We start from the raw sequence: 55538 nt of genomic DNA on the forward strand, positions 1-55538 counted from the left end.
GCAGGAACTGTTCGAGCAAGCGGCCAAGACACGGGGCCTTGATGATCCGGCCTATCTCGCGGCCCGGCAGCAATCGCTTCGCCTGGCGGGTAAGGCGGGGGTGGACGCGATGCTGAGGGCGGCGGGCGTACAAATACTGGTCGAGCCGACCTATGATGCCGCCTGGCTGAGCGATCCCATCTATGGCGATCAATATAGCGGGCCGTCGGCATCCGAGCTGCCCGCGGTGGCGGGCTATCCCCATCTGACCGTGCCGATGGGGCTGGTACGTGGCATGCCCGTTGGCCTGTCCTTCATCGCGACGAAGGATGCCGATGCGGTCGTCCTGGGTGCGGGCTATGCCTATGAGCAGCGAGCCAAGGCCCGGCAGGTGCCGCGCTATCTGCCCCAAACCGATGCGGGCAAGGGTCTGGACGGTCGGCAAGCGACATAAATGGTAAAGGCCCCGGCGAAAACCGGGGCCTTTGTTGATCGAGCAGAACCGGCCTTAGAAGGTGCCGCGCAGACCGATCAGGAACTGGCGACCCGGCTTATACTGGGTGAAGGTCGCATTTTCGAACTGGAAGTAGGAGCGCAACGTCGCATTGGTGAAGTTGGCGACATTGATGGTCAGCTGCGGCGCGCCCGGAATGCCGAAGATCTTGTCCAGATCGAACGCCGACGAGAAGTCATAGGTGGTATAGTCGGTCCCGAACAGCGCGGCGGCGGGAATGCCGTTCTGGGCCGCGCCGCTGTTCTGCGATCCCTGACGCGAGGTGGTCGCGACGCGCAGCATCACGCCATTTTTCTCGTAATAGCCCGTGATGTTGTAAGTGAAGGGCGCCACACCGAAAGCGATGGCCGGTCCGTCGCTCCGCTGGTCGACGATCGTGGCGTTGGCGTTGAAGCCGAAGCCGGTGATACCGATGGCGCGGGTCAGGAAGTCGAGCGGCTGAACCCACTGGAATTCCAAGCCGTTGATGGTCAGCTTGTTGGGCACGTTGACCTGCGACGTCACCTGTACCTGCGCCTGGCTGGGCCCGCCACGTGCGTCGATCGCGATCTGCTGCGTCGGGTTCAACGTGTCATAGGTAATGCCGTACTGGCCCAGGTTGGAGAAGGGCACGGTATTAATCGCGGTGGTGGTGAAACCCTCGATCGACTTGCGGAAGGCGTTGAAACTGATGACGCCTTCGCGTCCGGTATAATATTCGAAGCCGAGGTCGAGATTGGTCGACAGATAGGGCGCCAGCGCCGGGTTGCCGATAGACGCCTGATCCGCCGATGGCGCGCCGAAATTGACGCCGGGCAACTGGGCTGAGGGATCGGGCCGGGTCATGGTGCGCGATCCGGCAACGCGCACGACCGCATGCTCGCCGACGTCATAGGCGAACGTCGCGGCGGGCAGCCATTCGGAATAGACGTTCCGCGTTTCAGCGATATTGACGATATTCGGATAGCGGCTGCCATCGGGCAGCGATCCGCCACCGGCCGGCGAATTGCGTGGATCGGGAAGCGAGACGCGACCCGAAATCATCTGAATCGTGTTGACGTAGCGGACGCCGACATTGAAGCGCAGCGTGTTGCCGCCCAGCTCCTGTGCGCCGTTGATCGTCGCGAACGCCGACTTGACGACCTCGCGAATGAAGCCACCGCTGGCTCCGGTATTCGCACCGCCGCTCTCCGGCGCATTGTCGTGGAAATAGTTGTAGTTGCTCGCCGCGGCGAAGGCGGGCCAGTTGACGGTGACGAAGCCGGCAGGCCCCGGCATCAGATAGGTGGGCGCAAGGTTGTTGGGGATCAGCGATCCGCCATAGCTGACCGGACCGCTCATACCCGCGGTCGATCCCGTGCCATATCCCGGATAGGTGGGATAGCCTGCCGGCGCAGCGCCGGGTGCGTTCAGGCCGGTGCAGGGCGGCTGCGAATTGGGAGAGGGGACCGCGACATTCGGATTGTTGCCGCAGACCGCATTTTGCCAATATTGGCTGTTGTCGAAGCCGCGAATGCGGCGCGACGTATCGTCATAGGCGCCACCGACCTTCAGATTGAGCGCGGTGTCGCCCCAGGTCAGGTCGCCGCGGAAACCTTTGTTGATATTCAGGCGGCGCTCGTCCTGCAAATTGACGCGGCTGCCTGCATTCCAGCCGAAATTCTTAGGATCGTTCAGGTCCAGCGCGCTGGTGATCGTCGGAATACCGCCATTGTTGGAATAGGTCACGGTGTTGCCGACGCCCAGCGGCGTGGTCATCCCGACGGTCGGGCTTTCCCGGTGGAAGGTCGAGCGCGCATAATTGCCCTGGAAGTTCAGCTTCAGCTTGTCGTTGATCTCCCATTCCCCGCCCGGATTGACGCTCCAGAGGTGGGTCGTTTCGGTATAGGGGCGAAATTCGTTGAAGAATTGGACGTTGGCGAAGGTGCCGCCGGTGACCGTGCAGCCAGCGCTGCAATCCGCCTTGTCGAAGGTCAGGTTGGTCGGGATGATCGCGCCGTTGCGAACGATCCACGCCATATTCTCTCGCGTCAGTTCGTTCTGCTTATAGCCGTACAGCCCGTCGATATAGAAGCGCAGCGTATCCGACGGCCGATATTCGGCGCTGACGATCGCGTTCACGCGGTCGCGCGGGCCGCGAATGCTGGTAACGCGACCCAGGCGCGGCAACAGTCCGTTGTCGATCTGCTGGATCGTGGCGCCTGGATTGTTGGCCAGCAGAAAGGCCCTGTCGATCGTCGTGCCCGCCACCAGTCCGGCGCCGGCCCCCTGCGGGACCACCGCCGGGATCGTCCAGTTGCCGCCGCCCGTGCTGTTGCAGCCGCTCGTCGCACCGCATTGGGCGGCCGTCAAAGCGGGATTGGTGTAGCCGATCGTCTCGAACCCGCGCGTATCGGTAAAGATGCGCTGCGCCGACACGCCTGCCAGAATGCCGAAGCTTTCGTTCCGCCAGCTTCCAATCAACGAACCGCGCGCGCCGATGCGGTCTTCGGGCGTCTGCTTCGTGCCCTGGATGTTATAGGCGACGAACGATGTCTGGCGATCGAAGGGCCGGGCCGAGCGGAGGTCGATATTGCCCGCAGCACCCCCTTCGAGCAGGTCGGCCGTATAGCTCTTGTTCACGGTCAACTTGGTGAACAGGTCGGTCGGAAAGAAGCTGAGATCGACCGAACGGTCAGTGCCTTGCGCATCGGTCGCGCCCGAGGACGCCACCGCGATCGGAGCGCCGTTCAGCGTGACGTTGGTGAAGTTCGATCCCAGTCCCCGGATGGCGACGTTGGTACCTTCGCCCGTCACATCGCGCGTGATCGTCACGCCCGGAATACGGTTGAAGGACTCGGCGATGTTGGTGTCCGGGAACTTGCCGATATCCTCGGCGAAGATCGAGTCGGTGAAACCGGTCGAGGCGCGCTTGGCGTTGGTCGACTTGGCAAGGCTGGAGCGATAGCCGGTGACGACGATGTCTTCGCTCGTCGTGCCCTGCGTCTGATCCGTCTGGGGCGGGGGGCTGACCGCCGGGCCATTGTCCTGTCCATCGGCTGGGGCCTGTTCCTGCGGCGGGGGAACGGCCTGCGCCAGAGCCGTGGACGCGGTCATCGCGCCGACCGCCGTGGCGCACAGCAAGGCGAAGCGGCGCAGGCGGACGTTGGGCGTCGTTTTCATGGCAAATCCTCTCTGTCGACCCGCTGCCGTTCGTTGCGGCATGCGAGGATATTGGAATGATGATGAAGATGGTCGGGGGCTGCGGCGCTCAGGCGGTCGAGCAGCAACGGCCAAGGGTGGCGCGATGCTCGCAGGATGATCGGGCGGCAGCCATAAGCCCCGAACAGGACGTGGCGCCTGATCGCTTTCGACGCGCTATTGCCTTGGAAACCATTCCGCTTCCCCTCAAGACCGTCTGATGCGGTTTTACTGATAGCGCTATCGATACGCCTATTGGTTAGCAAGTCAAATGCAAATTGGTTAGGCCGGAATGGATGAACAGAAATTCATGGCTTGTGGTTCGTGTCCCACCGCGATTCTCGAAAGGTGGCAACACTTTCCTCAATGATGCCCGCGGCAGTGATAAAATCGAATGCAGATCGGCCCGACCAGATTGGCCAGGCAGCGCCTTTGGCTGCAGTCGAGATCGATCCGGCAATCCATCGCGCCGTTTAATCCGCATCGGCACAACAGCTTAATGGGCTTGTCCAGGCGCATGCGGATACTGCCGTGCTTTGTACCATGCCAGATCATGCTCGGGTGGGCGCACACCCGATGGCAGTGGAAGGTGATTGACCGACATCCAATAGGTCAGGCTGGCATCGCGCCACCATTGGGCTTCACGATTCTGGATGGCGAGATAGGTCGCCGTTTTCTGCCACCGCTCGGCATCGATCTTGTCCCGCAGGCCGCCCCATTGCTTCTGCATGTTCGCAACATAGGCAACGCCGCGATCATAATGGGCCACCAAATCCTCCCACAGAGACCGCCCGTCCGCCATGCGGTACGTCCACGGCAGATGATGGAACCATAGCAGCATCGACTCTGGCGTCGTTCCCGGCTTGGCAAATGTCCGGGCAACCGGACCGGCATATTGTCCGACGGCGTTGCTGCCCGACGCGGTACGGTCGAACCCGATCCCGGCGGCATCGGCACGGTGATAATAAACGGGGTTCCATTCCGGACGAGCCAGTTCGGAAACCCAGGGCCCGGGACCATAATGATGGCCGGTCGCCATCAGATGCGCCAGCCCCAAAGCGCCGGTATAGTCCACCACCGCCTCACGCGATCCCATCATCATCGTGGTGACCGTATCGATCACCTGGCGGTCCGGGCCGAAGGTCTGCGCGGCCCAGTCGCGCGCGATTGCCTCCGCAGAAAGGTCAGGATCCCAGGCAAGGCGGCCAAAGGCGTACCAGTTCGCCTGGTTAAAGGTCGATCCGCTCCAATCGCGATCGCGCCCGATATTGGCGACGCCTGCCATACCGGTAAGCTTATGGTGTTCCGCCTCGCCGTCGACCACATCGGCCACCGTCTCTCCAGGACGGTGGCCCGTCCTGGCGTCCAGGACCTCGGTGAACAACGGCCCGAGATACGCCAGATGCGTCGCGAAGCCGAGATATTCCTTGGTGATCTGGAATTCGATCATCAGCGGCGTGCGGGGCATCGCGCCGAACAGCGGGTGGAATGGCTCGCGAGGTTGGAAGTCGATCGCGCCGTTCTTCACCTGTACTAGGACATTGTCGGCGAATTTGCCATCAAGCGGTTTGAACTCGGAATAGGCTTGCTTGGCACGATCCTCCGGATCGGTTTCCGCATAGACGAAGGCCCGCCACATCACGATGCCGCCATGGTCGCGCACCGCAGCGGCCAGCATGTTGGCACCATCCGCATGGCTGGCGCCATAATCGCGAGGGCCCGGCTGCCCCTCGCTATTGGCCTTGACCAGAAAGCCGCCAAAGTCGGGTATGGCACGGTAGATTTCGTCCGCCTTGGCCCGCCACCATGCCGCAACTGCGGGATCACGCGGGTCGGCTGTCTTTAGTCCGCCAAGTTCGATCGGGGCCGAAAACCGGACCGACAGATAGACGCGAATGCCCCAGGGGCGGAATATATCGGCCAACGCCGCCGCCTTGGCGATATAGGGTGCGGTCAGGCTGTCGGCCTTTGCGTTGACGTTGTTCAGGACCGTGCCATTGATCCCGATCGACGCATTGGCGCGCGCACAGTCGGTGTAACGAGGATCGCGAAAATCGGGGAGCGTCCACCAGTCCCAGAGCGACTGCCCCGCATAGCCGCGCTCGACCGAACCATCCAGATTGTCCCAATGGTTGAGGACGCGCAGTTTGACCTTGGGGCTGGATCGCAGGTCGATCGAAGCAGCGGAACCGCCGGTGTTCAGGTGACGGATCAACGCGAAAGCGCCGTAAAGTGTGCCCCGATCGCTATTCCCCGCAACGAGTATCACCTTCCGCCCATCGAGTGTCACGCTGCGGATGAGATAGCCTTCATCTCCCAGCCCCTTAAAGTTCAGGCCTAGCATTTTAAGGTAGGGGCTGGAGGCGGTAGCGACGACGACCGGCGGCGCGTCGGGTGAGAGCGCACGGCGAAGTTCACGCTCCGCGAGCATCAGCGTGGCGGAGTCACCTAACCGGTTTGCATTTATCTGTCGGACCGATGAAGCGGCTGGCTTCAGCCAAAGCGCATAACCATCCTCCGCCAATGCGGGAAATGGCGCCGTCATCAGCGGGATAGACAGAGCCTTCAACCATATGCGCACCCTGTTCATGCCATTCTCTCCCGATGTGCCGCCAATTGACAAGGCCGCGCTTGGCCATCAGGGTACCGCTATCAGACCAATTGGCAAGTCGATTAAACGGCTTTTGGACAGAGGAGGGGTGCCATGGCCCGCAGACCGGATACTGCTCACGCGGCAGTTGCGCTGGTAGTGCCCGAACCTGCGCGCGTATCGGCTCCTCATTCCGATTGGACCGGTAATTCGGCGGATCGCGCCCCGCGATCGATCGCTTTCGACTTCGTCTAAAGGACCCCGCATGCCCAAGATCATCGCCGCCCGCCTGATCGTCACGTCGCCGGGCCGCAATTTCGTCACACTGAAGATCGAATGCGACGACGGTACGTTCGGGCTGGGTGATGCGACCCTCAACGGGCGCGAACTCGCGGTGGCGAGCTATCTGGAGGACCATGTCCTACCGTGCCTGATCGGGCGCGACGCGCATCGGATCGAGGATATCTGGCAGTATCTCTACAAGGGTGCCTATTGGCGTCGCGGCCCCGTGACCATGACCGCGATCGCGGCCGTCGACATGGCGCTGTGGGACATCAAGGGCAAGGTCGCGGGCCTCCCCGTCTATCAGTTGCTGGGGGGTGCCGCGCGTGACGGATGCCTGGTCTATTGTCATGCAAACGGCACCACGATCGAGGACACGATTGCCACGGCGATCCGACACCGCGACGAAGGGTATCGTGCGATCCGTCTGCAATGCGGCGTGCCTGGCCTGGCGTCGACCTATGGTGTCGCCAAGTCGGGGCAGCGCTACGAGCCGGCCGACGCCGATCTGCCGAGCGAAAGTGTCTGGGCGACCGAAAAATATCTGCGGATCGTCCCGGAGCTCTTCGCCGCCGCGCGTGAGGCCTTGGGGTGGGACGTCCATCTGCTGCACGACGTGCACCACCGCCTCACGCCGATCGAGGCGGGGCGGCTCGGCAAAGACCTGGAGCCCTATCGCCCCTTCTGGATCGAGGATGCCACACCAGCGGAAAATCAGGACTCCTTCCGCCTGATCCGCCAGCATACGACGACGCCGATCGCCGTTGGGGAGGTGTTCAATTCGATCTGGGACGCCAAGCATCTGATCGAAAATCAGTTGATCGATTATATTCGCGCCACGGTCGTCCATGCGGGGGGCATTACCCATTTGCGGCGGATCGCGGGGCTTGCCGACCTGTATCAGGTGCGTACCGGCTGTCACGGCGCGACCGATCTGTCGCCCGTGACCATGGCGGCCGCGCTGCACTTCGGCCTGTCGGTGCCGAACTTCGGCATTCAGGAGCATATGCCCCACACGGACGAGACCGATGCGGTCTTCCCGCATCATTATCGGTTCGAGGATGGCATGATGCATCCCGGCGATGCGCCCGGCCTGGGTGTCGCAATCGACGAGGAACTGGCGGCGACCTATCCCTATAAACGGGCCTATCTGCCGGTGAACCGGCTTGAGGATGGTACGCTGTGGAGTTGGTAAGATGAGCGACCTGACCCAAGCCGCCGCGACCGCGCCAGAAACTGCCGTCCACGCCGTTCCGCCGCCACGCGGCCGGATCCGTTGGGTCATTTGCGGCCTGCTCTTCGCGGCGGTCGTGCTCAGCTATATCGACCGGTTGGTGTTGGGCGTGCTCAAGCCGCAGCTGACCGCGCTCTACGGCTGGACCAATAGCGGCTATGGCGACATCACCGGCTATTTTCAGGTCGCCTATGGCTTAGGTTTTCTGTTGTTCGGCTGGCTGATCGACCGGATCGGGCCGCGTGCCGGTTATCTGCTTGCGATGGGCGCATGGACGGTCGGGCATTTCGCCCAGACACTCGTCACCTCGACCACTGGGTTCGCGCTGGCTCGCATCCCGCTGGCCTTTGGCGAGGCGGGGACATTTCCGTCCGCTCTCGCCGCCGCATCGCAATGGTTTCCGAAGAAGGAGCGGGCGCTGGCGATCGGCATCTTCAATGCCGGCGCCAATGTCGGTGCGGTGGTCACGCCGCTTCTCGTGGGCTTCCTCATCGCCGATATGGTGCTCGACTGGCGCTGGGCGTTCATCATCACCGGGCTCTTCAACCTCATCTGGCTAACGGCATGGTGGCGGCTCTATCATCCCCCTCACGCGCATCCGCGGATCACGCCGGAGGAACGCGCCTGGATCGAAGCCGAGCCGGTCGAAACGTCGGGTCGCGCGGGCTTTCTGACGGTGATGCGCCACCGCGAATCCTGGTCCTATATGACGGGCCGCTTCCTGATCGATCCTGTCTGGTGGACGTTCCTGTTCTGGCTGCCGGACTTTTTCCATAGCCGCTATGGCTATGACCTGAAGAGTTTCGGACCGCCGCTAGTCGCCATCTATATCATGGCCGATGTCGGGGCGATCGTCGGTGGCTGGTATTCGTCGCGCCTGCTCAAGCGCGGGGCCGAGACGGGGTGGGCCCGCAAGCGCGCGATGTTCGCCTGCGCTTTGTTCGCCCTCCCGGTCATGTTCGCCGCACAGGCGAGCAGCATCTGGATCGCCGTGGCAATGATCGGCCTGGCCTGTGCCGCGCATCAGGGCTTCTCGACCAATCTCTTTGCTCTGCCGGGCGATCAGTTTCCGCGCTACGCCCAAGGCACGCTAATTGGCCTGGGTGGCTTTGCCGGGGCGACGGGCGGGTTCATCGCGTCCAAGGCTTTGGGCGTGCTCCTCGACCGCGTGGGGAGCTATCAGCCTTTCTTCATCGCGTGCGGCGTCGCCTATCTCTTCGCACTGCTGGTCTTCCAGCTGCTCAATCCCCGTTATCGCAATGTGCAGATAGCGGACAAGTAACGTCCTTTCGATGGGATGCGATCCCGGTCCGATGACCGGGATCGCAGTGACGTCAGGCCTTTAGCGAGGCGGCATCGAGATCGACTTCCAATTCGCGCGCCCAGAAGCGCAATTCGCGGCATTGCGTAACGAAAGTCTTCGCGTCGTTGGACTTGGCGAGCGGCACGAAGCCGTCATCGCGGTCCTTGACCCCGGCCGCATCGAACAGACTGTCCGCATCCGCCGTGTGACCGATGAACTTGCAATGCGCAAAGGCGTCGGCCACAAAGTCCTTCGCCGTGGCATCCTTCGCCAGCATCGCGGCGCCTTGCGCCGATGGCAGGACCGCGACCGCATCATAGAGGACCGAGGGACCGCCATCGATCTTCTGCTTGGCGGCGACCTTGGTCCCGTCGTCGAGGGTCACGCCACCGATCTTGGGCGCGACGACCTCCCACAAGCCGCCCTCGGCGTCGAGCGCCTTGGTCAGCCCCTTGAATAGGTCCGCGCTGGCACCATCGGTTAGCAAAAGGCCCATCTTGCGACCCGCAAAGCTTTTCGGACCATTGGCCAGGATGCTAAGCTTCGGCGACGCCGACAGGTTCAGCGTCGGCTTGGCCGCCTTGGCCGGTTCGGGCAGCTCAAGCCCCAGCCCGTCCGCCACCGTCGCCGCCAGACCCTCGTCAATCAGGCGGAGGTGCGACACCGCGCGTGCCCGGATGTCGACGCGCTCGACCTTCGACAGTTCGAATACCAGGGCGTCGCCGATATGCTTCTGCTCGATCGGCACCTGGCTGACGAAGAATTGACGCGCCTGGCTATAATGGTCGGAGAATGTCTCCGCCCGGATGCGCTGCTTGGTTCCCCGAACCTCGGCCGGGTAACTGCGGTAACCGGCCGTCGGGTTCTCGCGTGGGCCACCTTCGGGGCCCCAGCTGTTCGGCTCGTAATTGGCGCGGCCCTTGGGATTGCGCATCGCCATATGGCCGTCCTGCTGGAAATTCATGACCGGGCAGCGCGGGGCATTGACCGGGATATGCGTGAAATTCGGCCCGCCCAGCCGCTTGAGCTGCGTGTCCAGATAGGAAAAGTTACGCCCATGCAGAAGCGGATCGTCCGAGAAGTCGATGCCGGGCACCACATTCTGCGTGCAGAAAGCCACCTGCTCCGTCGCCGCGAAGAAATTGTCGACATTGCGGTTGAGGGTCAGTGTGCCGATGATGCGGACGGGCACATCCTCTTCGGGGATCAGCTTGGTCGAATCGAGATGATCGAAGGGGAGGCGATCGGCCGTCTCCTGGTCGAACAACTGTACGCCCAAATCCCATTGCGGGAAATCGCCGGCCTCGATCGCCTGCCACAGGTCGCGACGGTGGAAGTCAGGATCGGCCCCGTTGATCTTGACCGCCTCGTTCCACAGAACCGACTGCAAGCCCTGTCGCGGCTTCCAGTGGAACTTCACGAACGTCGACTTCCCCTCGGCATTGACCAGTCGGAAGCTGTGGACGCCGAAGCCTTCCATCGTGCGGAACGAGCGGGGGATGGTCCGGTCCGACATCTGCCACATGACCATATGCCACGCTTCGGGGGTCAGGCTGGCGAAGTCCCAGTAATTGTCATGGGCCGACTGGGCTTGCGGGAACGCACGGTCCGGCTCCTGCTTTACCGCGTGGACCAGGTCGGGGAACTTGATCGGGTCCTGGATGAAGAAGACCGGGATATTGTTGCCGACAATGTCCCAATTGCCCTCCTTGGTGTAGAACTTGACCGCGAAGCCGCGCACGTCCCGGGCAAGGTCCATCGATCCCTTGTTGCCCGCCACGGTCGAGAAGCGGACGAACACCTCCGTCTGCTGCCCGACCTGGCTGAGGACGTCGGCGCGGGTATAGTCGGCCAAGCTGTCGGTCAGTTCGAACACCCCATGCGCGCCATAGCCGCGCGCGTGGACGACGCGCTCCGGAATTCGCTCATGGTCGAAGTGGAAGATTTTCTCGCGCAGGATGAAATCTTCGAGCAGCGTGGGGCCGCGCTCCCCTGCGCGCAGGCTGTTCTGATCGTCGGCGACCGGTACGCCCTGCTGCGTGGTCAGCGTGCGGGCGGGGTCGTCGGTCGTCTGGTGCGTCTCGCCGCCATGACCCTGGGCCTCGGCATAATGGGTCGGCATTTCGGCACCTGCGGGAAGGGGCGGTGCCTTGGCCGGGCTTTCGCCCTTCATCTTGCCCGCATCGCCCTTGCTGGTCTTGGTCGCCATATCGTCGTCTCTCGCTGTTGATCGGATCACATCGTCAACGCGCGGATTGCGAGATCGCCCTACAAGTAAATGATTGATTTTTATCAAGTCGGTTTCACCTGTATTAGCCTAATAATCGATTGATTGATGATGATCAGCCACATGGTTTGTGGTTGGTTGCCTCCGTATAGGCCGCTGGTGCTCGGGAGAACGGACCTGCTCGATACCCTTCCCGTCATTCTGTGCATCCCGGCCCGGAATGAAGAGGCGTCGCTGCCGACCCTGCTCAGCGCCTTGAGCTCACTCGTGGTCGAGGGAGGGCGTCTGACCGTCTGCATCTATCTGGATGATTGTCAGGATCGCAGTGCCACGCTGCTGGATCGAGCGGCTTCGGACCGTTCGTTCCGGCTGTGCGTGACGGCGGGGCAAAGGAGGGACGGCCCCAATGCCGGTGTCGCCCGCCATGCCGCCATGACGATGGCGCTGGACATTCTACAGGGTCGCGAAGCATTGCTGTTCGTGACGGACGCCGACAGCATCCCGCAGCCCGATTGGATTATGGCGGGCCAGAAAGCGCTGGCGGAAGCGGATGTCGTCGCGGGGCGCATCACGCGAAGCGGCGCTCTCGCCGATCCCGAGCAAGGTCGGCTCGAGCGTTATTATGATCGCCTGCATCGCTATCGCCGTCTCCTCGACCCCGTCCCCTGGGAAGCGCGCGATACGCATCACTTCGGCGGCGGCGCCAACATGGCAATGCGCGCCTCGGCCTATCGCGCCGTCGGCGGTTTCAAACCTCTGGCCACCGCCGAGGACGCGACCTTCCTCGACGATGCCGCGCGAGCGGGGCTTCGAGTCCGGCGCGATCGCGCCGTGGTCGTCGAGACCTCCTCCCGCCGCGAGGGGCGAGCGGCGAACGGTCTCGCTGGAGCCTTGCGTGCCCTTGATGCCGGAGAGGATCGGCGCGTCGCTCACCCGGCGGCGGCGGCATGGCAATGGAGCGCACATGCAGCGGCCAGGCAGAGTTTCACGATTATCGACCGAGCCGACATCCGAGCGGCGCTCGGCGATCGACTGGGTCTGACGCCGGATCATGTCCTGGGCGTCGCACGCGATTGTCCCAATGGCGAAGCCTTTGCGATGCGGATTGTTCCCGCATCCCCCATCTACACCGACCTGGTCGGCCTCGCTGAAGCGGAAAATCTGTTGTCCGCGATGGAAAGGCAATCGTGCGAGATCGCGGCATGATCGCGATGGCGCAACTCGTGCGGGATACGATTGAGGCGTCCGGTTGGACCCATAATCCCGCTCGCGACCCGCAAACGGGCGAGGAATATGTCGCCCTGTTGAGGACGCTCTACGAGATCGGGCGCCGCGACCTTCCGCTCGCGCGATTGGTCGAGGGGCATGTCGATGCCATACAGATCGTCTGCCGCCATGGCACAATGCAACAGATCGAGCGACTGCGGGAATTGGTCGCACAGGGTGCAACGCTTGGCGTTTGGAATGCCGGGCTGCCCGGCGAGCCGCTTCGGCTGGACGGCGGGCGGCTGACGGGGGGCAAGAACTATGCGTCGGGAGCAGGCGTGTTGAGCCATGCCTTGGTCACGGCGGACGTTCTCGACGGCGTGCAACTGATATTGCTCGACCTTGCACGAACCAGACCGGAGATGGATCGCGGCTGGTGGCAAGTGACGGGGATGCAGCGGTCCGAAACGCATCGGGTCCGCTGGGACGGGGTGCTGACCGACGAAGAAGATCGAATCGGCATCCCGAACGTCTATGCCCAAGAGCCTTACTTCAGCGGTGGCGCGTTGCGCTTCGTCGCGGTTCATGCCGGTGGCATTGCCGGGATTTTCGACCGGGTGCGCGACCATCTCGTCCAGACCGATCGAGCGTCGGATCCCTTTCAGGCGGCACGGCTCGCCGAGTTGTTCGCGCTGGCCGATGGCGCGGGCGCGGTGGTGCGTCGTGCCGCGACACGCTGGTTCGAGGAGCAGGGCGAAGCACGATTGGCGCGGATCGCCGCAGCCCGCCTCGCCGTGACCGACGCCGCCGAGCGGTCGATCATGATCGCACGAGAGGCCGTGGGTCTCGCCAGCCAGTTCGTCACGCACCCCCTGTCGGCCATGCTCAGCGACCTGGCGGTCTATCTCCGCCAGCCGGTCCCGGACGCACAACGTCTTCGCGTTGGTCGGGCGGTGGAGGGTGGCTTGCTGGCGCCGTCGCTATGAGGTTGGCGATCAAGGGCGTTCGCAGAGCCGTGATCGTCGCGCCGCATCCCGATGACGAGATCATCGGCGCAGCGGCATTGATCCGGACGTTGCGCCGTCAGGGCAGCGACGTGCAGGTCATCATCGTCAGCGATGGTGCCGCGTCGCATCCGGCAAGCGTGTCCTGGCTCCGCAACCGCCTGATCGCGGCACGGCGACGGGAAAGCGGGAATGCGTTGGCGAGGCTGGACGTGATGCGGGGAAACGTCACGTTCCTCAACCTGCCTGACGGTGGACTTCCAGCCAATTTCGACCGTTGCCGGGTGCAGCTTCGACGGGTGCTATCGAGACTCCGGGGCATCGATCTGATCGTCGGTCCCTCACCACATGACGCGCATCCCGATCACCAGGCGGTGGCAGAAGCGCTGAACCGGATTTCGATCACGGCACCCTGCTGGACATATCAGGTTTGGCCTCCGCTACGACATAAGCAGGGCCGTTGCCGAACCATCGTGATGCCGGGCGGAGCGGCGACAAAGCGCTCGCTGATCCGAGCCCATCGTACCCAGTTGGGTGCGATCAAGGATGACCCAAAGGGGTTCGCCATCGCACCCCATGAACTGACCATCTTTGCGCATCCGGTCGAACGCTTTGTGGTAGCTGGATGATGAAAGCGGCCGACTTGAGCAGCTTTGCCGAGAAGTTCGCGACTGACGGCGATCCGTGGTCGACCTTCACCAATCGCGACGAAGCCGTGAAGCGCGCGGCAATCCTCCATGCGCTCGGCCCTGCCCCGATGGGGCGCGTCCTCGAACTGGCGAGCGGCAATGGATCGAACAGCAGTGCCATTGCGCCCAGGGCGCTTCGCCTCGACGCGACGGAGGGCACGGCTGCCGGGACGCGATTGACCGCCAGCGCGATCGCGGCGTGGCCACGAGCGAGAGCGATCGAACTCGCTCTGCCCGCGCGCCTTCCCGCGCGGCCCTATGACGCGATCGTTGTGGCCGAGTTGCTTTATTATCTTTCCCCCTTGGACATGGCGCGCGTCGCGGATTGTGTCGGCAAGGCATTACGGTCGGGCGGGCGACTGGTGCTCGCGCACCACCAGGTCGATTATTATGATTTCGCCCAGCACGCGCGCGGCATCCACGAACGCTTTCTCGAGGAGACCGGATGCGACTGGCGCATCAAGGTCGTTCGACGCTGCGCGCGCTGGATCGTTTCGGTAGCCCGAAAGAAATGATCGACCTCTTGGCACAGGAATAGAGCTGCAACACGGATCCAAACCCGATAATTGGCTGCATCGCGTTCCGTCTGTCGTACCGTCGTTCTTCGTCGCTATCGCGGGCTTGGCGATGCCATATCTGCGAGTCACACGCTGGTCGGAAAGCAGAGCGCAAACGCCATAGCCACGCTCATCGGTTTCGGACGCCATCACGCTAGGATGCGCAAACCGGGATTGGTTCAAGCGTCGCTGCGCCAGCGCTCGATGGCCCGATCATAGCGATCCTGCGCCTCGTCCAACGCAGACTGTAAATCGCGCCGTTCGGCGGCATGACGGCGTTGCAATTCTCGGCGTTGCCGTTGGGCTTCCTCGACCCGCGCCTTGGCCTCGCCATCTTCGGCGTGATGCCGGGACTCCGCAGCGTTCAGCGCGGCCTCCGCCTCCGTCACCGCCGTACGGCTTGGGCGTGGTTTTGGCTTCGCTGGCTTTTTCGGCGGTGAATCAGCCTTTTGGGGGTGATCCTTATCCATTTTCGACAGCTCGGCGAATTGCTCCGCTTCGGAGCCGCGCAGGTGACGGATGACCTCGCCGGGCTTGGCCAGCGCTTCCGCGATCAACTCCGGGTCCGACACTTCGGATGCGAGGCCGCGGGCGAACAGGTCCCGCTCGCTCCCCCAGGCGCGTAGCGCGGCGGCCCGGCTTGGCGCCGCGACATAGACATCGTGGAAACCGATGGGTGTGGTGAAAACCTTCAGCTTGGGCGTCCTGGCCATCATGCCTCCTCGGGCGTGAACCCGCTTTGGGTCTCGTACGTTGATAATCGAGCAAGGAGAACGCTTTATGGCCGCTCGCGCCTATTGGCAGGGACAGATCAAGCTCGCCTTGGTGAGCATTCCGGTCGAAATCTATTCCGCCACCCGCTCGGGCGCCACCATCTCGTTCAAGCAGATCCACGAACCCAGCGGCAAGCCGATCCATTATGAGAAGGTCGTGACCGGCATTGGTCCCGTCGACAAGGATGAGATCATGAAGGGCTATGAGGTGAAGAAGGGCGAATTTGTCCTGCTCGAACAGGATGAGATCGACGCCGTAAAGCTCGAATCCAAACGGACCCTGGAACTGACCCAGTTCGTCGACGCGGACGCCATCGACGTGCTGTATTACGAAAAACCGTTCTTCGTCGTCCCGGCGGACGACCTGGCGAACGAGGCCTTTATCGTCCTTCGCGAGGCGTTGAAGCACACCAAGAAGGTCGGGCTGGGCCAGTTGGCGCTGCGGGGGCGCGAATATGTCGTCAGCCTCAAACCCTCGGGGCGCGGCATGGTGCTCGAAACTCTCCGCTACGCCGATGAGATGGAAAAGGCGCTAGGCTATTTTCGCGAAATCCCCGACGACGAGCCGGATGGCGAGTTGCTGGACCTGGCGGAGGCGCTGATCGACCGGAAGAGCGCGGCGTTCCATCCGCAGGAATTTCACGATCGCTACGTCGATGCGCTGAAGGATCTGATCGAACGGAAACGCAAGTCGCGTGGCAAGAAGGTCATCGAGGATGATGGCGCGACCAATGCCCCGACGGCGTCGAACGTCGTCGATCTGATGGCGGCGCTCCGTCAGTCGATGGACGGGAAGGGTGGCGGCTCGACCGCGAACAAGGCGCCGCCCAAGAAATCCGCCCCCCGCAAACGCGCGCCCGCGAAGTCCTCGGTGAAGAAACGTGCCTGATCGCCGCAAAGCCTCGATCGCAGCGGCGGAGAGCGATACGCTGGCGATCTACAACGCCAAGCGGGATTTTTCGCGAACGCCGGAACCGACCGGGGCGCTGGCGCACGGTCACGCCAACAGCTTCATCGTGCAGAAGCATGATGCCACCCGGCTGCATTGGGATTTCCGTCTGGAAGTGGACGGTGTGCTGAAAAGCTGGGCGGTCACACGTGGCCCAAGCCTGGACCCCAATGAAAAGCGTCTGGCGGTGCGGACCGAGGATCACCCGCTATCCTATTCGGATTTCGAGGGGGTCATTCCCCAGGGAGAATATGGCGGCGGGACCGTGATGCTTTGGGACCGGGGCACATGGGCACCCGTCGCGGGCAAGTCGGCCGCCGATCTCGCCAAAGGGCATCTTCATTTCGTGCTGGACGGCGAACGCATGCGCGGCGAGTGGATGCTGATCCGCTTGAAACCGCGGGGCCGGGAAAAGCGAGAGAACTGGCTGCTGCGCAAGGTCGAGGATGACTTCGCGGGCGCGACCGATGCGCTCGTCGAAGAGGCGCTGACCAGCGTCGCCTCCGGCCGGACCATGTCCGAGATTTCAGGCGGAAAGGCGGCGAAATCGAAGGCCCCGCCCGAACGGATCAAACGGAACGTCAAGAGAACCACGGCAATGCCGGTTTTCCGCGAGCCACAACTCTGCACCTTGCGCGATACGGTTCCCACCGGGGACGTGTGGCTCCATGAGATCAAGTTCGACGGCTACAGGGTCATGATCGCCACAGGGGGCGGGAAAGCGACGATCTTCACGCGAACCGGGCTGGACTGGACCGACAGATTCCCGGCGATCGCAAAGGCTGCGGCGCGCCTCCCCGGGGCGGCCCCGATCGGCGGTGAAGTCGTGGCCTTCAAAGACGGTCGCCCCGATTTTTCGACTCTGAAGACCGCCATCAGCGAAGGTGGCGAGATGGTTTTCATGGCCTTCGACCTGATCGAACAGGATGGCGACGACATCGGCGAGTTATCGACACTTGATCGCAAGGAGCGGCTTCGTGCGCTGCTGAACGACGCGCCGAACGCCATCCGTTTCTCGGAACACGTCATCGGGAAGGGGGAAGCCCTGCTCGAGCAAATGTGTCGAGACGGATTGGAAGGGGTCGTGTCCAAGCGTGCGGACGCGCCCTATCACTCGGGCCGCGCCAGGGCCTGGATCAAGGTAAAATGCGTTCAGCGCGGCCGTTTTCGGATCGTGGGGTGGTTGCCGTCCGACAAGCGTCGCGGGTTTCGATCGCTCTTGCTGGGGCAGGAAGGGCCGGGTGGTCTTGCCTATGCAGGGAAGGTCGGAACGGGCTTCGATACGACGAGCATGGATGCGATCGTCGATAAGCTGGAACGACTGGAGCGCACGACGGCAACCGTCGACGCCCCCCGCGCGATGGTTCGCGGTGCGCATTGGGTGACGCCCAGCCTGGCGGCCGACATAGCCTATGCGGAAGTGACACCCGACGGACTGCTGCGTCATGCCAGTTTTCTGGGGCTAAGCGGTGAACCGGGCCGGGAAGATGCACCGGAACCCGCCGACGGCGAAACCAGTGTGAAGGTGACGCATCCCGACCGCATCATATTTCCAGACGGTGATATCACCAAGGGACAACTCGCGGAATATTATGCCAGTATGGCCGGGTTGATGCTTCCCTTCATCGGCGATCGTCCGATCAGCTTGGTCCGCTGTCCTCAGGGAAGGGCGCGGAAATGCTTTTTCCAAAAGCACGACGCCGGCAGCTTCGGGGAGCATGTCCACCGCGTGCCGATCCGCGACAAGGACGGCAAGAGCGACGATTATCTCTATGTGAAAGACGCTGACGGGCTGGTCGCCTGCGTACAGATGGGCGCCATCGAGTTTCATGGATGGGGCTCTCGGGTCGCCACCTTGGAGAAGCCCGACCGAATGGTGTTCGATCTGGACCCGGACGAAGGCCTAGCCTTCACCGACACGAAGAAGGCGGCCGAGCACCTCAAGGAGCAACTGGCGGAGGTCGGCCTCACCAGCTTCCCGATGTTATCGGGGGGTAAGGGCGTGCATGTGGTCGTACCGCTTCAGCCCCTTGCCGAATGGACCGAGGTCAAGAGCTTCGCCGAACGCTTTGCCCGCGCGCTCGCCGCTCTGGAGCCCGATCGCTTTGTCGCGACCATGTCCAAGGCCAGCCGCAAGGACCGCATCTTTATCGACTGGCTTCGCAATCAACGCGGCAGCACCGCGGTGATGCCCTATTCTGCCAGGGCGCGAAATGGCGCACCGGTGGCAGTGCCGGTCTCATGGACCGAATTGCGCGATATCGAGACCGCGGCGGTTTGGACGATCCATGACGCTGCCGCCCTGATCGAGCGTGCTTCTGGAAGGGCGCTGTCCGGCTGGGGCGTAGCCAGCCAGACGCTGCCGGAATTGTGACGGCTCAGGGGATCAGGCGGTCGGCCCGGAGCCGTTCGAACAGGGCGAAGAACGCATCGTCCGTTGGTTGATACGCCGTGAAGCCAAGACGGCGGCTCTTGCTCATGTCCGTCACCACTTCGATCGGGCGGCCCAGATCCGCGTCGGTATGCCAGGGTGATGCCAAACGGTTGAGGTCAGACTCCGCCAGCCCCTCTCGCTCGGCAATCCGACGCCACAGCGGCGCATCGTCTACCATCTGCCGCTCGAGCGGACGCACGACGCCATCGAACGGCGCGGGCTCCAGGCCGAACCACTGTGCAATGCGGCCCCACATCCACTGCCAACGGAAGACGTCGCCGTTGACGACGTTGAAAGCCTCGTCATGTGCCGCCTCCGTTTCGGTCGCCCAAAGCAGATGGCGGGCCAACTGACCCGCATCGGTCATGTCCGTCAGGCCGGCCCATTGCGCCGCCGAACCCGGAAAGGCGAAGGGACGGCCTGTCTCACGGCATAAGGTGGCATAGACGGCCAGCGTCGTGCCCATGTTCATCGCGTTACCGACCGCCAGGCCGATCACCGTGTGCGGCCGGTGAACGCTCCACGTAAAGCCATCGCGGGCGGCGGCGGCGAACACCTCGTCCTCCTGCGCATAATAGAAATTCTCGACGTCCAGGCGTCCCTGTTCCTCGCGAAAGGGGGTCTGCGGAAGCGCCCCTTTGCCATAGGCTTCGAACGGACCGAGATAATGCTTGAGACCAGTGACCAGCGCGACGTGGCGCGGGCGGTTCGGCTTCGGTAGGCCGTCCAACAGGTTGCGGACCATCGCACCGTTGACCCGGATATTCTCCGCTTCGCTATCCTGCCGCAGCCATGTCGTGATGAACACGGCATCGGGGTCCAGATCGCGCAATGCTTCGGCGGTAGCGTGGGCGTTCAGAAGGTCTGCCGCGACCGGCTGTACGCCCGCCTGCGCGGTCGGACGCCGGGCAAGGCCGTGGACCTTCCAGCCCTGCTCCACGAGCAACCGAGCCGTCGCGCTGCCCACGATCCCGCTAGCGCCCACCACCAATGCCGTCTTAGCCATGAATAACTCCTCTTTGCGAACAAGTTAGGCATAGCTGGACAGGGCTTCCAGAAGGCACCATTTGGTGACCCAGGCACCAGGGAGTAACCATATGCAACCCGGATCACCGGATGAGGAATGGCGCGAAGATTGCGCGCCGCGCCGCATTCTGGAGTTGTTCGCCACCAAATGGACCAGCATGATCCTTCACACGCTTCACGCCCGGCATGAAGGGGCCGCGCGGACCGGCGCCTTGCTACGAAGCCTTCCCGGCATCTCGAAGAAGATGCTGACCCAAACGGTCCGCGACATGGAGGCGAGCGGCTTGATCAGCCGCCATGTCCATAGCGCCATCCCGCCGATGGTCGAGTATAAGCTGACCGAATTGGGCCAGCGCTTCGTCGAGCCGGTCGAGATGCTGTATGGCTGGGGCAGGGACAATAAGGATGCGCTGGATCGCCTCGTCCCGCGCGCAACGTCGCGGCGAAGCTAGGCGACCGACTGCTCGGCCTGGAGGGTCGCCACCTCGCAAAGCGCGTGGGTCGCCAGAATGTCGTCTGCACGGGTAGGCCGTCCCTCGCGGACCGCCGACAGGAAATCGGAGCACATCGCCTCGAAACCGCGCTGTTGCCCGACTGACGTCCAGTCGCCCCGGCGCTGATGACATTCGGTCCCGTCCAGGCGAATGTGCTCCGAGATATTGAACACGGATTGCCGCAGGCCGTTTCCGATCACGTCCAGCCGTTCCTCGTTCAGCCCGCTGTCGCGGTGCATGGTCCCGATCGCGGTGAAGCCTTCGCCCGCCAATGTCAGGATGATGGCCGACAGTGATCCGCCTTCGCCATGGGCCTCGATGCTATGGCGGGTCACCGATGACGGTGCGAGAAACAGCAGCGTATCAATGACATGGATGAAATCGTCGAAGATCACGCGGCGCGGCACATTGAGTTGGCGGTGGCGGTGCTTCTCCATCATGAGCAGGTTCGCCCTCGACCCCTTGAGCGCGGCATAATCGGGCGCGAACCGGCGGTTGAAACCGACGGCCAACAATGTCCTTTGACGCTCCGCCAAAGCCACCAGCTGCTCGGCTTCCGCCAGATTGTCGGCCAAGGGCTTGTCGACGAATGTCGGGATGTGGCGATCGAGCAAGCGTCGGACCAAGGACGGATGCGCCTCGGTTGCGGCATGGACGAAGGCGGCGTCGAAATGCCCGCTGGCCATCGCATCGTCGAGGCTGCAATAGGTGCCGGCGGCGTGAAAGGCGCGTCCGGCTTCCGTCAGGGTTCGCGCGTTGCGGGTGGCGAGGTGCAGCTCGACGTCGGGGCGGGTCGCCAGAACGGGCAGATAGGCCTTGTGGGCGATGTCGCCCAAACCAATGACTAGCACGCGCATATCCGTCTCCTAGCTCCTCTTCGGGAGCCATGATGGATTGCGTCCGCAGGCCCGAATGTCTACCAAATCCCGGTGCACTCTATCCCAACCGATCCCATCGAGGCGCGTGTCAAATTGTGCGACGCGCTGGACCGTATTGGGGCGGAGGATCAGGATGCGCTCAGCGAATTATACCGCATGACATCTGCCAAGCTGTTCGGCATTTGCCTTCGGATATGCGGTGATCGTAGTTCCGCCGAAGATGTCCTGCACGACGTTTACACCACCATCTGGAAACGCGCAGGGGCGTTCCAACCGGGGCAGGCGAGCCCCATGGCCTGGCTCGCCACCATCGCACGCAACCGCTCGATCGACTGGGTGCGCGCGCGTCGCAAAAGGCCGACCTCGCCGATAGACGCCGCCGCCGAAATCGCGGATGATTCACCCGATCAGTCCCTGACCGTCGAGCGAACGGAGACGGCACAACGGCTTCACGAATGCCTCGAAGCATTGGAAGTCCGCCAACGCGACGCGATCCGAACCGCGTTCTTCGACGGCAAAACCTATGCCGAACTGGCCGATGCGAAGGGCGTGCCGCTGAGCACGATGAAGACATGGGTCCGGCGAGGTCTGATGCAATTGCGGGGGTGCGTCGGTGACGACTGATCCCGATATGATGGCCGGCGAACTGGTGCTGGGGCTGCTCGATGGCGAGGAACGCGCAGCCGCGCTTCGTCGGATCTTGTCCGACCCGCATTTCGCGGCGGAGGTTGAATGGTGGCGCAATCACTTCGCCCATCTCTTCGACGATTATCGTCCCGCAGATGCGCCTGCCCATATCACAGCGCAGATCGTCGCCGCGCCTGCCGCCAAGCCGCGCACGCCGATATGGGCGACCGCCTCGGCCGCAGTCGCGATCGCTGCCATATTACTGCTGTTCCTGTTGCCACGCCCCGAGCCCGTATCACTCCCGCATCCTGAGGCTCGCTCACCCAATCTGATGATCGCGGCGCTGGCCCCGGAGGCAAAGGACGCCAAGCCGATCGGCACGACGATGGATATGGATCGCGGCGAGCTCCGCATCGCAGACAATACGCTGGCCCCGGAGGGCAAGATCGCACAGCTTTGGGTGCTTCGCGACGGAAAACCTTACTCGCTGGGTCTGTTGAACAGAGACGGTGCGACGCGCATCACCGTTCCGACCGCCCGTCGCCAAGACCTTCGGACCGGCGCGGTACTCGCCATTTCGATCGAACCGCCAGGAGGATCGCCCGAACCGACCCCGACAGGTCCGGTTGTGGCCACTGGCACCTTGGCGACGACTTGACGATCAGAAGAGCAACGCGCCACCGGTCACGAGACGCAAGCCCGGTGACGCGTGATTGAGTCCAGCAACAGCGAGAATGTCGAGTTGCATGACCTTTGTCGGCCGCCATGCGGCGGATAGCGCGGCAAGCGCCATGGTCTCATGCTGGTCGGGTTCGTCCTCCCGCTCCAGCGATAATTCGGCGGTGGCGGTGACCTTCTCGGTGAACTTGTATCGCAGGCCAGTAATCTCGCTATAGGCCAGATGACGGCCCATGCCGGATTCATTGGCCGCAGCATCGGCCTCTCCGGTCAGCGCGATCGCAAGCTTTTCGGTCAGTTCATATTGGACGGGGACGATGACGCCCGTCGACCAGGTGCCTTCGCCGACAGGATAGCGCCCTGTCGGGGCGGTGAAGAATGCCTGCACGCCCGCCGAGAAGGCCTTGCCCTTCTGCCCGGCCAGATGCTGGCGGATCGCGAATGTCATGTCGCCGGTACCGGTGACGGTATCGACGCTGCCATCCGTCTTGTCTCGCATGCGGTCGCGGCCGTAACCGACCCAGTCGAATTGCAACTCGGTATTCTTGCCGATCCCGACGCGGGTCAAAATATCCGCCGTGATGATCCGATCGTCACGCGGGTCGGATTGATCGTCGCGTTGCCATTCCAGGGTCGAGACCTCGACATGGACGCGGCCAAGCTCGGTGGTGCAGCTTGAGCCGCCAATGCTGGGCCGGGTGGGACAGAAGCGGGGCTCGTCGTCCTCGGCAAGAGCGGGGGCAGCCGCCGCAACACCCATGATGCCCAACAACACCGTCACTGTTCTTCGCATGATCACCCCCTAACTGCCTGAATTACCTGCCGCTTGGGCTAGCAGGGCGCAACGCGTCAATAGGGGGGCGTGGCACGAGCCCGCTGTTCGCGCGCGGCGGATGTCCACCATGCCAGGTCGTTGGCGAAACGCGGAAAGGTGCGCGCCAGTGCCTGGCCGCCGTCTCCGATCGGCTGACCATCCGCATCGAGCGCCTGGCCGATCCCCCCCACCGCCAGCGTAGTCGAGATGACGACCATGCCCATCTCGGACAAGCTACCATGCCATGCGACACTGGCATGGGCACCGGCCAGCCGCCCGGCCGAGTAGCTCGCGATGGCGGCGGGTCGCCAGAACCATTCCTCCAGGAAATGATCGGTCAGGTTCTTCAGGCCCGGCTGTTGGCCCCAATTATATTCGCCCGTCACGAAGACGAAGGCGTCAGCGTCTCGAATCTGGCTGGCGAGCCGCTCCATCGCCAAAGGGGCCTCTCCGGCCGGATACTCCTTGTACATTCGGTCTAGCATCGGCAAGCCGATGGCCTGTGCATCGATCAACGCGACGTCGGCGCCCCGCTCCGCAAAGGATCGGACGAGATAGTTGGCCAAACGTATGCCCTGTCGATCCGATCGATAGGAACCGTAGAAGACCAAGATGCGGTCGGCCATCGCTCACCTCGAACATCATGACCATCACATAACGCTGCCAAGCTGGGGATGATCCGGGGGGCAGTGATGCGCCCTTCGTTCGGGCGCCATTCCATGCGACGGATCAATGCGTTACCCGACGAACGAAACCGGTCACCTCCTGCAATACCGAAGCACGCCCACGAAACGGTCGTGAGAGGGCCAGCAGGATGCCCACATGACCCAGTTTTGGATAGGATCGAAGCTCGGCCGCGACACCCTCGTCACGAAGTTTCGCGGCGAGCGCCAGGCTGTTCCGGGGCTCTACGACCTTGTCGTCCGCCCCGTAGAGCAAAAGGGCAGGCGGATCTCCCGCTCCGGCCCAGGTCACTGGCTGCGTTTCGGCGGGCTTGGGGAAACGACCGAAGGCCGCCCGGCTCGCATCCACATTGAATGGCGCAAAATCATAGGGGCCGGCGAGCCCGACCAATCCCTTCACGACGGCTCGCGTGTCGCCCAGCCAACGCGGGTCCACGGCCAACATCGCAGCGATGTACGCGCCGGCCGAATGGCCCATCAAGACGATCGAGCGACCATTGCCCCCATAGTTCCCGGCATGGGTGGCGGACCAGCGCACCGCCGCCGCTCCATCCTGAACGAAGGACGGATATTCGACAGCCGGTACGAGCCGGTAATCCGGGATGATGGTCATGAACCCCTGGGCGGCGAGCGCGCGGCCGACAAAGGCGTAGCCCGCACGCGTGCCGCTGTTCCAACTCCCACCATAGAAGAACACGACCACGGGGCGTCGACCTTGTGCTGGGACACGGGGAACGTAGACATCGAGCCGCTGCCGCAGATCGGGGCCATAAGCGACATCCTTCGCCACCCGGATGCCGCCCCGATCCTTTGGCACAAGGGCGTCGAAGGTCGTCAGCGGCGAACAACTCGCCGCCAATACCGCCAGCAATGCCGTCACGCCTGCGCGAACGCCCGAACGCCTCATGGACGAGCCGCTCGGCAGACCGACGAAGCACGGTCCCGCAACCTCTGCCAGACAGCCAACTCCTCTGTCGCGTCAGCAAGAGCCCGATGAGCGGGCGATTTGTCCTTGGTCGCGTTTGCCCAAGCGACGAGTTCATCGATCAGGGCCTCGACCCGATCCGGAGGACATGCATCACGGAGGATAAGCGCCGCACTCTCTCGAAGCGCGACATCCGTATCCCGAAGCCGCAAAGCGTGGCGCGGCAGCCCCGCCGTCCGTAGCAACAGGCTCAACCATTTACCGTCCCAAGAGGGCGCACTGGCGAACAGCGCGTGAGGCGACAATTCTTCCACCATGCGCTGTGCCACCACCTCGTGCGAGACGCCCTCGCCGACGAGAAGGTCTCGGGAGAGACCATGAATATGTTCGGCCGCATCGTCCCAATCGTCCCAGCCGGGGGCAGGAGCGATCAAATGGCTTTCGGACCGGCCGTCTTCGAATATCCAGGCGACCTCGATCGGGTAGCTTCGATCCGAAAGGGATGAGGCCTCGAAATCCAGGAACACGTTCATCGCTCCTCCTCCAATGCCGCATACCATTCGGCATAGCCGGTATTCCGAGCCATTCGCCGGTTGAGGTCAGGGCTGCCATCTGTCCACCAGACCGGGCCGCGTTCGCCCAGTGCAACCTTAGCAGCCTGAACCTGCAACCGCGCGAGGCGGAGTTCCACATCGTCCCCACTGCGCAACGCCTTCTGGACGGAGCGCCGCGCCTGCATCAGCGTATCGACCAAGCTTTGTCGTTCGCTCGCGTCGAGATGAGGATTGCTCCTGCGCCACAGTCGCCCTCGAACGACGATATAGCGTCCGTCCGGCGTCGTTCTTGGCTGGTCTCCGCTGGCGGCGGCAGGCAATCTTTCGGCCGATCTATTCACGATGCCGCTGCAAGGCAGTTGGTGCCGCATCGGTCGGCCAGTCGATCGTATCCACGCCGCCTCATCCAGTTCACCGGTTGCCCGCCTCGCGCTGCTGAGCCGCGCGCTCGGTCAGGGTCTTCAGCGTCGTGTCGAACCGTCCCTCCCGCTCCGCCTGACGGAGGAACTGCACCTCATCGACCAGGATTTCGGACGGTGTGGGCTGCAGCGCAAATTGCGCCGCAACGGCATCGGCGAACGCCTCCAATGGCATATATCCCGGTCGATTGGACTGTCCTGGTGTCAGGTCGGTCCGCACGCCCGGTGGCGCGAGTTCGATGATCTCTACCTTGCCGGCCAACTGCGTCCGCAACGACACGGTATAGGAATGGATCGCGGCCTTACTCGCCGAATAGGTGGGGGCGGCGACCAGGGGAACGAAGGCGAGCCCCGACGTCACGTTGACAATGGCCGCGTCGGGGACATGGGTCAGGTGATCGATCAGGGCATTGGTCAGGCGTATGGGGCCCAGGATGTTGATCGCCAGTGTGGCCTCGGCGTCAGCCAGATCGCGCCGCTGCGTCAAATCCTCGAACTTCATGATGCCGGCATTGTTGAACAGTACATTCAGCGCCGGAAAGTCGCGGACGATCCGCTCGGCGAAAGCGTCCACTGCGCCGACATCCTCGACGTCGAGCACAACCGTATGGATACGATCGCGCCCGGCGGCGGCGCGGTCCAGATCGTCCTGGCGGCGGCCGGCGATGATGACGGTGTCGCCGCGATCATGGAACCGATGGGCCAGTGCTTCCCCAATACCGCTTCCGCCGCCGGTCATCAGGATCGTGTTGCCAGTGGTCTTCATGGGTCTCTGTCCCTTGGCCGGAGTCAATTCGTGTCAACTCAAGCTGTTGGGCAGCGTTCCGGTTGCATGAATTAAAGGTCACGCATCCTGCGGGCCAGGCATAAGCGGAAGCTACATCGGCAGCGTGTATTGACTAAATAATACACATGCGCGATCATCCGATTCCTCAACAGGGAGAACGTCCATGTATAGCGAGAGCGACATTGACGGTGCCGTGGCGGCGGGGGCCATTTCCCCCGATGCCGCAGCCGCGCTGCGGCGACATGTCGCCACGGTTCACGCCGCACCGACCGTAGACGAGGAGCATTTCCGGCTGCTCACCGGCTTCAACGATATATTCGTGTCGATCGCGATCGCGTTGCTGCTCGCGGCCCTGGGACAGATCGGCTTTCGGATCAGCCATGGACTGGGCGGGGCATTCATCGCTGCGGCGGCGTGGATGCTGGCCTTTTATTTTACCGAACGGCGGCGGATGGCCTTGCCGAGCATCCTGTTGCTGCTTGCATTTGTCGGTGGCGTGGCAGGTGGGCTGATCGGCCTGATCGACACGGTCTGGCCCCATATCGACGGCACGGCGGGTGCGCTGGCGGCCGCGGGTATCGGTTTGATCTCGGCCGGGTCGGCTTGGCTGCATTGGCATCATTTCATGGTCCCGATCACGGTCGCGGCGGGGGCGGCGGCGCTGGTCGTGGTAGCGATCGGCTTGCTGATGGCGGCTTTCCCGGACATGAAACAGGGCGTCTGGCCGATCCTGTTGTTGTGCGGCATCGGGGTATTCTCTCTGGCGATGCATTGGGACATGTCCGATCCCCGGCGAGAGACCCGTCGGGCCGACGTCGCCTTTTGGCTGCATCTGGCCGCCGCGCCGATGATCGCACACCCGATCTTTCAGCTATTGGGCGTATTCAATAGCGACATCGGCGCGGGCACGGGGGTGATCGTCCTTGCGCTGTACCTGCTGTTCGCAGGGATCGCGCTGGCAGTGGACCGGCGTGCCTTGCTGGTCTCCAGCCTCGTTTATGTGCTCTACGCCCTCTATTCCCTGTTCCTCAGTGCCGGTGCGGTCGAACTGGGCGCGGCCTTTACGGCTTTCGTCATCGGCTCCGCGCTTCTGTCCCTCTCGGCCTTTTGGCAGCCAATGCGCGGGATCGTCATCGGCTGGCTGTCGCAGCCGATGCGGCTGCGCCTGCCGCCGGTTCACCAGCCGGCGTAAAGGCTCCATCGCCGCTCTCCGTTCGGAGAGCGGCGATCCATTTGGGATTTAAATTTCAAAGCGCAAGGAAGCCCGCACCGTCCGAAGTGCACCGGGGTAAATCCATAAACGGCTATAGGAACTTGCCGCATAGCGCGCATCGAACAGGTTATCGGCCTCCAACCGGAAGCGCAAAGTATCGGTCACGGGTGCCTCGATCGCCGCCTTGGCTTTGATATAATCGGGCAGGACCAACGGGCGGGCGTCGAGGGATCCGGCACGATCCCCAACATAAGCGACGCCAGCGCTTAGCTGCCACTCACGCCCGGCGAGGGGCAGGCGATGTACGACAAGAACGGTACCCGAATGTTCGGGCACACCCAAGACGGCGGGCGTTGCAAAGCTCTTGTCGTCATTGCGGGCATCGACCCAGGCGTAATTGGCCACCACTTGCCACCGCCGCCCCAGGCGGAGCGACGCATCTGCCTCGACGCCCCGACTGTTCAACTGGCCAACGGGCGCATTGAAGCCGGGATCGACGGGGTCGGTCGTCAGGATATTGGCCTTGGAGATATTGAACCAGGTCAATCCCAAGTCGAAGCCGTTCCAGCGCCCGGCAAGCCCGACCTCATATCCGCGCGCCTCTTCGGGCTGGAACCCCTCGCCGGTGCGGCCGGTACCCGAGTTGAGGAGGAACGATTCGCCCCAATTGGCATGGACCGAAATGTGATCGGTCGCTGCATAACGTGCACCGGCTCGGAACTTCACCGGCTGCTCGACGATCTCCCCGACACCGCCTGTCCGGTTGTTGACGATCTTTTGCCGATAGGGATCGATGCGCGCCCCCCCGACCAGCGTCAGCCGGTCCGTGACCGCCCACATATCCTGGGCATAGATCGTGCCCGCCCAGCGGTTCTCGTCATTGTTGGTAAAGGGCAGGAGCGGGGCGGCGGACCCGCCATAGCCCGATAACGGATCATATAAATCAACGGCATAGGGGAAGGCCGCTGACGGGTTGCGGCGCATCCACCGCTCGCCATAGGTCATGCGGTAACCCTTGAGCCCCAGGCTGACCTGATGACGTCCGATCTGCCCGGCCAGTTCCAGCCGCGCGGAGAGATCGTCGATCACGAAATCGCGCGAGCGACGTTGCCGCCAGACCTGCGTCCCCACGATCCGCGACTGGTCCGCCGAGAACCCCTTGAGCGAACCGGTACGCCACACCAACCCGCCATTGAGCGTCCATCCGTCACCCAGTTGCGCCAAGCCCGTCAACTGGTGACGCTCGTTGCGGAAGCGGGTGAGGCCGTTGGAAGGCTCGCCATAATAGTTGGACCGGGGCAGGGCGTTCGCATCGTCGCCGACCGCCGGGATGCCCCGATCGAAAGGCGTGTCGAACTGCATGAACTCCGCCAGATAGGTCAGCCGCACCGCGTCGCTGGGACGCCAGGTCAATGATGGCGACACCACCCGCCGGCGAAGCTCCACCGTGTCACGCCAACCGTCGCTATCCTCCGCCGCGAAGACGATGCGAGCGGCGACGGTTTGTGACAGGGGGCCGGTGGCGTCGATCTCCGCGCGCCGGGTGTCGAACGAGCCATAGGTGACGGTAGCACGAGCGGACGGTGTGAAGCGCGGCACCTTGGACACGATGTTGACGCGCCCACCCGGATCGATGTCCCCGAAAACAGCGCCGGCCGGCCCTTTCAACACCTCGATCCGTTCCACGGTCGCCGGGTCACGGGGAGGGGCCATGCCTCGATTGGCAACGAAGCCATCGACATAGAATTCCGCGCCGCCATCGGGTGTGCCCAGAAACCCGCGTATCGCGAAATTGTCGAGCACCCCACCACGATTATTCTGCTGGCTGAACCCGCTGACCAGTTCCAGCGCGTCGCTCAGGCGATAGGTTCCAGCGGCTTGCAGCACATCCTGCTCGAGCGAGCGGCTGGACTGGGACATGCGCTCTGTCGCGGGATCGGACGACAGGGTACGATCGATCGTGCTCCGCGTACCGAGCACCACGATGTCGGTGCGCGTCTCGGCATCGTCGCGCGCATCCGTTTCCTTCGCGTCGGCGAGCGCCGGAATGGCGCACCACGCCATGGCAAATCCGAAAACAGACATATGGCGGCGAAGACGGGCAGCGGACATGAGAACTCCAGACAATGCGATACAGCCAATAGCGGCCTATCGCGCCATGACATGTTGCAACGTCTCATATCGTTCATACGCGGCAAATCAACCGTGCAGAGGGAGCAATTGGACGGCGGACTCGCGTTTCGGATTCACAGCCGCGGGGGCGGGGACGAAAATACGAAAACGGTTCGGCCTTCCTGCGAAGACCGAACCGCTATCCCGTCACGCCTGGGCGACCAGGTCAGTCGGAACCGAAGATGTCCCGAGTGAACAGCTTTTCAGCGCAATCGGCCAGTTCGGGGGCATTGCGGTTCGCGATGATGACGTCGCATTCCGCCTTGAACGCCTCCAGGTCACGCAGCACGCGCGAGCCGAAGAACTGATCTTCCTCCAGAGCGGGCTCATAGACGATGACCTCGATACCCTTGGCCTTCACCCGCTTCATGATACCCTGGATAGACGACTGGCGGAAATTGTCCGACCCCGCCTTCATAGTCAGGCGATACACGCCCATTTTGCGGGGGCCGCGCGCGATGATCTGATCGGCCAGGAAGTCCTTGCGGGTGCGGTTGGCGTCGACGATTGCGCGGATCAGGTTCTGCGGCACTTCGGAATAGTTGGCGAGCAGCTGCTTGGTGTCCTTAGGCAGGCAATAGCCACCATAACCGAAGCTCGGATTGTTGTAATGCGTGCCGACCCGGGGATCCAGGCCGATGCCCTCGATGATCTGGCGCGTATCCATGCCGCCCGCGATCGCATAGCTGTCCAGCTCGTTGAAGAAGGCGACCCGCATCGCGAGATACGTATTGGCGAACAGCTTGATCGCCTCCGCCTCGCGCGCGTCGGTGAACAGCACCGGCGCATCCTTTTTCTCCGCGCCCTGGATCAAAAGGTCCGCGAAGATACGCGCGCGTTCCGAGCGTTCACCAACGATCACACGCGACGGGTGGAGATTGTCGTACAGTGCACGGCCTTCGCGAAGAAATTCCGGGCTGAAGATCACCTGGTCGGTACCGAGCCGCGCGCGAACGTCGTCAACGAACCCGACCGGAATGGTCGACTTGACGACGACCGTGGCATCGGGCGCATGGGCCTTGGCCAGCGCAATCACCGTCTCCACGGAACCCGTATTGAACTTGTTGGTCTCGACATCATAGTTGGTCGGCGTCGCGACGATGACATATCGGGCATCCGCCAGCGCCTCTGCGGCATCGGTCGTCGCGGACAGATCCAGCGTGCGGTTGGCGAGGAACTCCTCCAACTCGGTATCGATGATCGGCGAGGTGCGCGCATTGACCTGAGCGACTCGTTCCTCCGAAATATCGACCGCCACGACTTGGTTGTGTTGCGCCAGAAGAACGGCATTGGACATGCCCACATAGCCGAGGCCGAAAACAGCGATCTTCATTCTTCAAACCCCATAGCAGTGGGAGGAGCCCGATCGGGACCGGTACGTCTCTGCGACTAGCCGCCCCGGTCGATCCACGACAACCCCATTCATGACAGGAAAGACAGGCGATTTGCCCAAGTGCGGGACTTTGGTGGCGAAGCGTCGGTGTCCTGTCCCATCGCGCCGAAAAATAATTGATGCTGCAGTGCGATGCAATCTTGACTTTTGCACTTTAACCGTGACGGCGCGGGCGTCCTGCCCTTGGTGGACGCTGGATGAACGGCACGTTGCCAAAAATTCAGCCTTTCGTACCTATTCCACGGTGAGACGCTGTTGCGATGCAAAATATCTGTTCCGCAAGCGGCACAGACGCTACATTCTGTCTCAACCAAAGAAATCAGGGCAGGTCGGCTAACATGGATATGGGAAGATTCCATAGCAAGGCGCCGATACAAAAGGTAAGGCGCTTGAGTATTCCAGCTTCTATTTTGCGCTTTAGGGCGCTCATTGCCCTGATCCTGATAGATTTAACCTGCGTTGCCGCAGGTTTTGCTGGTGCCGCCTATTTTCGGTTTGTCATGCTGGGACACACCCGTTGGACCCTAGCGATTGTGACATTATTGTCAGCTTACTTCCTGACATCCTTTTCCATCCGGGCCTATGATCAGGAAAACCTGACCATCCCTCGTCATGCTGCATCGCAAGGTACGAAGGCGTTGCTGATGGCGGTATGCGCGGTCATCCTGGTCGCGTTCGTTTTTCAGGCAAGTGAAGATTTTCCCCGCGTTGTCATCGCCTTGGGCGCGCTGATCGGGACGGTCCTGATCGCCTCCGCCCGCTATGCGTTCGTCCGGAATATGGCACAGGTCATCGGCGGTAACCCTTTCACCGTCATGCTGCTCCATGATGGCCGTTCGCCAATCCCGCAGGGTGACTTCGCACAGGTGGTCGAGACGGGTGACCGCTTCGACCCCAATCTTCATGACCCGATCATGTACGACCGTCTCGCACGGCTGGTCGCCAGCGCGGATCGTGTCGTGGTGGCCTGCGCGCCCGATACCCGGATCGCCTGGGCAAATGCTCTCAAGGGCACAGGTGTGCAGAGCGAGATCTTCGTGCCCGAGCTAAGTCAGCTCGCGCCACTCGGCATCTCCACTTGCGCCGACACGCCGACCATGATCGTCGCGGTCGGTCCCCTCGGCCTGTTCGATCGCTTTCTGAAGCGGATGTTCGATATCGCGGTCTCGGGACTGGCGCTGTTCCTGCTCGCGCCAGTCCTGGGGCTGATCGCGCTGGCGGTTCGCCTCGACAGCGCAGGGCCCATCCTATTCCGCCAAGTGCGTATCGGGTGGGGGAACGAGATGTTCCACATCCTGAAGTTCCGCAGCATGTATGTCGAGGGCAGCGACGGCGCAGGGCATCGCTCCGCCTCGCGCGACGACGACCGCATTACGCGTGTCGGCCGGTTCATTCGCATGACCAGCATGGACGAGCTCCCCCAGATCATCAATGTGCTGAAGGGTGATATGAGCATCGTCGGGCCGCGCCCGCATGCGCTGGGTTCGCGCGCGGCCGAGAAACTGTTCTGGGAAGTCGACGGTCGCTATTGGCAACGCCATTCGGTCAAGCCCGGCCTCACCGGCTTGGCGCAGGTTCGCGGCTATCGCGGCGCGACCCTGATCGAGGACGATCTCCGCAATCGCCTGCAGGCCGACCTCGAATATCTGGAGCATTGGTCGATCTGGCGCGATATTCGCATCGTGCTGCAGACGTTCCAGGTCCTGCTCCACCGCAACGCTTACTGACGATCGCGGGTTAGGGCGGGCCTGCAAGGCCGTCGCTTCACGCTATGCGCAAGTCCGGTAAGGACTACGCTGGAGGACGGCTGGCGTAACTCTCGACGGTGACGTCCGAAGCTTTTATGCCCCCCGCACGTCTCGGATATGGTCGTTTCGACGCAATTTAGGGGGCGGCGTTACCGCCCCCGCTCAAGATAGGGCCTATTTCTTCAGCTTCGACGGGGCATATTCCTGATAGGAATGGCCCAATATGCCCATGGTAAGCCCGGCCCCGCGCAGAAGGTGGACCATGGCGCGCCCACCCCAATAAGGCGAGACGAGCATCGCAGGCGACATCGCGGCGCCCAGTCCCATGCGCACTACCCCACGGGCGAGCTGCTTCGCCTTCTCTGCACCCGATCCCTCGATACGGGTCGCAACGGCGAATGTATTGCCAAGACGATACTGCCTCTGACGCTGCCATTTCATCGTCAGACGATTGACCGGGAACATGTCATAGACCAGCGCCTGATCCGACCAATGAATCCGGACACCCCGGCGCCACGCCTGATTAAAGAACAGATAATCACTGCCGCCCGTGAAACGCATCCGCGCATCGAAGCGTAGATCGAGTTCACGGAATCGGGCGAGATCAAACATCACGTTGTTCGAAGCCGCGAAATTCAACCTTTCGCCTTCGGCATAACGCTTGCGATCATAGAGACGGCTGCGACGCAGCCAGTCGTCCACCGGTCCTTCGAAGACGGGCTCGATTGGACCATATATGCAATCCGCGCCGGTCGCCTCGCGGGTACGAAGCATCGAATCCAACCAGCCATCGACCGGCCATTCGTCATCGTCAAGGAAGCAGAAAAGCTCCGTCCCTTCCGGTGCGCTGTCCATCGCCCGGTTGCGAGCGATCGGAATGCCCTGCTGCGGCTCGACGACATAATGAAGGTCATATTCGGGATGACCGGCATGGGCCATCACCGCATCCCGGCTGCTACCCGACGCATCATTGTCCACCACGACGATGCTGAGCTGCCAGGGCCGCGCCGGATCGCGATGCTGGTTGCGCATGACGCCAAGCAGCTTGTCGATCCCCTCCGGACGGCGGAAGGTCAGAACGCCCAGCGTGATGTGAATGGGCGCGCGGTCAGCGGACATGCCGGTCATCGCCCGAGCAGCGAACGGGCGGCGCCCGTGATCCGCTTGCGAATCACCTGCGTCGTCAGATTCTGACGAGTCCACCCCATGCCCCGTGCTTCGCGCGCGACGCGATCGATCTCGGCCAGCGTGTCGGTCATGCCGAGATGTGCATCGGCGATACCCCCGGTGACGAGGCTCTTGCCCATCCGGCCCAGCCCGTCGAAGCGGCGTGCGAGGTGCAGGCCGGTCGCCATCATGATCTGCGGCTTCAGCGACTTGGCGCGATCGGTGTTGGTGTAGCGGTTGCTTTCGTGCAGCCGCTGGTAGGTGAGCGGGGTCTCGACGAGCACGCCCGGCGCCAGATAGGCGGCCGCGAACTTCAGGTAATTGTCGCTCAACACCACGTCGTCGGCCAGCGGCATCGGCAGGATTTGCGACAGGATCGACCGATGGAAGGTCAGGCCGGAGGTAGGGACGGGCAGGGTAGGAAAGCCACCCGCGCGCATCGTCTCGCGCTTGTCGATCGGCGTGATCGCGATCTCGGCGGGCACCAGCCCGGCCTCGTCGTTCGTGACGCGATCGAAGCACCAGCCGACCTGACGCTGGGCATAGATGTCCGCGATCCGGGCCAGCTTTCCGGGCAGGAAGAAATCGTCCGCGTCGAGCATCATCAGCACGTCGCCGGTCGAGGCGGCAAAGCCGGCATTGAAGCTGGAGGCCTGACCGCCATTGGGCTTGAACACCGGGGTCACCGCATCACCATAGCTGGCAATTACGGCACGGGAGTCGTCGGTCGACCCGTCATCGACCACGATGATCTCCGCCCCCAACTCGTTTTGCGACAAGACACTGTCGATGCAGGCGCGCAGATACCTGGCGTAATTGTAATTGTTGATGAGGACCGACAGTTTCATCCTACTTCCCCGTTTGCCCTCGAAACCATATCGCGATGCAGCATTAGCATAAGCGGACCCGTGACCGCGATGGCGAAGCGATGTCGCGCGACACGAAAATTCATTCCGGCTGATCCGGCACGGGCACATCGTCGGCACCGATCCGTCCATAACGGGCGACGATACGCAGGTTGCTGCGAATGACGCGCGCGGGATTGCCAGCGACCAACGAATTGGGCGGTACGTCCTTGGTCACCACCGAGCCCGATCCGATCACGCATTCGTCGCCGATGCGAATGCCCGGCAGGATGATGCTGCGAGCGCCAATGAAGCAGCGGCGTCCGATCCAGGTATCGAGATACAGCCCACGCGTCAGGTCGTGGGTCAGGATCGCCGCATCGAACGCGACATAGCTCTCCTCGCCAATATGCAGCCCCTTGGGGTTCGTCCGGTCGAATTTCGCCGATAGCGAGAATTGCGCGGTCGGATGAATGTCCATTCCCCAGAAACGGACATACCAAAAACGCTTCGCCTCGACGAAGACGTTACGCAGCTTCTTGAGGCGATTGAGCCCCCATTTGGGCTTGGCTCCGCTGGTGCGCGCCACTGTCATTTCCTCCGATAGTCGTCGAGGACGCGGTCATAATAGTCTTCGAGCTGACGCGTCTGTGCCATCAGGTCGAAACGTTCGGCCACCCATTCGGGCGCGCGCTCGTGAAAAGACCGCCAGCGCTCGCCATCGGAGAGCAGAGAGGCGACCGCGTCGGCCATCGCCGCCACGTCCCGCTCCTCTGCCAGCAGGCCTGTACGTCCTTGCTCGACGGCTTCGCCGACGCCTCCCGAGCGAAAGGCAACCACGGGCGTTCCCACCGCCTGGGCTTCCAGATTGGCGATGCCGAATGCCTCGGCATGACCATTGTCCAGCGTGACGCTCCCATGCAGATAAAGCTGCGCCTGACCCAGTTCGTCGCGGATCGCCTCTTGGCTGAGGCGCGGATGATGGGTCACGCGGGGCAGGCTGGCGCGCGCATGTGCGAGCGTCGCGGCGGCTTCGGGGCCGTCGCCGATCATTACATAGTCGACCGGAATACCCTGTGCGGCCACGCGGGCCAGCGCATCGATCATGTAGCGATAGCCCTTATACTCCACGAAGCGGGCGATCGAAACCACCCGACCGGGAATGCGGGGGCGGGGATCGGGCCGGAACAGCCCATGATCGACGCCGATATAATGGCGATGGATCGACGTCGAAGGGTAGCCCAGATCAAGCAGCCGATCGCGAATAAAGTCGGACACGGCAATATGGTAACCGCCTGCCCGAGCCATCTGGGCCCGCCCTTTGGCAAAGAAGCGGATCTGGTTGAAGCCGCCCGGTTTCTTGGGATCACCGCGATAGGTGGCATCGAAGCCGTGAAAAGTCGTCACGAGCGGCTTGCCCAAGGCACGCGCCAGCGGCGAAAGGACATAGCCGTTCTTGCCGAAATGAGCATGGATCAGGTCGGCGTGCGCCAGTGGCGGAAACAGCTCCGGCACCGCGATCCGTGGGATTTTCAACAGAAGCGAGCCCGCCTTCATCAGCGGAGAGTTCGCTATCGCATGGACCGGCAGATCGCTTTCCCCGCCATGTCCTTCGCCCATACGCTGTCCGACGAGGAATTCCGGTGAATAGCGCTCATAGCCGCGCGCCTGCGCCAGCACGAAGGCCTGGCTGGGCGGGAGGAAGCGTTCGACGAAGATCGCTACGCGACTGCCATTATGGTTCTGCGGTCCACTCATCGGCCTGATCCCGCCGAGCGCAACGCCCCGGCCAGCGCATCGAGCGCGGGGAGGGGCATCATATTCTCATCGTACAGCAGGGCGCGGGCGCGGCAGCCATGACCCTGCGCGGCCTCCGCCTTGCTGAACTTCTCGCGCAGCCCCCAGGTGGTCACCCCTTTCAGCGTCCCCGACGCGGACACCGTTCGAACGAGGTCAGCAAAGGTGCGTCCATAGACGTCAAGATCCGGCGTGGGCAGCCGGTGCGCGAATTTGCACGACCCGTCCATCTCGGTGATATATGTGCCCAATCCCAATTTTTTGATCTCGCGCAGGAATGCGGTTAGCGCGGCAGCGTCGAGGCGGTCGAAGCCGGGACGGAAATGCGCCTGGAGCCCGATCGCGTGGATCGGCACATTGGCCGCGCGAAGCTCGCGCAGAATGTCCAGCATCATCGCACGGCGCGCGTCATAATTGGCACCCGCCTTTTCTAGATGGGTTTCGTTGATCACCAAAATGGCCTTGGGGTCGGCACGATGCGCCCGCTCGAACGCCTCGCGCACATGGTCTTTGCCGAGGAGACGGTAGAAGACCGAAGCCCGCCACTGTGCGGCGTCATATTCCATGACTTCGTTGACCACGTCCCACGCATAGACCTGCCCGGCGAAATGACCGACCGTCTGATCGATGTGCCGGTTCATCGCGCTGCGAAGCTCGGTCGGATCGGTGATTGCATCGACCCAGCTCGGAACGCGGTACCAGATCAACGTATGACCATAGAGCCCGGCGCCGATTTCCCTGGCGAAGGCCGCGATCTTGTCCGCGTCGACGAACTGGACCTGTCCCGGCTGCTTTTCCGTTCCCACCCATTTCAGCGCGTTGCGCGGGGTCAGCGATGAACAATGGCGACGAAACAGCTCGCGCATCGCGGGGTCGCGCAGATCCTCCGCGTCGATGGCGGCACCGAAGCGAATGCCGCGCGTCAGGTTGCGCAAGCTCAGGTCATCGGCTGCCGCACTCGGCATTCCGATGGTAAGAGCCGCCGCACCGCCACTCAGCAGGAGACCGCGCCGGGTCAGGGCCATGTCCTTCGCTCCGTCCGCCATCACCGCGTTCCGCTATGGCGAATAATGGCGTCGAGATGTTGCATCAATTGCTGGCGTCCGGGCGGGACGACGTCGTTGCCGGGCGGCGGAGCAAGATCGCGGGCCAGCAGCGCGTGCAGGTCTTCGGCGGTTCGTGCGACATAAAGCCCTGGACGCCCCTCAAGCTGGGACACTGTGGCCAGCTGATGGTCGTTGCGATGCTCGCCATGCGCCGCAAGGCGTGGAAAGAGGATGGCTGGGCGACCGACCCTCTGACACGTCAGTATCGTGCCGATACCGGCATGAGCCACCACCACGCGCGCATTCGCGAAATAGGCATCGACATCCAGCGGCCGGATGCGGGGGCTCCACTCGATATTGCGGGGAACATAGGTCGATTTGCCGGTCTGTGCGAAAATCGGTTCGTTCAACGACGGTGCGATGGCATCGATCGCCTCGATCAGCCGGTCGAAGGGAAGCTGCGTCCCGACGGTGACGAAGATCACAGAACCGCTCCTGCATGATGCGGCCCGTTGGGCTTGGCGAGATGCGCCCATTGGGTCAGCCATTCCGTCGCGACAAATCGCGCCAATGTCCCACTTTTAGACAGTTGCTCGACATTGGCGACGCTGTCGATCCATACGGTACGCGCCCCAATCAGGCGGCCGGCGAGCAGGCAGAAAAAGCCCGGCGCCGCACCGGTCGAAATGATGACGGCGGGACGGAGCGACAGAACCGTCGTGAAGGACCGGATCAGGCACTTTAGGCTCTGCAACGGTTCGTTGCGGTTACAGTCGGGCAGGACGATCCCGTCCTTGATACCCGCCTTCTCCAAAAGCTCGGCCTCCGTCGTCGCGAAGCGGGTCGCATGGGTGTCGAGCATGCTGCGGAGCAACATCATCTGCTCCCAATGGCCACCTTGCGATGCGACTGCGAGCACTCGTGGACGCGACCGGGTATCAGCGGGTTTGCCATTCAAAGCCATCTCGCAACCTCCCATGGCAAGGGCGATCTTCATCGCCCGGCGCGCCGCGGAATACGGAACGCCATCGTTGCGGTACCCTATATCGACCGGCGCGTAACCCGCAAATACTGTCGGTTATGGGACAGTTGCAGTGCAGCATAATTTGCTCGAAGACGGTGCGACCTGTACGAGCGCAATTGTCCTATCGCGGATCGGTGGCGTTCCGGGGGACGATGCGCATTGCCTTGCGTCGGAGGGAAGGTCACCGGTACACAATCGGACGCTTTAACCGCCGCGCAGGATGTCAAATGGTCGGGACGGAGACAAAAATATGAACCCGCTGGTGCCTGTCGAACAGGATTCGGCCAAGATAATCGACATCGGCGCCGTCATGAACGCGGTCCGTCGGCGCATCATTCCCATCGCGATCACGATGGTCATCGTTCTCGCGCTAACCGCCGTCAGCTACAAGCTGGCCACCCCGCGCTACAGTGCCGAAGGGCAGGTTGGTATCGAGCGCACCAACGAGGAAATCGTCAATGCGCAGCAGGACCAGCGCCTGCAACCCCTGACCACCGATTCGTCATCCGTCGATACGGAAGTCACGCAGATCCTCTCGCCCGAAACGCTGGGTCGCGTCGTGGACCGCCTGGGTCTGGCGAAGAACCTGGACTTCGTCGGCACCGATCCGGTCGATCCGACGACGGCACGCAATAATGCGATCGGTGCATTGACCGGCGGTTTGAGCGCCAAGCGCGACGGCACCTCCTATGCCATCGACGTCAGCTTCCTGTCGACCGATCCCGTCATGGCGGCGAAGATCGTCAACACGGTAATGGACGAATATCTGAACCGTCAGCAAATACAGAAGCGCGATGAGCGGAATAAGGAAATCGGTCTGCTCAGCTCGCGTATCGCCAGCGCGCGAGGCGAGTTGCTGGGAGCCGAGACCGAGGTGGCCCGTTTCCGTGCGGCGACCAACCTCGTCGACATTCAGAATGAAAGCACCAACGCGCAGCAGTCGATCGCGGTGCTCAACCAGCAACTGGCCGATGCGCAGGCCCAGCAGGCCGTAGCGGAGGCACGGAACACCGCCCGCAGCGCGAGCAGTGCCGGCGCAGGATCAGCGGTGACCTCGCCGGTGCTACAGCAGTTGCGCACCGAGGAAGCGGCGCTGAGCGCTCAACAGGCCTCGCTTTCGGAACGCTATGGCGAACGCCATCCGCAGGTGATCGAGACCAACGAGAAGCTGCGTGAGACGCGCCGCCAGATCGCATCGGAAACCGCACGAGTCCGCCAGAGCCTGGCCGCCGAGGCCGATGTCGCGCGTCGCCGCACTTCCTCGATCGTCTCGTCGCTCGGCGCACAAAAGGGGCAGTTGCTTCAGGGCAATGCCGCATCGGTCCGCCTGGGCGAACTGGAGCGCAAGGCGACGACGCTCAAGAGCCTCTACGAAGCGCTGCTCGAGCGGTATCAGCAGGCGATTGCCCGCCAGGGCACCGAGCGTAGCGCGGCTTACATCATCGCGCGGGCGTTTGTGCCGCAAAAGCCCGATAGCCCGAAGAAGATCGTCTATGGCGGTGGCGGCTTGTTGGCGGCGCTGCTCGCCGGGGCGCTTGTCCTGGCCGGCCTGGAAATGGCGGAGAACGGCTTCACCACCCGCCGTCAGGTCGAACGCGCGCTGGGCCTGCCGGTGCTGGCCTCGATCCCCGATCTTCGAACGCTCGATCGTCATCGGATCAAGTCGCCTACCCCTGCCACGATCAGCCATCATTTGGTCGAGCATCCCGGAAGCGTCTTCAGCGAGGCCTATCGCTCGATCCGCACCGCATTGAAGGTCGGACGCGAGGAGCAATCGGTGAAGGTCGTCGCGATCTCCTCCGCGCTTCCGGGCGAGGGCAAGACTTCGACTTCCTTCTCGCTCGCTCGCTCTTCGGCGTTGGCTGGCATCACGACCGTCCTGGTCGATTGCGACCTTCGGCGTCAGGCGACCAGCCGTCAGATGGAAGGGGCAATTCAATATGGTCTCGCCGACCTTCTGCGTGGTGAAGCGACGCTGGATCAGGTCCTGGTCCGCGACAGCGCAAGCGGCGCTTTCCTGTTGCCGCAGCGTCCGACCAATGCCGACACCTCGTACGATCTGATCGCCTCCAGCGCGATGCAGCATCTGGTCGAACAACTGCGCGAGCGCTTCGATCTGGTCATCCTCGACACCGCACCGCTTCTGGCGATCGCGGATTCGCGCGCTATCGCCTCGATGGCCGATGTCGCGTTGCTGGCGGTACGCTGGCGCAAGACGCCCGCTCCGGCGGTGCGGCTGGCGCTGGACCATCTGTCGATGGCGGACGCGCGGATCGGCGGCATCCTGATGACCATGGTCGATCTCAAGGTGCAGCGCCGTGCCGGAGCAGGCGACGAGATGCGCTACTATAATCGCTATTCCAGCTATTATAGCTGAAACGCAGCAGCTTCCGATCCACCATGATCCTTCCGAAAAGCCGCCGATCCCAATGGGACTGGCGGCTTTTTAGCATGGCTTGGTTGCCAAATCGGCCGAACGGGCCTCATCCGGGACGTCGACCGCCGCATAAGGCGTTGCAATGCGCCCAAGCCCCGATTAGGGCGACGCCACTTCCAGCCAACCCCCTATCAGGAGCTGCGTGACCATCATGGCCGCGAACCGTACCTTTTCGATCATCAAGCCCGATGCGACCCGTCGCAACCTAACCGGCGCCGTCACCAAGATGCTGGAGGAAGCCGGCCTGCGCGTCGTCGCTTCCAAGCGTATCCAGATGACCCGCGAGCAGGCCGAGGGCTTCTATGCGGTCCATAAGGAGCGCCCCTTCTTCAACGATCTGGTCGAATTCATGATTTCGGGCCCGGTCGTCGTGCAGGTGCTGGAAGGCGAGAACGCCATGCAGCGCAACCGTGACATCATGGGCGCGACCAACCCCGCCAATGCCGAGCCGGGCACGATCCGCAAGGAATTGGCGGAGTCGATCGAGGCGAACACGGTCCATGGTTCGGACTCGGACGAGAATGCGGCGATCGAGATTGCCTATTTCTTCAAGCCGGAAGAAATCGTCGGCTGATGGAATGGCGGCTGCGGCGGGCGGATGCGGGCGATGCGCCCGTCTTGTCGCTCGTCGCGGCCGCGACCTTCCTAGAGACGTTCGTCGGGGTCATCGCCGGTCCCGACATGATCCGCCACTGTTCGCGGAACAGCTCGCCGACCCGGTTCGAGCAATGGATCGCCGATCCGGACTGCGTGGCGACGCTTGCCGAACATCGTGATGGCGCCGCGCCGGTCGGCTACACGCTGCTGACCCCGCCAGATCTTCCCGTCGAAACCGATGCGCGCGATATCGAACTGCGTCGCATCTATACGCTTCTGCCTGCTCGGGGCACCGGGCTCGGCCACGGCTTGATGGCAAAAGCTGTCGATGACGCGCGCGCTTTGGGTCGGCGTCGGATGCTGCTCGGGGTGCTGGGCATCAATCATGTTGCTCGCGCCTTTTACGAGCGGGAAGGGTTCCAAGTCGTGGGGGCGCGGCGTTTCCAGGTCGGGACCGCCGTGTTCGACGACGCCATCTACGCCCGCGCGATCTGAACGATCACGGGCGGGCGCTCGCCCAGGCCGCCGCAAGCTTTGCCGGCGTGCCGTTCCGATCCCGCAGACGAAGCCCCTCCAGGCGAAGCGTTCGCCCGCGCAGCACCCGACCCTCGGTCCGCCAGACGATGTCGTAAAGCCCCGTAGCGGTTCGGGCCGTATCCCCATCCCAATATCTGGCGGTGATGAGCACCGGCAGCCGCCCTTCGCGATCATCCGCGCCGCCATCGGTCAGCGCGAGTAGGGGGCCCGCAATCGGCTCCGCCTCGATCGCGGGGGCGGAGAGGGGCGTTTGTCGTTCGATGCTCGAGCCCTTGGGAAAATCGATCGTCAGGTCCGAAAGATCATGTCGGGGATCGCGCAACGCGATCCGTCGCCCACCCTGTTCGACATTGGACAACAAATCCAGCCGACCGCGCTCATGTCGCTGGGCGCTAGCCGTCGCCGCCTTGTCGGCCGCGTCGCTACGGCGCTGCGACCAGTTGAGATACAGGGTCAGCGCGGCGACCAAAAGGCCCGCAACCGCTACGAACTCCGCCAGCGTCAACAGCCGCCGCCGCGACCGGGCGCCCGGAGACGATGCGTCCCCGGTCTTGTCGCTCATCGCCCGCCCGCCTCCAGCAATTGCGTCGGGGCGACCAGTTCCCAGCTTCGTGCGATCCGATCCTCGACCAGCGTCCAGTCGGTCTCGTGGTCCAGCCGGATCTCGGCCCAGCAGGGCGCATTGCTGGGATCGGCGGTGCAGATGTTCAGCACCGCACCGTCCCCCACCAGCTTTGCGAAAATCTCGCCTTCGACCAAGAAACAGGCCTCGCCGTCGGCGCTTTGCTCCGCCGTGCCGGGCAGCAACAGGGCGATGTCGCGAATGCGGGTCAGGTGATCGGTCATCGACGCACAAACTCCGTCAGGATTCGGGGATATAGCCCATGCTCTTCGGTCAGCACGCGCGCCGCCAAGGTATCGGCATCGTCACCGGGCAAGATCGGCACCTCGGCTTGGCCCAGCACTTCGCCGTCATCCAGTTGCTCGGTCACGATATGGACCGAGCATCCCGCCTTGTCGTCGCCCGCGGCGATGGCGCGAGCATGGGTATCGAGCCCCTTATAGAGCGGCAATAACGACGGATGGATGTTGACGATCCGACCGCTCCACTTGGTGACGAAATCACCGGACAATAGCCGCATGTAACCCGCGAGCGCGATCACCTCGACACCCGCATCGCGTAGCGCCGCATCGATCGCCGCTTCATAAGCGGGTTTGCCGATGCCCTTGGGCGAAAGGGCAAAGGTCGCAATGCCCTGATCCGCCGCCCAGGCCAATCCGGCCGCCTCCGGCTTGTCGGAGGCGACGATGGCCACGCTATAGGCCGCGTCCGGTGCCCGCGATGCCATGACCAGGGACTGCATGTTGGAGCCGCGCCCCGAGATCAGGACGCCAACCTTCACCGGCGTGTCAGCCATTATGGGTGGCCGTCCAGTCCGCTCTGGCGCTCCAGGTACCGGCCGAGCCCTTGACGGTGCAGCCACGCTGCCCCGCTTCGACGCGACCGATCGTCACGACCGTCTCACCCGCCTCGCGCAGCGTCTGTGCCAGCGCGTCCGCCTGTTCGGCCGCGACGATCACCGCCATGCCGATCCCGCAGTTGAAGGTGCGGGCCATTTCCTCGGGTTCGATCCCGCCCTGCGCCTGGAGGAAGGCCATGAGGCGCGGTTGCTCCCAGCCATCGGCGTCGACCACGGCATGGGCGCCGACCGGCAGGACACGCGGAATGTTCTCGAGCAGGCCGCCGCCCGTGATATGGGCGAGCCCCTTGATCGTCCCAGCCTTGATCGAGGGGAGCAGCGAGCGGACATAAATCCGAGTCGGGGCCATCAGCGCCTCGATCAGCAACCGTTCCTGATCGAACAGCGCGGGCCGATCGAGCTTCCATCCCTTGTCGCTGGCCAGACGGCGAACGAGCGAAAAGCCGTTCGAATGCACCCCCGACGAAGCCAGGCCCTGGATCACGTCACCATCGGCGATCGTTGCGCCGGTCAGGACTTCCGTCCGCTCAACGGCACCGACGCAGAAGCCCGCCAGATCGTAATCGCCCGGAGCATACATGCCGGGCATCTCAGCGGTCTCACCACCGATCAAGGCGCATCCGGCGATACGACATCCCTCCGCGATCGAGGCGATGACGCGCTCCGGCACATCGCCTTCCAGCTTGGCGGTCGCGTAATAATCGAGGAAGAACAAGGGCTCGGCGCCCTGAACAACCAGGTCGTTGGCGCACATGGCAACCAGGTCGATGCCGACCCCGTCATGCCGGTCATATTCGATCGCGAGTTTCAGCTTAGTGCCCACGCCGTCATTGGCCGCAACGAGCAACGGATCGGAAAAGCCGGCCGCCTTGAGGTCGAAGAAGCCGCCAAAACCACCCAGGTCCGCATCGGCACCCGGCCGCCGCGTCGCCTTGGCCAGCGGGCCGATCGCACGGACCAGCGCATTGCCCGCGGCGATCGAAACGCCCGCATCGGCATAGGTGTAGGACGCGCCCGAACCGGCGGGCGATGGAGTGGTGGACGGCGTGCTATTGTCGGTCATGTTTGCCCGTTAGCTATATCGCGCTTGGATTTCCACGCCTGCTTCGCCAAAAGGCCGCGATGCGTTTGCGATTGCCCTCCATTATGTTCGGTCTGGCCGCTCTTGCCGGCTTAGGCGTCGGTGGCGGCGCGGTGCTCGCCCAGATCGAGGGTCAGCCACGCGGCGTCGCGCCGATCGACAGTGGTGGCGCCTATGAGGTGACCGGCGTTTCCGTCGATGTGGCGGGCAAGACGGCCGAGGCGGCACGGCTGGGCGGCTGGCGGATCGCGCAGCGCAAGGCCTGGGCCGTTCTGGCACAGCGCCTAGGTCGTGGCGGGGTCGGGGCGTCCGACGACCTGCTCGATTCGCTCGTCAGCGGTATTGTCGTGGAGAACGAGCAAATCGGCCCCACTCGCTATGTCGCCCGACTGGGCGTGCTGTTCGACCGGGTTCGCGCAGCAGGGGTGCTGGGCGTTTCCGCCTATGCCGACCGGTCGCCGCCGATGCTGGTCATGCCCCTCCAGATTTCGGGTGGTGCGTCCCAGATGTTCGAGGCGCGCACCCCCTGGCAACAGGCCTGGGCCCGCTTTCGGACGGGTAACAGTTCGATCGACTATATCCGGCCGTCGGGCACCGGCACCGATCCGCTCCTGTTGAACGCCGGGCAGATCGGGCGGCGGTCGCGCGGCTGGTGGCGAACGATCCTCGACCAATATGGCGCGTCGGATATCCTGATCCCGGTGGTCCGCCTCTATCGCCAATGGCCCGGCGGCCCGGTCATCGGCGTCTTCGAGGCGCGGCATGGCCCCGACAACGCCCTGATCGGCACGGTGACCCTGCGCGTCGGTAGCACCGATAGTATCAACCAGCTGCTCGATACGGGCGTGGGACGCCTGGACGGCATGTACCAGCGTGCGCTGGCGAGCGGTACGCTGCACCCGGATGCGACGCTGACCCCGCCTCCCAAGCCCGAGGAAGCGGTGATCGACGATACCACGCCGGGCGAGGAGCCGATCACGGGGCTGGATTCCGCCATCGCCGCGACCGGCGCGGGAATCGCCATCACGCTGCAATATGACGCGCCCAGCGCCAGCGCGGTGGCCAATGCCGAAAGCCTGATCCGGTCCATCCCGGGCGTCGTCCGCGCCGGTACGACCAGTCTGGCGCTGGGTGGCGTTTCGCTGATGGCGGTCACCTATGACGGTGATCCGGAGCAGCTTCGCCGTGCGTTGGAACAACGCGGTTTGCAGGTGTCCGGCTCGGGCACCACTTTGCGCATCCGGCGTGCGGCTTCGCAGCCCACGCCCGCGCCTCAATCGGATAATGTGACGACCGGATGAACCAGATGGCGCTGCCGCTGCAATGGCCGGCGGACCCCCGATCAGATGCCTTTCTGCTGACCGATTCGAACCGGATGGCGGCGAAGATGCTCGACCAGTGGGAGGCATGGCCGACTATGGCCGCGATCCTGACCGGACCGCGAAAGTCGGGACGGTCGCTGCTCGCACGGATATTCGCAGCGCGAAGTGGCGGCACGATCATCGACGATGCCGAGCGTGTGCCCGAGGTCCAGATCTTCCACGCGTGGAACAATGCCCAGGCGGAGCGCCGACCGCTGCTGATCGTCGCGGATGCGCCGCCGCCGCGCTGGCAGGTCAAGCTGCCCGACCTTCGCTCGCGACTCGCGAATAGCAGTCTGGCGGAGATTGCCGCCCCAGACGACGAATTGGTCGCGGCGCTGTTTGAGCTTTTGTTTCAACGGCGCGGGCTTGATGCCCGTCCTGATCTGATCGAGTGGCTGACGCTTCGAATCGAACGTAGTCACCTTTCTGTCATGCGAGCAGTGGATATGCTGGATCAGGGGGCGATGGAACGGCGTGCGCGCTTGTCCATTCCCTTGGCACGATCCACCCTGACCGCGGCCGGCCTGATCGCCGAGCCGTAAGCCGCAAGCGAGTAACGATGACCCGTCCTGCCCATATCGCGCAAATGTCCGAGCCGGACGACGATCATTTCGCAGCGGAGCCGAACGGGCGGTATTTCAATCGCGAACTCTCCTGGCTCGCCTTCAACCGGCGCGTGCTGGAGGAGGCGTGCAACACCGCGCATCCCTTGCTCGAACGATTGCGCTTCCTGTCGATCTCTGGATCGAACCTGGACGAGTTCTTCATGGTCCGCGTCGCCGGGCTGAAGGGGCAGCAGGCACAGGACGTCGAACAGCGCTCGGTCGACGGCCTCACCCCGGCACAGCAGCTCAGCGGTATCATCGCCGAGGCGGATCGCCTGATGGCCAGCCAGCAGGAAGTCTGGGGCGATCTGCGCATCCTGCTCGATGAGGCAGGCATCTTCGTCCTGCGGCGGGACGCGATCGACCCGGAGGCCAGCGCCTGGCTGGAAACGCATGTCCGTGACCAGATTTTTCCGATCCTGACGCCCCAGGCACTGGACCCGGCGCATCCCTTTCCGTTCATCCCCAACAAGGGGCTGTCGATGATCTTCGATCTGACCCGCGTGTCGGACAAGGCGCCGATCCGCGAGTTGGTGATGATCCCCGCGACCATGCCGCGCTTCGTCCGCCTGCCGGGCGAGGTGGCCCGCTATGTCGCGATCGAGACGATCTTGCGGCGCTTCTCCGGACTGCTGTTTCCAGGGTATGTCGTCAACGGCGCGGCGACCTTCCGCGTCCTGCGCGACAGCGATATCGAAATCGAGGAAGAGGCGGAGGATCTGGTCCGTTACTTCGCCAATGCCATCAAGCGGCGTCGGCGCGGGCGGGTGATTCGACTGGAGCTGGAAACCGGCATGCCGGACGAGCTGGCCGATGTGTTGCGAGGCGAACTCGGCGGATCGGACGCGATCATCACCGAGAGCGGCAACCTGCTCGGCATCGGCGATCTCGACATGCTGGTAGACGAGAATCGCCCCGACCTGAAATTCCCGCCTTATGCCCCGCGCTTTCCCGAGCGGATTCGCGAATTCGCGGGGGATTGCTTTGCCGCGATCAAGGCGAAGGACATCGTCGTCCACCATCCCTATGAAACGTTCGAGGTGGTGATCGCCTTTTTGAAGCAGGCCGCGGTCGATCCGGACGTGGTGGCGATCAAACAGACACTCTATCGCGCGGGCAAGCAGTCGGCCGTTATCAACGCCCTGATCGCGGCGGCCGAAGCAGGCAAGTCCGTCACCGCCATCGTCGAGCTGAAGGCCCGGTTCGACGAAGAGCAGAATCTTTATTGGGCCTCCGCGCTGGAGCGGGCGGGCGTACAGGTCGTCTATGGTTTCATCGACTGGAAGACCCATGCCAAGGTATCGATGGTCGTCCGGCGCGAGGGAAGCGACTTCCGCACCTATTGCCACTTCGGCACGGGCAATTACCATCCAGTGACGGCGCGCATCTATACCGACATCAGCTTCTTTACCGCCGATCCGCTGATCGGACGGGATGCGGCGCAAATGTTCAACTACATTACCGGCTATGTCGAACCGGCCGCGATGAGCCGGGTCAGCCTGTCCCCGCGCGACCTGCGGCCCAATTTGATGGCGCTGATCGACGCGGAGATTGCCCATGCGCGGGCCGGTCGTCCGGGCAGCCTCTGGGCCAAGGTCAACTCGCTGGTCGATCCGCTGGTCATCGAGAAGCTCTATGAGGCGAGCGGCGCCGGCGTGGAGATCGACCTGATCGTTCGCGGCATCTGCTGCCTGCGCCCCGGTGTGCCGGGCATGTCCGAGAATATCCGCGTAAAGTCGGTGGTCGGCCGCTTCCTGGAGCATAGCCGCATCTGGGCATTCGGTGATGGCAAGGCGCTGCCCCATGATGCGGCCAAGCTGTTCATTTCCTCGGCCGATTGGATGCCGCGCAATTTCGATCGCCGTGTCGAATATATGCTCCCCATCCTGAACCCGACGGTTCACGACCAGATCCTCGACCAGGTCATGGTCGCCAACCTGCTCGACAATGAACAAAGCTGGGAATTGGAGCCGGACGGCAGCTATGTGCGCGATCAGCCTGGGGATCGCCCCTTCAACCTGCATCGGTATTTCATGACCAATCCATCCCTTTCGGGGCGCGGGGCCGCGCTCGACAGCAGCAAGGCGGTGCCGACCCTGTCGCTCCGGCGGCAACGATGATGCGCGCGGTCTGAACGATGGCGGCAGCACGCGCACCACGCACCGCGATCATCGATATCGGGTCCAACTCGGTCCGGCTGGTCGTGTATCAAGGACCGGCACGACTGCCCGCGATCCTGTTCAACGAAAAGGTCATGGCCGGTCTGGGTCGCGGATTGGCCGCAACCGGTGCGATCGATCCCGCCGCACTGGCCAAGGCGCAAATCGCCCTGGCACGCTTTGCCAGCCTGGCGCGGGAAATGGGCGTGACCAGTCTGCGCACCGTCGCGACGGCTGCCGTCCGTGACGCGGCCAATGGCGGCGATCTGATCGCCTGCGCCGAGGCGCTGGGCCTGGAGGTCGAGCTACTTTCGGGCGAGCAGGAAGCCAAGGCGGCGGGCGAGGGGGTGCTTTCCGCAATCCCGGATGCCGATGGCATTGTCGGCGATCTGGGCGGCGGCAGTCTGGAACTGGTTCGCGTCCGTGACGGCAATGTCGAAGATCGGGTGTCCTTTCCGCTCGGCGTGCTGCGCATTCCGGCCCTGCGCGAGCGTGGCGGCAAGGCGTTCGAGCGGCATATCGCGCGGCTCATCGAGGAAGCGGGTTGGGACGGGCGGGGACGTGGTCTTCCCTTCTATATGGTCGGGGGGTCGTGGCGGGCGCTGGCGCGGCTGGACATGACGCTGGCCGATTACCCCTTGCCGATCATCCATCATTACGAACTGACGCCGGTCGATATCCTTCGCCTGTCGCGCACAATCCCCCATCTGGGCAAGGCGCGACTGCGCGAGGTGCAGGGCCTGTCCTCGAGCCGCGCCGCCACGCTGGGCGACGCGACCGCCTTGCTCAGCGTGCTGCTCAAGCATCTGGGCAGTAGCACGACGGTCGTCTCCGCCTTCGGCTTGCGCGAGGGATTGTTGTTCGGCGCGCTGGACGCCCGTACCCGTGCGCTCGATCCTCTGATCGTCGGCGCGCGCGAGGAGGGCCGGTTGCTGGGGCGTTTTCCAGAACATGGCGATTTGCTGGACCGCTGGATTGCGCCCCTGTTCGACGAGGAGGCCGTTGGCGATGCGCGCCTCCGCCACGCATCGTGCCTGCTGGCCGATGTGGGCTGGCGCGCCAATCCGGAGTTCCGGGCCGAGCGCGGGGTAGAGATCGCGTTACACGGGAATTGGGTGGGGATCGACGCGACCGGCCGGGCGATGCTGGCGCAGGCGCTGCATACCAGCCTTGGCGGAGGATTGGACGTGCCGGCGCCACTGGCGGAGCTGGCGACACCCGCACAGTTGAAGCGCGCAACGGCCTGGGGCCTGGCGATCCGCCTCGGCCAGCGGCTAAGCGGCGGGCTGGCGGGACCTTTGGAGCGGACCGAACTGATCGTCGAGGGATCGATGCTCGGCCTGGCGATGCTCGACGCGGACCGGGGCTTTTATGGCGAGGCGGTGGAGCGCCGCCACAACGCACTGGCCGCCGCCCTCGGGCGCACGCCGAGCCGGATCAGCCGCACCTGACGCGGAGGATCCGGCCCTCGGCATCGACTTCGACATTCAGCCGGTCGATACGGTAATCCATCGTCACGACCGTGTCGGGACCGATGACCCGCAAGGTTCGCGAGCCCGACCGCTTCAACGCCTCGGGTCGCATCGAATCGGTCCATACCTTGCCAATCAGGGGCGCCACCCCGGCATCCCCGCAGTTGGCCCCAGCCGATATATCGGCCGCCTTGGGTGTCGGCGCGCAGGCCGCGACACCTATCAGCGCGCCGATGGCTAGCCCCTTCATCACGCAGCCTCCTCGGTATCGCGTACCATCTTCAGCTTGCCGCCCTTGACCACGAAACCCAGCCGCCCTTCGACCAGATCAAGTGCATCGCGACCGAATTGCTCGAACCGCCAGCCATCGAGCACCGACAGACCGGTCCGTACCCCGGCGGCCAGCATTTCCAGATCATCGGCCCGTGCGAGCAACCGCGGCGCCACGTCGATGTCCCGCGCTCGAATCTTGAGCAACAGCTTGAGCAGGTCGGCCACGAGCGCGCCTTCACGGCCGAGGCCCGGCTTGCGATCATCGCGCGCGGGCAATTCGTCGGCTCCGAGCGGCACGGCATTGTCGAGCGCGTCCATCAGGCGGCTACCAATGTCGTTGCTCGCCCAGGTCGCCGAGAGCCCGCGAACCTTGGCCAGGTCCGCCTGTTTGCGCGGCGGATGACCGGCAAGATCGGCCAGCGTCTCGTCCTTGACGATACGGCCGCGAGGCAGATCCTTCGCCTGTGCCTCCAGTTCGCGCCACCGCGCGAGAGCCTTGAGACGGCCCAGCATGTCCGGCTTGCGTCCCGAGACGCGAACGCGTTTCCACGCGCAATCGGGGTCGTTCGCATAGTGCGCCGGATCGGCCAGCCGCTCCATCTCCTGATCCAGCCACGCCCCACGTCCGGTCTTACGCAGCCGTTCGAGCATCTTGGGGAAGATCGCCGACAAATGGGTCACGTCGCCGATCGCATAGTCGACTTGGCGCTGGTCGAGCGGCCGGCGCGACCAATCGGTAAATCGCGCGCCCTTGTCCACCTGAATGCCCAGCCAGCTATCGACGAGGTTGGAATAGCCGATCTGCTCGCCTTGCCCCAGCGCCATGGCTGCAATCTGCGTGTCGAACAGTGGGTGCGGGGTCTTGCCGGTCAGGTTATAGATGATCTCGATGTCCTGCCCACCGGCATGGAAGACCTTGAGCACCTCGTCGTTGTTCACCAAAAGGTCGAGCAGCGGCGTCATGTCGAGCCCCGGCGCCTTGGGATCGATCGCAGCGGCCTCTTCGGTGTCGGCGATCTGGATCAGGCAGAGTTCCGGCCAATAGGTGCTCTCGCGCATGAACTCGGTATCGACCATGACATAGTCGGCTTGCGAGAGGCGGGCGCAGAGGTTGGCGAGCGTGGCGCTGTCGGTAATCAACGGATGGACGTGCATCATCTGCACATAGCGGCAGGTGTGCAGCTTGACAAAGAGGAACGCAAGCGACCGCGCTTTGGGCACAATGGGATTGACAAAAGGGGGGCTGGCGGGGAAGCGGCTGGGCTTTCCCAGACGTTCAGAGAATGTTCGCCATGCACGCCTATCGTACTCATAACTGCGCCGCGCTGACGGCCGAAGCCGTGGGCCAGACGGTCCGCCTGTCCGGCTGGGTCCATCGCAAGCGCGATCATGGCGGCGTTCTCTTCGTCGATCTGCGCGACCATTATGGCATTACCCAGATCGTCGCGGACAGCGATACGCCCGCGCTCGCGATCCTGGAAAGCGTGCGCGTCGAATCGGTCGTGACGATCGACGGCGTGGTAAAGGCACGGTCGGCGGGCACGGTGAACCCCAACCTTGCGACCGGCGAGATCGAGGTGTTCGCGCGCGGAGCCACGGTGCTTTCCGCCGCCGAGGAGCTGCCGATGCCGGTCGCGGGTGAGCAGGAATATCCGGAAGATATTCGCCTGCGCTACCGTTTCCTAGACCTGCGCCGCGAGACGCTGCACGCCAATATCGTGCGTCGGACCCAGGTGATCTCGGACATGCGTCGTCGCATGGAGACGGCGGGCTTCACCGAATATTCGACCCCGATCCTGACCGCGTCCTCGCCCGAGGGCGCACGCGACTTCCTGGTGCCCAGCCGCATCCATCCGGGCAAGTTCTACGCTCTGCCCCAGGCGCCACAGCAATATAAGCAACTGCTGATGGTCGCGGGCTTCGACCGCTATTTCCAGATTGCCCCCTGTTTCCGTGACGAGGATCCGCGCGCCGATCGTCTGCCTGGCGAATTCTACCAGCTCGATCTCGAAATGAGCTTCGTCACCCAGGAAGAGGTTTGGGAGACGATGGAGCCGGTGATCGGCGGCATCTTCGAGAAGTTCGCCGACGGCCGTACCGTCACCCCGATCGGCCAGTTCCCGCGCATCCCCTATTCCGAGTCGATGCTGAAATATGGCAGCGACAAGCCCGACCTGCGCAACCCGCTGATCATCACCGACGTCTCCGAGCATTTCACGACCTCGGGCTTCGGGCTGTTCGAGAAGATCGTCGGCTCGGGCGGCGTGGTCCGCGCGATCCCCGCACCGGGCACCGCCGAGAAGAGCCGCAAGTTCTTCGACGAGATGAACGAGTGGGCCCGCGCCGAGGGACATGCTGGCCTGGGCTATGTCACCCGCAAGGGCGGCGAGTTCGGCGGTCCGATCGCCAAGAACCACGGCACCGAGGGCATGGAGGCGATCTATGCCGCGCTGGGCCTCGGCCCCGATGACGGTCTGTTCTTCGCGGCAGGCAAGGTGGATCAGGCGGCAAAGCTGGCGGGTCTGGCGCGCACCCGTGTCGCCGAACAGCTTGGCCTGATCGAGGAAGGTGCGTTCCGGCTGTGCTGGATCGTCGACTTCCCCTTCTATGAGTGGGACGAAGACGAGAAGAAGGTCGAGTTCGCCCACAATCCCTTCTCGATGCCGCAGGGTGGCATGGAGGCGTTGACCACCGCCGATCCGCTGTCGATCAAGGCCTATCAATATGATTTGGTCTGCAACGGCTATGAGATCGCGTCGGGTTCGATCCGCAACCAGTCGCCAGAGCTCATGGTGAAGGCGTTCGAGCTCGTCGGCCTGTCCAAGTCCGATGTCGAGGAGCGCTTCGGCGGCCTGTACCGCGCGTTCCAATATGGCGCTCCCCCGCATGGCGGGATGGCCGCCGGTGTCGACCGGATCGTCATGTTGATCTGCGGCGCGCAGAATCTGCGTGAAATCTCGCTGTTCCCGATGAACCAGCGCGCCGAGGATTTGCTGATGGGCGCGCCGAGCTTGCCCGAGCCGCGCCAGATGCGCGAACTCCACCTGCGCACGACCGCCGAACCCAAGAAGGACGGCGATCAGGTCGTGGTGGCGGCGAGCCACTGAACTCCATGACAAAAGGGGCGGGTGTCATCATCGACACCCGCCCCCGAAAGATACCGCCCGCGCAGGTCTTCACCCGCGCGGGCGTTTTGATTTACGCCGTTGCGACCGCAGCAGCCGCCGGCTTGAATTCGCCCTCTTCGTCCATCAGGTGCAGCACGCCATCCGCAATCGCGAAATAGGCGCCCCGCAGCTTGAGCGTACCCGCATCTTCACGCTTCGTGACGAAGGGGAAGGTGCGCATATTGGCGATCGACGTACGAACCGCTTCCAGTTCCATCTCGCGCATCGCATCCGGGCCGTCGCCATGCTTGGCGACAACCTTCTCGCGCGCACCGTCGAGCAGATGCACCCAGTCCGAAATGAAGCCGCCTTCACCCTGCGGCGCATGGGCGAAACCTTGCGTCAGAGCGGCCTTGCAACCGCCGCATGCGCCATGCCCCATAACGACGACATCGGTCACCTCGAGCTGCGTCACCGCGAATTCGAGCGCGGCCGACACGCCGTGATGGCCGCCGCCGGTTTCGAAAGGCGGAACGAGATTGGCGACGTTGCGCACCACGAAAATCTCACCCGGCAGCGTGTCGAAGATCTGAGCCGGATCCACGCGGCTGTCCGAGCACGCGATCACCATCACCTTGGGGCTCTGGCCTTCCTTCAGTTCGGCCCAGCGGTCGCGCTGGCGACGCCAATCGGAGGTCCGAAAGCGCTGATAGCCATCCACGAGGTCGTTAAAGTCGGTCATTGCTCTCTCTTGTACAGTTTGGAAGCCACGCTGTAGCAGGCGAACCCGACCATGGCCGTTTCGGTTCCATATCAAATTGTGTCTATGCCTGATATAGGTCAGGCCGCCGGGGGCATTGTGTCCGACGAGTAGCATCGCTATTTCGCGGGTCATGAACGAGTTGACACCGTTGGTCGCGCCGGTGCGCGCGCGCAAGCCCGATTGGATCCGCGTCAAGGCTCCGACCAGCGCCGGTTTCGCCGCGACCCGCGAGTTGATGCGCGCGAAGAGTTTGACGACCGTCTGCGAAGAGGCGGCTTGCCCCAATATCGGGGAATGCTGGTCGAAAAAGCACGCGACCGTCATGATCCTCGGCGACACCTGCACACGCGCTTGTGCCTTTTGCAACGTCAAGACGGGCATGCCGCGCAAGGTCGACGCGATGGAGCCCCAGAATGTGGCCGACGCCGCAGCGCAGATGGGCCTGAAACATATCGTGGTCACCTCGGTCGAT

At 63.4% G+C, this 55538-nt stretch carries 53 protein-coding genes (2 of these 53 only partly in view); 24 read left to right on the forward strand and 29 right to left on the reverse strand.

Translation table 11 applies throughout. The features are described from left to right. Positions 1-433 carry the 3' end of an amidase gene (locus ACWPWT_RS17275; protein WP_454280715.1) on the forward strand. It extends 1154 nt beyond the left edge of the window, so the window shows 433 of its 1587 coding nt (coding positions 1155-1587); its start codon lies off the left edge, out of view; its stop codon occupies positions 431-433. A gap of 54 nt (positions 434-487) precedes the next feature. Here ACWPWT_RS17275 and ACWPWT_RS17280 read toward each other — a convergent pair whose 3' ends face one another. Beyond that, on the reverse strand, positions 488-3634 hold the full coding sequence (locus tag ACWPWT_RS17280) for a TonB-dependent receptor (RefSeq protein ID WP_454280716.1): 3147 nt from the start codon (positions 3632-3634) through the stop codon (positions 488-490). A 56-nt stretch (positions 3635-3690) separates the two neighbouring features. Here ACWPWT_RS17280 and ACWPWT_RS17285 point away from each other — a divergent pair, with 56 nt between their 5' ends. Further along, the gene (locus ACWPWT_RS17285; RefSeq protein WP_454280717.1) at positions 3691-3873 is read left to right on the forward strand and encodes a hypothetical protein; all 183 of its coding nucleotides are present in this window, start codon (positions 3691-3693) and stop codon (positions 3871-3873) included. A 275-nt stretch (positions 3874-4148) separates the two neighbouring features. Here the strand turns inward: ACWPWT_RS17285 and ACWPWT_RS17290 are convergent, their stop codons facing one another. Both ACWPWT_RS17290 and ACWPWT_RS17295 read right to left on the reverse strand, forming a co-directional pair. After that, entirely contained in the window at positions 4149-6083 is a 1935-nt protein-coding gene (locus ACWPWT_RS17290) for an alpha-glucuronidase family glycosyl hydrolase (RefSeq protein WP_454280718.1), read from the reverse strand. 13 nt (positions 6084-6096) lie between these two features. Beyond that, a complete protein-coding gene (locus tag ACWPWT_RS17295; RefSeq protein ID WP_454280719.1) occupies positions 6097-6291 on the reverse strand; it encodes a hypothetical protein in 195 nt (64 codons plus the stop codon). Positions 6292-6507: 216 nt separating this feature from the next. Between ACWPWT_RS17295 and manD the strand changes: the two genes are divergently transcribed. Together manD and ACWPWT_RS17305 are read left to right on the forward strand one after the other, a co-directional pair. Then, positions 6508-7719: a D-mannonate dehydratase ManD gene (gene manD / locus ACWPWT_RS17300; RefSeq protein ID WP_454280720.1), complete on the forward strand. Its 1212-nt coding sequence runs from the start codon at positions 6508-6510 to the stop codon at positions 7717-7719. A gap of 1 nt (position 7720) precedes the next feature. Beyond that, a complete protein-coding gene (locus ACWPWT_RS17305; protein WP_454280721.1) occupies positions 7721-9040 on the forward strand; it encodes an MFS transporter in 1320 nt (439 codons plus the stop codon). Between the two features lie 52 nt (positions 9041-9092). On the opposite strand, the gene ACWPWT_RS17310 is transcribed toward ACWPWT_RS17305, so the two are convergent. After that, the gene (locus tag ACWPWT_RS17310; protein ID WP_454280722.1) at positions 9093-11270 is read right to left on the reverse strand and encodes a catalase; all 2178 of its coding nucleotides are present in this window, start codon (positions 11268-11270) and stop codon (positions 9093-9095) included. Between the two features lie 177 nt (positions 11271-11447). Here ACWPWT_RS17310 and ACWPWT_RS17315 point away from each other — a divergent pair, with 177 nt between their 5' ends. From ACWPWT_RS17315 to ACWPWT_RS17330, 4 genes are read left to right on the forward strand one after another with little or no spacing between them, the layout of a single operon-like run. Then, complete coding sequence (locus ACWPWT_RS17315) at positions 11448-12494, forward strand: glycosyltransferase (protein WP_454280723.1); 1047 nt, start codon at positions 11448-11450, stop codon at positions 12492-12494. Beyond that, positions 12476-13480, forward strand: coding sequence for an acyl-CoA dehydrogenase (locus tag ACWPWT_RS17320; protein WP_454280724.1), 1005 nt, complete (start codon positions 12476-12478; stop codon positions 13478-13480). Before ACWPWT_RS17315 ends, ACWPWT_RS17320 begins: the two co-directional genes overlap by 19 nt. Continuing rightward, on the forward strand, positions 13477-14127 hold the full coding sequence (locus ACWPWT_RS17325) for a PIG-L deacetylase family protein (RefSeq protein WP_454280725.1): 651 nt from the start codon (positions 13477-13479) through the stop codon (positions 14125-14127). Before ACWPWT_RS17320 ends, ACWPWT_RS17325 begins: the two co-directional genes overlap by 4 nt. Continuing rightward, on the forward strand, positions 14124-14702 hold the full coding sequence (locus tag ACWPWT_RS17330) for a methyltransferase (RefSeq protein ID WP_454280726.1): 579 nt from the start codon (positions 14124-14126) through the stop codon (positions 14700-14702). The genes ACWPWT_RS17325 and ACWPWT_RS17330 overlap by 4 nt, the downstream gene beginning before the upstream one ends. 221 nt (positions 14703-14923) lie before the next feature. Here the strand turns inward: ACWPWT_RS17330 and ACWPWT_RS17335 are convergent, their stop codons facing one another. Next, entirely contained in the window at positions 14924-15457 is a 534-nt protein-coding gene (locus tag ACWPWT_RS17335; protein WP_454280727.1) for a hypothetical protein, read from the reverse strand. Between the two features lie 67 nt (positions 15458-15524). Between ACWPWT_RS17335 and ku the strand changes: the two genes are divergently transcribed. Beyond that, positions 15525-16406 (forward strand): non-homologous end joining protein Ku, encoded by an 882-nt coding sequence (gene ku / locus ACWPWT_RS17340; RefSeq protein WP_454280728.1) that lies wholly within the window; start codon positions 15525-15527, stop codon positions 16404-16406. After that, positions 16399-18840 (forward strand): DNA ligase D, encoded by a 2442-nt coding sequence (gene ligD / locus ACWPWT_RS17345; protein ID WP_454280729.1) that lies wholly within the window; start codon positions 16399-16401, stop codon positions 18838-18840. Before ku ends, ligD begins: the two co-directional genes overlap by 8 nt. A gap of 4 nt (positions 18841-18844) precedes the next feature. Here the strand turns inward: ligD and ACWPWT_RS17350 are convergent, their stop codons facing one another. Next, positions 18845-19906: an SDR family oxidoreductase gene (locus ACWPWT_RS17350; protein WP_454280730.1), complete on the reverse strand. Its 1062-nt coding sequence runs from the start codon at positions 19904-19906 to the stop codon at positions 18845-18847. Between the two features lie 91 nt (positions 19907-19997). Between ACWPWT_RS17350 and ACWPWT_RS17355 the strand changes: the two genes are divergently transcribed. Beyond that, the gene (locus tag ACWPWT_RS17355; protein WP_261269489.1) at positions 19998-20378 is read left to right on the forward strand and encodes a winged helix-turn-helix transcriptional regulator; all 381 of its coding nucleotides are present in this window, start codon (positions 19998-20000) and stop codon (positions 20376-20378) included. Here ACWPWT_RS17355 and ACWPWT_RS17360 read toward each other — a convergent pair. Next, entirely contained in the window at positions 20375-21277 is a 903-nt protein-coding gene (locus ACWPWT_RS17360; RefSeq protein WP_454280731.1) for a Gfo/Idh/MocA family protein, read from the reverse strand. The two genes, ACWPWT_RS17355 and ACWPWT_RS17360, sit on opposite strands and share 4 nt — an antisense overlap. A 72-nt stretch (positions 21278-21349) precedes the next feature. Between ACWPWT_RS17360 and ACWPWT_RS17365 the strand changes: the two genes are divergently transcribed. Then, complete coding sequence (locus tag ACWPWT_RS17365; RefSeq protein WP_261269491.1) at positions 21350-21922, forward strand: sigma-70 family RNA polymerase sigma factor; 573 nt, start codon at positions 21350-21352, stop codon at positions 21920-21922. Next, positions 21912-22583, forward strand: coding sequence for an anti-sigma factor (locus tag ACWPWT_RS17370; protein ID WP_454280732.1), 672 nt, complete (start codon positions 21912-21914; stop codon positions 22581-22583). Before ACWPWT_RS17365 ends, ACWPWT_RS17370 begins: the two co-directional genes overlap by 11 nt. 3 nt (positions 22584-22586) lie before the next feature. Here ACWPWT_RS17370 and ACWPWT_RS17375 read toward each other — a convergent pair whose 3' ends face one another. The 6 genes from ACWPWT_RS17375 to ACWPWT_RS17400 all read right to left on the reverse strand — a co-directional run bounded on the left by ACWPWT_RS17375 (position 22587) and on the right by ACWPWT_RS17400 (position 26764). Then, positions 22587-23396: a transporter gene (locus ACWPWT_RS17375; protein WP_454280733.1), complete on the reverse strand. Its 810-nt coding sequence runs from the start codon at positions 23394-23396 to the stop codon at positions 22587-22589. Positions 23397-23452: 56 nt separating this feature from the next. Then, positions 23453-24043, reverse strand: coding sequence for an NADPH-dependent FMN reductase (locus ACWPWT_RS17380; RefSeq protein ID WP_454280734.1), 591 nt, complete (start codon positions 24041-24043; stop codon positions 23453-23455). 103 nt (positions 24044-24146) lie between these two features. Continuing rightward, positions 24147-25007, reverse strand: a complete 861-nt coding sequence (locus tag ACWPWT_RS17385) for an alpha/beta hydrolase (RefSeq protein ID WP_454280735.1) — start codon at positions 25005-25007, stop codon at positions 24147-24149. After that, a complete protein-coding gene (locus ACWPWT_RS17390) occupies positions 25004-25558 on the reverse strand; it encodes a 3'-5' exonuclease (RefSeq protein WP_454280736.1) in 555 nt (184 codons plus the stop codon). The genes ACWPWT_RS17385 and ACWPWT_RS17390 overlap by 4 nt, the downstream gene beginning before the upstream one ends. Further along, positions 25555-25779, reverse strand: coding sequence for a hypothetical protein (locus tag ACWPWT_RS17395; RefSeq protein ID WP_454280737.1), 225 nt, complete (start codon positions 25777-25779; stop codon positions 25555-25557). The genes ACWPWT_RS17390 and ACWPWT_RS17395 overlap by 4 nt, the downstream gene beginning before the upstream one ends. Positions 25780-25990: 211 nt before the next feature. Then, positions 25991-26764, reverse strand: coding sequence for an SDR family oxidoreductase (locus ACWPWT_RS17400; RefSeq protein WP_454280738.1), 774 nt, complete (start codon positions 26762-26764; stop codon positions 25991-25993). 184 nt (positions 26765-26948) lie between these two features. On the opposite strand from ACWPWT_RS17400, the gene ACWPWT_RS17405 reads away from it, so the two are divergent. Continuing rightward, on the forward strand, positions 26949-27977 hold the full coding sequence (locus ACWPWT_RS17405; RefSeq protein ID WP_454280739.1) for a hypothetical protein: 1029 nt from the start codon (positions 26949-26951) through the stop codon (positions 27975-27977). Between the two features lie 48 nt (positions 27978-28025). On the opposite strand, the gene ACWPWT_RS17410 is transcribed toward ACWPWT_RS17405, so the two are convergent. Both ACWPWT_RS17410 and ACWPWT_RS17415 read right to left on the reverse strand, forming a co-directional pair. Continuing rightward, the gene (locus tag ACWPWT_RS17410) at positions 28026-30083 is read right to left on the reverse strand and encodes a TonB-dependent receptor (RefSeq protein ID WP_454280740.1); all 2058 of its coding nucleotides are present in this window, start codon (positions 30081-30083) and stop codon (positions 28026-28028) included. Between the two features lie 253 nt (positions 30084-30336). Continuing rightward, positions 30337-31503 carry a nucleotide sugar dehydrogenase gene (locus ACWPWT_RS17415; protein WP_454280741.1) on the reverse strand — a complete coding sequence of 389 codons (1167 nt, stop codon included), beginning with the start codon at positions 31501-31503 and terminating at the stop codon, positions 30337-30339. 398 nt (positions 31504-31901) lie between these two features. On the opposite strand from ACWPWT_RS17415, the gene ACWPWT_RS17420 reads away from it, so the two are divergent. Next, positions 31902-33290 (forward strand): exopolysaccharide biosynthesis polyprenyl glycosylphosphotransferase, encoded by a 1389-nt coding sequence (locus ACWPWT_RS17420; protein WP_454280742.1) that lies wholly within the window; start codon positions 31902-31904, stop codon positions 33288-33290. 195 nt (positions 33291-33485) lie between these two features. On the opposite strand, the gene ACWPWT_RS17425 is transcribed toward ACWPWT_RS17420, so the two are convergent. From ACWPWT_RS17425 to ACWPWT_RS17455, 7 genes are all read right to left on the reverse strand, one after another. Further along, positions 33486-34430: a glycosyltransferase family 2 protein gene (locus ACWPWT_RS17425; protein ID WP_454280743.1), complete on the reverse strand. Its 945-nt coding sequence runs from the start codon at positions 34428-34430 to the stop codon at positions 33486-33488. 5 nt (positions 34431-34435) lie between these two features. Further along, positions 34436-35326 (reverse strand): glycosyltransferase family 2 protein, encoded by an 891-nt coding sequence (locus tag ACWPWT_RS17430; RefSeq protein ID WP_454280744.1) that lies wholly within the window; start codon positions 35324-35326, stop codon positions 34436-34438. Positions 35327-35426: 100 nt separating this feature from the next. Further along, positions 35427-35912: an acyltransferase gene (locus ACWPWT_RS17435; protein ID WP_454280745.1), complete on the reverse strand. Its 486-nt coding sequence runs from the start codon at positions 35910-35912 to the stop codon at positions 35427-35429. Between the two features lie 2 nt (positions 35913-35914). After that, positions 35915-37081: a glycosyltransferase gene (locus ACWPWT_RS17440; RefSeq protein ID WP_454280746.1), complete on the reverse strand. Its 1167-nt coding sequence runs from the start codon at positions 37079-37081 to the stop codon at positions 35915-35917. Next, positions 37078-38166: an endo-1,4-beta-xylanase gene (locus ACWPWT_RS17445; RefSeq protein ID WP_454280747.1), complete on the reverse strand. Its 1089-nt coding sequence runs from the start codon at positions 38164-38166 to the stop codon at positions 37078-37080. Before ACWPWT_RS17445 ends, ACWPWT_RS17440 begins: the two co-directional genes overlap by 4 nt. Continuing rightward, positions 38166-38651: a glycosyltransferase gene (locus ACWPWT_RS17450; RefSeq protein WP_454280748.1), complete on the reverse strand. Its 486-nt coding sequence runs from the start codon at positions 38649-38651 to the stop codon at positions 38166-38168. Before ACWPWT_RS17450 ends, ACWPWT_RS17445 begins: the two co-directional genes overlap by 1 nt. Beyond that, on the reverse strand, positions 38648-39043 hold the full coding sequence (locus tag ACWPWT_RS17455) for a glucuronosyltransferase (protein ID WP_454280749.1): 396 nt from the start codon (positions 39041-39043) through the stop codon (positions 38648-38650). Before ACWPWT_RS17455 ends, ACWPWT_RS17450 begins: the two co-directional genes overlap by 4 nt. Positions 39044-39440: 397 nt before the next feature. Here ACWPWT_RS17455 and ACWPWT_RS17460 point away from each other — a divergent pair, with 397 nt between their 5' ends. The 3 genes from ACWPWT_RS17460 (at position 39441) to ACWPWT_RS17470 (ending at position 42719) form a co-directional block, all read left to right on the forward strand. Then, a complete protein-coding gene (locus ACWPWT_RS17460) occupies positions 39441-41567 on the forward strand; it encodes a GumC family protein (RefSeq protein ID WP_454280750.1) in 2127 nt (708 codons plus the stop codon). A gap of 211 nt (positions 41568-41778) precedes the next feature. After that, positions 41779-42201 (forward strand): nucleoside-diphosphate kinase, encoded by a 423-nt coding sequence (gene ndk / locus ACWPWT_RS17465; RefSeq protein WP_042482585.1) that lies wholly within the window; start codon positions 41779-41781, stop codon positions 42199-42201. Further along, complete coding sequence (locus tag ACWPWT_RS17470; protein ID WP_454280751.1) at positions 42201-42719, forward strand: GNAT family N-acetyltransferase; 519 nt, start codon at positions 42201-42203, stop codon at positions 42717-42719. Before ndk ends, ACWPWT_RS17470 begins: the two co-directional genes overlap by 1 nt. 4 nt (positions 42720-42723) lie before the next feature. Here the strand turns inward: ACWPWT_RS17470 and ACWPWT_RS17475 are convergent, their stop codons facing one another. From ACWPWT_RS17475 to purM, 4 genes are read right to left on the reverse strand one after another with little or no spacing between them, the layout of a single operon-like run. After that, positions 42724-43323 (reverse strand): hypothetical protein, encoded by a 600-nt coding sequence (locus ACWPWT_RS17475; protein WP_454280752.1) that lies wholly within the window; start codon positions 43321-43323, stop codon positions 42724-42726. After that, positions 43320-43607: an MmcQ/YjbR family DNA-binding protein gene (locus ACWPWT_RS17480; RefSeq protein WP_454280753.1), complete on the reverse strand. Its 288-nt coding sequence runs from the start codon at positions 43605-43607 to the stop codon at positions 43320-43322. Before ACWPWT_RS17480 ends, ACWPWT_RS17475 begins: the two co-directional genes overlap by 4 nt. Beyond that, the gene (gene purN, locus ACWPWT_RS17485; protein WP_454280754.1) at positions 43604-44179 is read right to left on the reverse strand and encodes a phosphoribosylglycinamide formyltransferase; all 576 of its coding nucleotides are present in this window, start codon (positions 44177-44179) and stop codon (positions 43604-43606) included. The genes ACWPWT_RS17480 and purN overlap by 4 nt, the downstream gene beginning before the upstream one ends. Then, a complete protein-coding gene (purM, locus tag ACWPWT_RS17490; RefSeq protein ID WP_454280755.1) occupies positions 44172-45305 on the reverse strand; it encodes a phosphoribosylformylglycinamidine cyclo-ligase in 1134 nt (377 codons plus the stop codon). Before purM ends, purN begins: the two co-directional genes overlap by 8 nt. 59 nt (positions 45306-45364) lie before the next feature. Here purM and ACWPWT_RS17495 point away from each other — a divergent pair, with 59 nt between their 5' ends. The 4 genes from ACWPWT_RS17495 to ACWPWT_RS17510 are packed head-to-tail and all read left to right on the forward strand — an operon-like array spanning position 45365 to position 50902. Continuing rightward, complete coding sequence (locus ACWPWT_RS17495; RefSeq protein ID WP_454280756.1) at positions 45365-46624, forward strand: heavy-metal-associated domain-containing protein; 1260 nt, start codon at positions 45365-45367, stop codon at positions 46622-46624. Continuing rightward, on the forward strand, positions 46621-47229 hold the full coding sequence (locus ACWPWT_RS17500; protein ID WP_454280757.1) for an HdaA/DnaA family protein: 609 nt from the start codon (positions 46621-46623) through the stop codon (positions 47227-47229). The genes ACWPWT_RS17495 and ACWPWT_RS17500 overlap by 4 nt, the downstream gene beginning before the upstream one ends. A 17-nt stretch (positions 47230-47246) precedes the next feature. Then, a complete protein-coding gene (locus ACWPWT_RS17505; RefSeq protein WP_454280758.1) occupies positions 47247-49412 on the forward strand; it encodes an RNA degradosome polyphosphate kinase in 2166 nt (721 codons plus the stop codon). Between the two features lie 17 nt (positions 49413-49429). Further along, on the forward strand, positions 49430-50902 hold the full coding sequence (locus ACWPWT_RS17510; protein ID WP_454280759.1) for a Ppx/GppA phosphatase family protein: 1473 nt from the start codon (positions 49430-49432) through the stop codon (positions 50900-50902). Here the strand turns inward: ACWPWT_RS17510 and ACWPWT_RS17515 are convergent. Next, a complete protein-coding gene (locus ACWPWT_RS17515) occupies positions 50889-51173 on the reverse strand; it encodes an I78 family peptidase inhibitor (RefSeq protein ID WP_454280760.1) in 285 nt (94 codons plus the stop codon). The genes ACWPWT_RS17510 and ACWPWT_RS17515 overlap by 14 nt on opposite strands. Continuing rightward, entirely contained in the window at positions 51173-52351 is a 1179-nt protein-coding gene (rnd, locus tag ACWPWT_RS17520) for a ribonuclease D (RefSeq protein WP_454281002.1), read from the reverse strand. The genes ACWPWT_RS17515 and rnd overlap by 1 nt, the downstream gene beginning before the upstream one ends. A 137-nt stretch (positions 52352-52488) precedes the next feature. Between rnd and aspS the strand changes: the two genes are divergently transcribed. After that, positions 52489-54303: an aspartate--tRNA ligase gene (gene aspS, locus ACWPWT_RS17525; protein ID WP_454280761.1), complete on the forward strand. Its 1815-nt coding sequence runs from the start codon at positions 52489-52491 to the stop codon at positions 54301-54303. A gap of 91 nt (positions 54304-54394) precedes the next feature. Here the strand turns inward: aspS and ACWPWT_RS17530 are convergent, their stop codons facing one another. Beyond that, a complete protein-coding gene (locus ACWPWT_RS17530) occupies positions 54395-55045 on the reverse strand; it encodes a carbonic anhydrase (RefSeq protein ID WP_261269520.1) in 651 nt (216 codons plus the stop codon). Between the two features lie 151 nt (positions 55046-55196). On the opposite strand from ACWPWT_RS17530, the gene lipA reads away from it, so the two are divergent. Then, a protein-coding gene (gene lipA, locus ACWPWT_RS17535) for a lipoyl synthase (RefSeq protein WP_261269521.1) crosses the window boundary here: on the forward strand, positions 55197-55538 show its start. 582 nt of this gene lie beyond the right edge of the window; 342 of the gene's 924 nt are visible here — the first part of the coding sequence; the start codon lies at positions 55197-55199; its stop codon lies off the right edge, out of view.

This window comes from Sphingomonas sp. Marseille-Q8236 (assembly GCF_965112005.1).

Excerpts from the sequence above, each read along its gene's own strand:
- ACWPWT_RS17280 (WP_454280716.1), bottom strand. The coding sequence starts at position 3,634 with ATGAAAACGACGCCCAACGTCCGCCTGCGCCGCTTCGCCTTGCTGTGC.
- ACWPWT_RS17455 (WP_454280749.1), bottom strand. The coding sequence starts at position 39,043 with ATGTTGCTCCGCAGCATGCTCGACACCCATGCGACCCGCTTCGCGACG.
- ACWPWT_RS17460 (WP_454280750.1), top strand. The coding sequence starts at position 39,441 with ATGAACCCGCTGGTGCCTGTCGAACAGGATTCGGCCAAGATAATCGAC.
- ACWPWT_RS17440 (WP_454280746.1), bottom strand. The coding sequence starts at position 37,081 with ATGAGTGGACCGCAGAACCATAATGGCAGTCGCGTAGCGATCTTCGTC.
- ACWPWT_RS17285 (WP_454280717.1), top strand. The coding sequence starts at position 3,691 with ATGATGATGAAGATGGTCGGGGGCTGCGGCGCTCAGGCGGTCGAGCAG.
- aspS (WP_454280761.1), top strand. The coding sequence starts at position 52,489 with ATGCACGCCTATCGTACTCATAACTGCGCCGCGCTGACGGCCGAAGCC.
- ACWPWT_RS17385 (WP_454280735.1), bottom strand. The coding sequence starts at position 25,007 with ATGAGGCGTTCGGGCGTTCGCGCAGGCGTGACGGCATTGCTGGCGGTA.
- ACWPWT_RS17405 (WP_454280739.1), top strand. The coding sequence starts at position 26,949 with ATGTATAGCGAGAGCGACATTGACGGTGCCGTGGCGGCGGGGGCCATT.
- ACWPWT_RS17470 (WP_454280751.1), top strand. The coding sequence starts at position 42,201 with ATGGAATGGCGGCTGCGGCGGGCGGATGCGGGCGATGCGCCCGTCTTG.
- ACWPWT_RS17400 (WP_454280738.1), bottom strand. The coding sequence starts at position 26,764 with ATGAAGACCACTGGCAACACGATCCTGATGACCGGCGGCGGAAGCGGT.
- ACWPWT_RS17505 (WP_454280758.1), top strand. The coding sequence starts at position 47,247 with ATGACCCGTCCTGCCCATATCGCGCAAATGTCCGAGCCGGACGACGAT.
- ACWPWT_RS17415 (WP_454280741.1), bottom strand. The coding sequence starts at position 31,503 with ATGAAGATCGCTGTTTTCGGCCTCGGCTATGTGGGCATGTCCAATGCC.
- ACWPWT_RS17335 (WP_454280727.1), bottom strand. The coding sequence starts at position 15,457 with ATGGCCAGGACGCCCAAGCTGAAGGTTTTCACCACACCCATCGGTTTC.
- ACWPWT_RS17375 (WP_454280733.1), bottom strand. The coding sequence starts at position 23,396 with ATGCGAAGAACAGTGACGGTGTTGTTGGGCATCATGGGTGTTGCGGCG.
- rnd (WP_454281002.1), bottom strand. The coding sequence starts at position 52,351 with ATGCACGTCCATCCGTTGATTACCGACAGCGCCACGCTCGCCAACCTC.
- ACWPWT_RS17325 (WP_454280725.1), top strand. The coding sequence starts at position 13,477 with ATGAGGTTGGCGATCAAGGGCGTTCGCAGAGCCGTGATCGTCGCGCCG.
- ACWPWT_RS17500 (WP_454280757.1), top strand. The coding sequence starts at position 46,621 with ATGAACCAGATGGCGCTGCCGCTGCAATGGCCGGCGGACCCCCGATCA.
- ACWPWT_RS17390 (WP_454280736.1), bottom strand. The coding sequence starts at position 25,558 with ATGAACGTGTTCCTGGATTTCGAGGCCTCATCCCTTTCGGATCGAAGC.
- manD (WP_454280720.1), top strand. The coding sequence starts at position 6,508 with ATGCCCAAGATCATCGCCGCCCGCCTGATCGTCACGTCGCCGGGCCGC.
- ACWPWT_RS17495 (WP_454280756.1), top strand. The coding sequence starts at position 45,365 with ATGCGTTTGCGATTGCCCTCCATTATGTTCGGTCTGGCCGCTCTTGCC.
- ACWPWT_RS17380 (WP_454280734.1), bottom strand. The coding sequence starts at position 24,043 with ATGGCCGACCGCATCTTGGTCTTCTACGGTTCCTATCGATCGGATCGA.
- ACWPWT_RS17350 (WP_454280730.1), bottom strand. The coding sequence starts at position 19,906 with ATGGCTAAGACGGCATTGGTGGTGGGCGCTAGCGGGATCGTGGGCAGC.
- ACWPWT_RS17420 (WP_454280742.1), top strand. The coding sequence starts at position 31,902 with ATGGATATGGGAAGATTCCATAGCAAGGCGCCGATACAAAAGGTAAGG.
- ACWPWT_RS17310 (WP_454280722.1), bottom strand. The coding sequence starts at position 11,270 with ATGGCGACCAAGACCAGCAAGGGCGATGCGGGCAAGATGAAGGGCGAA.
- ACWPWT_RS17330 (WP_454280726.1), top strand. The coding sequence starts at position 14,124 with ATGATGAAAGCGGCCGACTTGAGCAGCTTTGCCGAGAAGTTCGCGACT.
- ACWPWT_RS17515 (WP_454280760.1), bottom strand. The coding sequence starts at position 51,173 with ATGAAGGGGCTAGCCATCGGCGCGCTGATAGGTGTCGCGGCCTGCGCG.
- ku (WP_454280728.1), top strand. The coding sequence starts at position 15,525 with ATGGCCGCTCGCGCCTATTGGCAGGGACAGATCAAGCTCGCCTTGGTG.
- ACWPWT_RS17445 (WP_454280747.1), bottom strand. The coding sequence starts at position 38,166 with ATGGCGGACGGAGCGAAGGACATGGCCCTGACCCGGCGCGGTCTCCTG.
- ACWPWT_RS17360 (WP_454280731.1), bottom strand. The coding sequence starts at position 21,277 with ATGCGCGTGCTAGTCATTGGTTTGGGCGACATCGCCCACAAGGCCTAT.
- ACWPWT_RS17530 (WP_261269520.1), bottom strand. The coding sequence starts at position 55,045 with ATGACCGACTTTAACGACCTCGTGGATGGCTATCAGCGCTTTCGGACC.
- purM (WP_454280755.1), bottom strand. The coding sequence starts at position 45,305 with ATGACCGACAATAGCACGCCGTCCACCACTCCATCGCCCGCCGGTTCG.
- purN (WP_454280754.1), bottom strand. The coding sequence starts at position 44,179 with ATGGCTGACACGCCGGTGAAGGTTGGCGTCCTGATCTCGGGGCGCGGC.
- ACWPWT_RS17430 (WP_454280744.1), bottom strand. The coding sequence starts at position 35,326 with ATGAAACTGTCGGTCCTCATCAACAATTACAATTACGCCAGGTATCTG.
- ACWPWT_RS17355 (WP_261269489.1), top strand. The coding sequence starts at position 19,998 with ATGCAACCCGGATCACCGGATGAGGAATGGCGCGAAGATTGCGCGCCG.
- ndk (WP_042482585.1), top strand. The coding sequence starts at position 41,779 with ATGGCCGCGAACCGTACCTTTTCGATCATCAAGCCCGATGCGACCCGT.
- ACWPWT_RS17510 (WP_454280759.1), top strand. The coding sequence starts at position 49,430 with ATGGCGGCAGCACGCGCACCACGCACCGCGATCATCGATATCGGGTCC.
- ACWPWT_RS17305 (WP_454280721.1), top strand. The coding sequence starts at position 7,721 with ATGAGCGACCTGACCCAAGCCGCCGCGACCGCGCCAGAAACTGCCGTC.
- ACWPWT_RS17410 (WP_454280740.1), bottom strand. The coding sequence starts at position 30,083 with ATGTCTGTTTTCGGATTTGCCATGGCGTGGTGCGCCATTCCGGCGCTC.
- ACWPWT_RS17290 (WP_454280718.1), bottom strand. The coding sequence starts at position 6,083 with ATGCTCGCGGAGCGTGAACTTCGCCGTGCGCTCTCACCCGACGCGCCG.
- ACWPWT_RS17475 (WP_454280752.1), bottom strand. The coding sequence starts at position 43,323 with ATGAGCGACAAGACCGGGGACGCATCGTCTCCGGGCGCCCGGTCGCGG.
- ACWPWT_RS17425 (WP_454280743.1), bottom strand. The coding sequence starts at position 34,430 with ATGTCCGCTGACCGCGCGCCCATTCACATCACGCTGGGCGTTCTGACC.
- ACWPWT_RS17480 (WP_454280753.1), bottom strand. The coding sequence starts at position 43,607 with ATGACCGATCACCTGACCCGCATTCGCGACATCGCCCTGTTGCTGCCC.
- ACWPWT_RS17295 (WP_454280719.1), bottom strand. The coding sequence starts at position 6,291 with ATGGCCAAGCGCGGCCTTGTCAATTGGCGGCACATCGGGAGAGAATGG.